Consider the following 57,671-nt stretch of genomic DNA (forward strand, 5'->3'; position numbering starts at 1 on the left):
CATCAAAAATCAAGGGGTATTTGTACGCTTTTTTAGCGTTTTCAAACACAAAAAGGATATGATTAGATACTAAATTGGCTAAACATATCCTTTTACCATTTTAAATTGACGACATTGGATTTTGTTTTATATTGATCTGCTTTCTAAAGTTGGCACAAGATTAGGTGATAATTATACAAAATTTATTGAAGATGGTATATGGGAATTAAGACCAGGATTTAATAGGATATTTTACTTCTATTATGATAATGATCAGTTTGTTTTATTACATCACTTTCGTAAAAAGACACAGAAAACACCAAAAAAAGAAATTGTGAGAGCTAAAAATGAAAGAGATGATTATTTGAATCGAAAGAAGGGTGATAGGTTATGACATCATGGAATGAATATAAAGAAAAAATAAAAAATGAAGATGAATATGGCTATGAACTTATTACTGAGATAGAAAAGGCTTCAGATATTGTTGCGACAATTATAGATAGAAGACATAGTTTAGGGATAAGTCAGAAAGAACTTGCTCTAAGATGCCATGTACCACAGTCAACCATTGGAAGAATTGAAACTTATAAGATTTCACCTAAAATTGAAACACTGATAAAGATCTTTAATAATTTAGGATTAAAACTTGTTATTGAAGTACAAGATTAAAAATGGAAGGAAGATTTAATTAAGAATCATTAAATGATTAATGAATTAAATCTTCTTTTTTATATTATTTTAAGGAGTTGAGTAGAATACATGAAAGAGATTATTTATTTTAGTAGTAATAAATGTGTATGTTGTGGAATGCAGATTCCTGAAGGAAAGCAGGTTTGTGATTATTGTATGTTAGATAAAAAAGTATATAGTAATATAAGTGAAAGTAATAAGAATTGTATTTGTAGAAAAGAAAAATTGAAAAATTAAATTAACAATTAATTTTTTGTTTGCTTATATTGTATTTTAAATATTATTTTACATGAGTGTATTTGAATTGACGGATGCAAAAAGTTTGCTATAATATAACCATTGTGTACACAAAAAAATTTAATAAAGGATGGAAACAATGAGTTATATAAAAAGGTTTTTTATTGCAGTCTTTTCATTAACAATGTTTATTGCTAGTTGTTCTCAAGTAGAGGCAAAAGAGCAGATAGATGTTATACAAGAGATTCAAGGTATTATTAATCAAAAAGAAATCAGTGAAAATGATATAGATAAGTTAGAGGAATTATTATCTAATGTAGAAGTAACTGAATCATTTTATTTTACTCCTGAAGTTACTGATGTCACGAGAGGTTATGGTCAATGGCATGATTTAGGTAAGGGTTGGAAAGCAAGAGTAGATAAGCCTCATACAGGTGCTGGAAAACCTCATGTACATGTTGAAAAAGGCAAGGTAAAAGGTGTTGAAAGTGTGGATGGTAGTAAATCTCATGGCAAGACATTAGGTTCAGCAGGAGTACCTAAAGATATTCAAAAAAAAGCAAGAAATCTTAAAGATTATAAAAAAGGTCAAAGTGATTTAAAAAAAATGAAAGAAGCAAAGAGCAAAATAAAAGCGAAAAAACTAAATTTAAAAAAGACAACTGATATAATTATTGCAATTGCGATATTTGTTTCTGTTGTTGGTTTGATGATTTTTTCATTAGGTAGTATTGGTGCTTGGGGATCATTGTTGTTGGCTATATAGGAGAATGATTGATGAGATTTTTGAAAAGTTATTTTGATGAAGATTCATCATTAAAAAAACTTAATAATGAGTTTTTGGAATATGAAAATTATCTTGAAAAGAATCGTGATTGTTTTGATGAACAAACATATCATATTTTAAAAAATGGAATGATTAATGATTATACTATTGAAAAATTTTCAATGGATATTTTTTGGGATGAACATGATCAACGATTAGCAAACATTGAAATGATTTTGGAGTATGATGAAAAGAGATTTTTGTGTAAATATGAGGCAGTTTATTATTTTTCTTTACAGAAAGATTTTAATGAAGAATTTGGGTTTGATGCAATACTTATTTCTGAATGCATTGTTTTATCAAATGGATTTGAACATTATTTATATTTTGTAAATAATGTGCCAATGATTATAAAATGTAAAACTATTAAAATATATCGTTTATCTGATTGATGTTTTAGTGGCTTAAGTATTGAACTGAAAATATATTTTTAAATAATTATATATTATGTAATTTCATTAAGAATAGAGAATTTAAACAATAAGATTGAAAACTGATGATTATTGTGCTATAATTTAAATAGATAAAAATATTATCAAAAAAATAGTTGGAGATTTAGCTTTACTGGAATCAGTACCGCTAAGCTCCACCATTATGTATGTAACCTATATATCAATATAGGTTTTTTTGTTATTTGATAGAAATTGGTCTATAATGGTAATGAGGTGATTTTGATATGTGTACAGCATTTCAATTAAATGGGTATTTTGGTAGAAATTTAGATCTGGAAACAACATTTGGTGAACAGGTTGTATTGACACCAAGACATTATTCTTTTCCATTAAAAAATGGAACATTGTTTAAAAATCAATATGCAATGATTGGTATGGCAACGGTTATGGAAAACTATCCATTATATGCTGAAGCTATGAATGAAAAGGGATTATGCATGGCTGGCTTATATTTTCCAGGGAATGCTCGTTATTTTCCTGAACAGGCCAACAAAACCAATATAACGCCTTATGAACTCATTCCCTATATCTTAGGGCAATATCAAAGCGTACAAGAGGTCAAAAAGGTCATTGATCATTTTCATCTTTTGGATATTCCATTCCACGAAAAATTACCTTTAGCACCTTTACATTGGATCATTGCCGATCAAAAAGAGAGTCTGATTCTAGAATCAACAGAATCAGGATTGCAGGTTTATCAAGATGCTTTTCATATTTTAACCAACAATCCACCTTATCCGTTTCATCAATGGAATGTCCATAACTATATGCATTTAACATCTTCTTATCCTCAAGATCATTTAACGGACCAATCATTGAAGCCTTATGGAAACGGATTTGGGACAATCGGTATTCCTGGTGATTTTTCACCTGCTTCACGTTTTGTGAAAACATTGTGGTTAAAGGAAAATGCTGTGATGAGTGAAAAAGAAGAAGAGAATATCAGTCAGATTTTTCATATTTTAGATGCTGTAGCAATGGTCAAAGGTTCAGTGAAAACAGCACAAAATCAGGATGATTATACGGTTTATTCTTGTTGTATGAGTATGAATGAAGGGGCTTATTATTACAAGACATATGAAAATAATCAAATTCATTGTATTCAAATGAAAAATAAAGTTTCTGCTTCACAATTATCCATCTACCCATTAAATAGACAACAAAATATTCAATATCAATGAAACTGCGTAAGCAGTTTTTTTCTTGCTTAATCATAAAAACGAAGTATAATATTTCTAGATAAGGAGTTTATTATGGAAAAATATATTAGTGCTTATATTGTAACTTTTTATATATATGGTTTTGCAGGATGGATCTGGGAATCTTTGATATGTCCAATTATGACGCGTCATAGAATTAAAAATAGTGGCTTTTTAAATGGACCTATTGTTCCAATATATGGTTTTGGAGCCATCACTGTCTCTCTTTTATTTTCTGCTAATGAAAGTTATTTATCTGTTTTTATTGAAGGAGCATTTGTGGCCTGTGTGATTGAATATATAACATCATGGGCTATGGAGAAACTTTATCATAGAAGATGGTGGGATTATTCTGATAAAGCTTTTCATGTTAATGGAAGAGTTTGTTTAGAAGGTTTTTTAGTTTTTGGTGTTTTTAGTGTTGTTGCAGTGAAATTTGTTCAACCTTATTTGTTAGAAAAAATCATGCAACATGGCTTAATTACATTGGTTGTGATAGCAACAATGTTAACGACAATATTTATCATTGATCTTATTTTTACAGTCGTATCATTAACACATTTGGATGAACGTTTAGATGAATTTATGAAGGATATAGAATCATCAATGCAAAAATTGATTGATGATGTTGAACAAAGTAAACACAGTTTTAATGAATTAATGGATTTATGGAAAGAAAATGATATCTCAAGTTATCGTCAATGGATACATGATAAATCTATGAGTGAGCGTCGTATTATGAAAGCTTTCCCTGCATTAATGAATCATCAAAGAAAAGAGGAAAAACAGGATGGCAAGAAATAGACATGAAAATTATATTGTAAGAACATTGAATGGATTGGCATATGGCTATTTTGTGAGTGTTGTCTTTGGTATCATCTTGAAACAGATTGGGACGGCTATTCATATCAATATGCTTTATCAATGGGGAGTCATGCTTGGTTATTTAATGGGACCTGCCATTGGTATTGCAATGGGCTTATGTATTGATGCTAGAGGGATGAATTTGTTGACGGCATTGCTGGCTGGAACGATCGGTGCCGGAACAATTGTTGTAGATGGCGGTCAGATATCGCTTGCGACGGGGAATCCATTGTTAGCTTATATAGCTGTCATTTTAGCAATTGAAGTAGGGCGTTTGGTACAGGGAAAAACACCTTTTGATATTTGGCTGGTACCAGTTATGTCAATTGGCTGTGCTGGTTTGGTTGTCTGGCTTATAGGACCATTTATGCATCAAATTTCTTTCTGGCTCAATAGTGTAATGAAACAATGTGCGACTATGCCTTCTGTTTTAATGGGAATGCTAGTTGCTTTATTAGCTGGTGTCATCACAACATCACCACTTTCATCTTTACTTCTAACAAGTATAATGGTTGATTTTAATGGTGTTGTTTTAGGAGCTGTACTGGCTGGAGTATGTAGTCAAATGATTGGACTTGCTGTGATGTCAATGAATGATAATCGTTTTGGTGAAGTTTTGGCTATTGGTTTAGGGACAAGTCTTTTACAGTTTAAAAATATTGTCAAACGACCTGTTATATGGATACCACCACTACTTGCCAGTATGTTAAGTGGAATGATTTCAGTGCTTTTTTCTTTACGTTGCAATGTTCAAGGTTCAGCTATGGGACTAACAGGATTATTAGGATTAACGGATTCATTTTCAATCATGGCAACAACTTATTGGATACCACTGTTTTTGATAGATGTTGTTTTGCCAATGGTTGTTTGTTATAGTATGTATAAAGCATTTAGAAAATTAAATTACATAAAAAATGGGGATTTACAAATATCTCAAATTTAAAGATAGATATCAAATGAGGAATGGTGAGGAAAATGAAATTAAATGAATTACTAGATGAAATGAATTATCAGTTCATTCAAGGACATTTAGATGAAGAAGTTTCACAAATAGATTATGATTCCAGAACAGTTCAATCAGGCAGTCTATTTGTTTGTATTCCTGGCGCAAAGGTTGATGGACACTCTTTTATTGATCAGGTTATTCAAAAAGGTGCAAAGGTTATTGTGATTGAGCATCCAGTGGAATATCAGGAGGGAATCACTTATTTATTAGTTGATAATGCAAGAAAGGCTTTAGCGTTACTTTCTTGTGCTTTCTTTCATCATCCAAGTCGTCAAATGAAAGTCATCGGGATTACTGGAACCAAAGGGAAAACAACAACATCTTATATGGTGGCTTCTATTTTAGAAAAGGCTCATAAAAAAGTAGGCATTATTGGAACAATTGGTTCTATTGTAAATGGTGAATTTAGGAAAACAAAGAATACTACACCTGAATCTTTTGAACTGCAAAAATTAATGCATGAAATGGTAGAAGCTGGTTGTGAATATTGTGTTATGGAAGTTTCATCACAGGGACTTATGTTAGACCGTGTAACAGGTATTGATTTTGATATAGGTGTTTTTACGAATTTATCACCTGATCATATTGGTGAAAATGAGCACCGCTCTTTTGAACATTATATGTCATGTAAAAAACAATTGTTTCAAATGTGTCGCATTGGTTTATTCAACAAGGATGATGAACATTATTTAGATATGATAGATCGTGCTCACTGTCAGATTCAAACTTATTCTATAGATCAGGAAAGTGATTTACAGGCTTGCAACATCAATCTTTATCGTCAAGATAATATATTAGGTGTGACATTTGATACAAATGGTGTCATTTCAGCATCATTTCAAACGAATACACCTGGAAAATTTAGTGTCTATAATTCATTAGTCGCAATTATGATATGTCATCTTTTAGATATAGATGTTCCTTATATCCAAGAAGCTTTAAAACAAGTCAGTGTAAAAGGACGTGTAGAAATGGTACCAGTTCCTCGTCCATATACAGTTTTTATTGATTATGCACATAATGCGTTATCTTTTGATAGTATCTTATCGACTATGAGTGAATATCATCCTCACCGTATTTATTGTGTCTATGGATTAGGTGGACATAGAGATGTGCATAGACGTTATGGAGCTGGAGAAATTGTCGCAAAATATCATGCTTTCTCTATTTTAACAGCAGATAATCCACGTGGCGAATCAGTACAAAAAATCTGTCAGGATATTATTGAGGGGATCAATAAAGAAAATGGGGAATATATTGTTATAGAAGATCGTCAACAAGCCATTCATTATGCTCTTGAGCATGCTGAAGCTCATGATATTATTTTGTGTCTAGGAAAAGGGCATGAAGATTATCAGATTTTGGATGAAGAACCATTACCTTTTAGTGAAAGACAAATCATTGAAGAATATTTTCAACAGGAGGACTAAAAAAGACTTTTCATTCATATAGTATCTTGGTGATACATATGAAAAAAGTCTTTTTTTATACTTTTGTATTTTGTTTGATTGTCTTAATTGTTTATCTGTTTTTACAGCCACGTATAACTTTTGTAGATAAAGAAATTCATTTAGCATTATATCAGGAAGTTGAACCGCTACAATATATTGAAAAACTTTCACATATCGAAGAAGATGAAATCAAGATTGATAATCAAGTTGATAATAGTCAACTTGGTCAATATAAAATAGTCTATTCTTATCATCAAAAAGTTTTTACTTTAATTGTTTATGTTGATGATATGTTACCTCCACAATTTGAAACACAAAATAAGACAATTTTGAAAGATGAAACAATATCTGCAAAAGAATTGGTTAAAAACATTCGTGATGATTCTAAAACAGAAGTTTATTTTCAACAAAATTATACTTTTCATGAAGTGAAAACTTATAAAGTTGTAGTTGTTGTGGAAGATAGTTATGGAAATAAATCAGAGAAAAGTGCCTATGTACAAGTTCAGGCAAAAGATGAACAGCCACCAGTAGTGAGTGGTTTGACACCCATTACATTATTGATTGGAGATGAAATTGATTTAAAAAAAGATGTCATTGTTAAAGATGATCATGATGATTCACCAGTATTAACCATTGATGATTCTAAATTGAATATTCGTAAAATTGGTGAATATGAAGTTTATTATCATGTTAAGGATCAATCGGGTAATGAGGATACATTTATAAGAAAGATTGAAGTTTTAAGTCAATATGATAATCGTGAAGCTTTAAGTGATGGGAAGAAAACGTGTTATTTAACCTTTGATGATGGTCCATCATCAAATACCAAAGAAATTCTAGAAATTCTAGATCAATATCATATTAAAGCAACTTTTTTTGTGACAGGAACCTCCCCTAAAGATTTTCATTATATTAAAGAAGCATATCAAAAAGGGCATACAATAGGATTGCACACATATAGTCATGATTATGAATATATTTATAGTTCTTTAAAAAATTATATAAGTGATTTAAATAAAATTAAGGATGTTGTTTATCAACAAATTGGGAAGAATGTGAATTTTATACGTTTTCCAGGTGGTTCCAGTAATCTTGTTTCTAAGAAATATAATGATGGTATCATGACACGTTTAACAAAAAAGGTTATTGATTTAGGATATCAATATTATGATTGGACTTCTATTAATGGTGATGGAGAAGGGATTAAAACGGTAGATGGTCTTAAAAAGAAAGCTATTGAAGAAATTGGGAATCGAGAAGATATTATGTTTTTGATGCATGATAGTGGAACACAAGAAAATACTGTCAAGGCACTGCCAGATATTTTAGATTATCTCATTGAGCAGGGATATGTTTTTCAGGTATTAGATGAAACTTCTCCAACGTTTCATCATCATGTTCAAAATTAAGAGATTTGTTTGTTATTATGTCAAAGAGTTTAGACTAAAAATAAATAAAATCGAGATAAAAACATCTCTTTGTTGTATAATAGACAAGAGGTGTTTTTATGCTTTTAAATGAACAACAATATCAACATGCATTCAATTTACTGTGTCATCCAGAACAGAAAAGTTTATTTTTATTAGAATTTGAACAATGGTTTGAGCAGGTTTTTCAATTAAAACTTTATGATTTTATTTATGATCAGACACATGATAATCAATCCAGATTGAAACTTATATTATGGAATCATGATGATCAACAAAAAATGAAGAATGGTATAAATTTTGATGAAACAAAGCAACAGAAAATTCGTGAACAATTCTTATTACTTTGTCAAAAACATCATATATCTACAAAGTGTCCTTCGATTATCAGTTATGATACATTGGAAGATGAAATAAGAAAAAGAATTTTAAACCAGGTACAAAAAGAAATACAAAATATTCATAGACCTTATATATGGAAAATCAAAATTATTTTTGATCAAGTTCATGTTTTCTATAAAACAGATGAGCAATGTGAAGTTTGCCAGCAAACGGGTATATCTCAAGAAATCAATCAAAAAATCTTAGACATAGTCAAGCCATTGGATTCATTTCATGTTTTTCATGACAATTTTTCGTGTGTTTTTACCAGTCAACAGACATTGAATGAAAAATATGATGGGAAAATGTTTAATTATACAAGATAGTTTTATTAAAAATTCAAGTTATTTTTCATTGAATTTCAAGTAAATTGATGAAAAAATAAAAGTAAAATAAAGGAGGATGAACGATGTTAAGAAAAGATTTTTTATGGGGTGGGGCAGTCACTGCTCATCAAAGTGAAGGAGCTTATCAGGAAGGAGGAAAAGTTCCAGCTGTCTGTGATTTAACTGTAACAGGTGTTTTCTCAGATTTTAAAGATGGTATTGACAGTTATCATAGATATAAAGAAGATTTTGACTTATTTCAAGAAATGGGATTTAATGCTTATCGTTTTTCTATAGACTGGTCTAGATTGATGAGTGATGAAAATACTTATAATGAAGCAGGTTTTCAATTTTATGATGAATTTATTGATGCCTTAAAAGAAAGAGGAATGGAACCTATTCCAACTTTATATCATTTTGAAATGCCAGTTTATTTACAAGAAAAATATAATGGTTTTGCGAATAGAAAAGTTGTTGATATTTTTGTAGAATTATGCAAAAAAATTGTAGATCGATATAATGATAAGGTTAATTATTGGATTATTTTTAATGAACAAAATGGAATTCTTCAAAAAGGACCTAAAATGTTTTTTGGTGGAGTATGTCCTGAAGGGATGAACCCACAAACATTTGATAATCAAATTATGCATAATACTTTGATTGCACATAGCTTAGTTAATGATTATATTCACCAAAAAGGTGGAAAAGTCATGGGAATGGCCACTGTTGTTCAAAGTTATCCTGAAACTTGTCATCCTTTAGATACACTTGAAAGTATGAAAGCACAGAGTGAAGCTTATGTTTTCTTAGATGTATTTGCAAGAGGACATTATAATTCTTATTATTATGCAAATATGAAAAATGAAGGAACAATGCCTGAAATTCTTGATGGAGATTTAGATATTTTAAAATTAGGAAAAACTGATTATTTATCTATCAGTTACTATATGTCTACAATTTCTCATTATGGAGAACAAAGTTTAACAAATGTCAATGATGTTGTAATTAAGAAAAATCCATATTTGGAAATGTCTGATTTTGGATGGTCAATTGATCCTGTTGGATTAAGAATTACTTTACGTCAATTATACGATCGTTATGAAATGCCTATCTATGTAGTTGAAAATGGCTTTGGTTGTGATGATGAAATCAATGAAAATGGTGAAATCATTGATGATTATCGTATAGATTATATGCGTAAGCATATTGAAGAAATGAAAAAAGCAGTTGAAGAAGGTGTGGATTGTCGAGGATATCTTGTCTGGGGACCAGTTGATATTTTAAGCAGCCGTGCTAATATGAATAAAAGATATGGGATGATTTATGTCAATCGTAAAAATAATGATTTAAAAGATATGAAAAGAATGAAGAAAAAATCTTTTGATTGGTACAAACATGTCATTGAAACAAATGGAGAAGAATTATAAAAAAGCCATGTTATAATTGATATGGTAACCGCCCTTAACAGTATTTTATTAAGGGCGGACATCATATCATAACGACATGGTTTTTTCTATTTGATAATGATATACTATAAAAGATAAAAACAATTATAAAATATTTTTAAAAAGATATAATGAAAATAATAATGAGAATAAGAGGAATTAAAGATGAAGGTAACAATGAGAGATATCGCTGAAAAATTGAATATTTCGATTAATGCTGTATCCATTGCTTTAAATGATAAACCAGGTGTGAGTGATCAAATGCGTTTGCTTATTTTACGTACGGCTGATGAAATGGGATATATTAATGAAAAGCGAAAATATTTATCTGTTTTTTCTAGATCAAATATATGTATTATGATGCAAAGTTATTATGCAGATGCAGGTCATTTTTATTCCATTGTTTTAAAATCTATTGTAGAAGAGGCTAAGATTTTAGGCTATTCTTCCATTATGCACTATTTTGAAGATGCCAATATGGATATCCCTGAATGTATTTTAGAAAGAAAAGTAGCAGGTATTTTGATTGTTGGAAAAATCTCTTCTGGAAATCTAAAAACATTAAAAAATACAGGAATACCAATTGTATTAGTTGATTTTACTTCATTGTATGATGCTTGTGATTGTATACTCACTCATAATAAACAAGGTGGGTATATGATTACAAACTATGTTATTCAAAAAGGATACAAAAAGATTGGCTTTTTTGGTGATTTGAACTATTCTTTGAGTTTTCAAGATCGCTTTATAGGATATAAGGAAGCGCTTATTCATCATCATTTGATCAATGGGTATTGTGATGAACAATATATTCAAAAATATTCTTTTTTAGAAAATATTGAAAAGTACATTCTTCACCATCAGATAGATTGTATTGTATCTCTTTTACAATCGAAAGAATTACCTGAAGTACTTATTTGTGCTAATGATTCAAATGCTTTTATAGTTATACAGGCCTTAACAAAATTAGGTTTGAAAGTTCCTGATGATATTGGAGTAACAGGATTTGATGACATACCTTTAGCACAAAAAATGATTCCCCCTTTAACAACATTACAAGTTCAAAAAGAAAGTATGGGAAAAGAGGCTGTACACAGACTGGTTGATCGTATTCAAAGAAAGGATTATATTCCAACCACAGAGTTATTAAGTGTTCATATTATTGAAAGATTATCTGTGAAGTAAATGAATTATCTGTATTTATAGAGAATCTTTAAGATTTTGAATAGCCTGATCAAGACGTTTTAATGTTTCTTCTTTTCCGAATATGTGGACTAGTTCAACGGCACCACCAGCACTAGAACGTTTATGAGTTAAGGCAGCTCTGACAGGTTCCATGATTTGACCATTTTTCATACCATTTTCTTTAGCAAGATTGATAAAGAATTGAAGAATATTTTCATCATTTTGAAAATCTGATATTTCATGCAAATGGTTTTGTACTAATAAGAGAGCATTGAGTGATTTTTCAGGATTTGTTTTAAATTTTTTATGAGAATAGACTTGAATATCAAATGGATATGCCTGATTGATAAAGTCTAATGTTTCTTGAATGATTGCATCATTGACCTGAAGTAAACGAGGTTGTAGGACACGAGAGACTTCTAATAAATTAACAGATTGATGAATAAAAGAATAGTGTGGTAATAAAAGTTTATGAAAATCCTGCAAAGGCATATTGCGTAAATACATACCATTGATCCATTTTAATTTTTCTATATCAAAAATAGCAGGAGCTTTAGAAATATGATGAATATCAAATTGTTCAATCAATTCATTTAAAGATAAGATTTCACAACCTTCAGGAGCCCATCCTAAAAGTGCAATATAATTCATAATAGCTTCAGTTAAAAACCCCTGATTTTTTAAATCATAATAAGATGCATCACCATCACGTTTACTTAATTTATGTGTTTCATCTTTATTGACGGTAGGAAGGTGAATATAAGTGGGGATATCCCAACCTAATGTCTGATAAATCAGATTATATTTAGGAGTGCTGGAAAGATATTCATTTCCTCTTACAACATGAGTGATGTGCATGAGATGATCATCAATAACATTTGCAAAATTATATGTAGGATAGCCATCACTTTTAATGAGAATACCTTCATTTAAGGTTTTGTTTTCAACTTCAATATGTCCATAGACTTCATCATCAAAAGTCGTTATACCTGTTTGAGGAATGGTTTGTCTAATAACATAAGGAGTACCATTTTGAATCTTTTGTTGAATTTCTTCATCACTTAAATGAATACAAGGATCTTGTTCTTTGATTTCATCTGAACAAAAACAATAATGAGCACCACCTTTACGAATTAATTCTTGAGCATAATGATGATAAATATCTAATCTTTGTGATTGGATATATGGTCCATAAGGACCACCCATTTGAGGACCTTCATCATAATGTAGACCTGTTTCTTCTAAAGTCTGATATATCAATTGACTGGCATTACTGACTTCTCTTTTTTGATCAGTATCTTCAATTCTTAAAATAAAATCTCCATTATTCTTTTTGGCGATTAAATAACAATATAAAGCTGTTCTTAAATTACCAATATGCATGTAACCAGTAGGGCTAGGTGCAAAACGTGTGCGTATTTTCATTTTTTTCTTTACTCCTTTAAAAAAAAGATATATAATAGATTTTGTGATTGGGGTATAGCCAAGTGGTAAGGCATCAGACTCTGAATCTGACATTTCCTTGGTTCGAATCCAAGTACCCCAGCCATAGAGTTATCAAAGAATCATTCGTGATTCTTTTTTTAATTTAAATTATAAATGATATGAGTGTCAAATCTCATTTCATATAGATTGATTTTATAATCTCTATTCTTTATTATATGAGTAAAAAATTATTTTCGCAATGAAATATACATATTATCATTTTAGTATTTATAGATGTTTTAAAGATCAATGATTAAAATCTGGACCCTTCAATTATTTAAAGTCCTATTGGCGCAGTTCTCTTTCTCTTTGAGTATTTTTATTTACTCATATAGTTCCCACTTCTAGTGTGCCACAAAGAATGATAATGCAAATTGAAAAGATGATAAAAATACGTCAATTGAAAAATGAAATTTTATTCCTAGACGATATTATGATTGGAGGAATATTTTTAATGTATTTTTGAACGTCAATTAAGTTGCTTTTATACTTATATAAATAATCATCATAAATAAGAAGTTATAAACTATGTTTTTTCTAAATGAGTATCGTAAATTAATATGTAAATTTTTAATTTTAACTACTTTTAATATAGACTTAAAAATATTTTTTCAATTCTTTTTAATTTAATTGGATATATACTAATGATATTATAATAAATACAGTTTCTAAATATGTGGATAAAAAAGATCTTTCCTTGATATTCGATGTCATATGTTTTATCTCTCATTTAAGAGTATATTTTTCTTTGATATTATGGTATATTATAAGCAGAGGTGATATTCATGGATTCTAAATTGAATGTAAATGATTTTCCAACTTCTAATGGTATTTCTAAAATACCTACAGATTTATTAACAAAAATGATAAAAATTTATAATGATAGTATTGATAAAGAATTTGAGAATAGAACTTTAGAAAAATATAAGCTCATCAAAGAAGGAAAAATAAAAACACATACTGAAGAAGAATTTTTTACTATTTTGGAAGAATCAGGGCTTTAATGTGTATAAGGTTATTGTTTCTACAGAAGTCAGTATGTTTTTATTAGAAAATAGAATGAGAATCAAAGATGAATTACAGGAAAAAATAAATGTTTTAAAAGAAAATCCTAGATTATATCCATTTATTCATAACAATGATATTGTAAGGTCGTTTTATATACGTTCACTAGCTTTTTCGTATATTATAGATGATAATAATAAACTAATAACAATTACTGAAGCTGTATTTATTAAATCATCATTAAAATTGAAAGTAAAATAATATGTTAGGGGTTGTTTTTCAACTCCTTTTATTTTTTTATATTTAAAAATCAGTAGATATAAAAATATATTATTATTAAAATCAAGATAATAATATGTGAATATATCTGTATATATTGAATATGTACGGACAAAAATGCATACTAGGGATAAAATGTGAGGAGATGTAATATGATGAGAGAAGAACGAATTGAATTAAGAGTCAGTAAAGAAGAGAAAAAATAATGAATGATGCATTAGAAAATGATATGAGCATGATTGATTATATATTGAGATGTGTTAATGCTCAAAGATGCTGTATAAATAATAATAGTATAAAGTTAGATAACACAAAAGATATTATCGAATGCATAATGGATCTTGATGATATTGCTAGTGAAAAAAATGATGAACGATCAAGACGCATGTTGAAAAGATTGGGGGGATTTAGAATGTCTATTATAATTGTGATGAGCATAAACAAGTAGTCATAAACTATGTTTTTTTTCTAAATAAGTGTCGTATGAGTGTCGCGGGTACTTTTAAAATGAAAAAAAGTCCATTTTATCGGACTTTTTTGATTTCTACTGGTAGTCCGTAGGGGGTTCGAACCCCTGAATGCTAGGATGAGAACCTAGTGTGTTGACCACTTCACCAACGGACCATTTTTGACTATACTATAAGTATAGCACTCTCAAATAAAGTGTAAAGAATTTTTTTGAAATAAATGCAATAAAATGATTTATAAAAGTATTAATATAATAGAGATATTTTATTAGAAATAAATATGAAATAAGATTGTGATATATCCATTTGAATGATATAATGAAGTCGAAAAATTTTTTGAAATTGTTTTGATATTAACGATATAAATGTGTATAATCTCATTAAAAAGAGAAATAGTGTCATAAATATTGATTAGATATATATAAATAAGTAGAAAGGAAATAAACACATGGCAGAAGTAATTGCGATTGATGGTGGATATAAATTAAATGGAACAGTAAGAATTAGCGGAGCAAAGAATGCAACAGTAGCATTGATTCCAGCAGCAGTTTTGTCAGATGGACCAGTAGAAATATTAGGAGTCCCAGAAATTTCAGATGTTGCAGCTTTAGCAACACTTTTAAGAGAATTAAAATGTGATGTAGAAATAGATGGAGAACGTATTAAAGTAGATCCAACTCATATGGAAGATATACCTTTAGTAAGTGATGCAGTGAACAAGTTAAGAGCTTCTTATTATTTTATGGGAGCATTACTAGGAAAATATAAAAGAGTCAAAATTAAAATGCCTGGAGGATGTTATTTAGGACCACGTCCTATTGATCTTCATTTAAAAGGATTTGAAGCTTTAGGAGCAAAAATCACATATGAAGATGATACGTATTTATTAGAAGCAGAAGAATTAGTAGGAAATTCTATTTATTTAGATTTTGCTTCTGTTGGAGCAACAATCAACATTATGTTGGCAGCAGTGCGTGCTCAAGGAAAAACAGTCATTGAAAATGCAGCGAAAGAACCTGAAATTATTGATGTTGCCAATTTGCTTACAAAAATGGGAGCAAAAATCAGAGGTGTAGGAACGGATACAATTACGATTGATGGAGTTGATCATCTGAGTGGAACTTTTCATGAAATTATTCCTGATCGTATTGAAGCTGGAACATTCTTGATTATTGCTGCAGCAGCGGGTGAAAAAGTTATTGTTCAAAATATTATTCCTCAACACTTAGAAGCTTTAATTTCAAAGTTAAAAGAAATGGGAATTAAAATGGATGTTGTAGGAGATAGTATTGTTGTTTATGGTCGAGATGATGCTTTAAAACCAGTTAATGTTAAAACGCAGATTTATCCTGGTTTTGCGACAGATTTACAACAACCTTTAACAACACTTTTAACACAGGCACAAGGTGATTCGCATGTGAAAGAAACGATTTATATTGAACGTTTTAAACATTGTCCACAGCTTAATAAAATGGGAGCTCATATTGATTTAGAAGAAGCTGCCAGTGTGATTCATGGTCCAACACCATTGCATGGAACAAGAGTTGAGGCTACTGATTTAAGATGTGGTGCAGCTTTGGTTATTGCTGGACTTATTGCTGAAGGAAGAACTGAAATTACAAACGTTTATCATATTGATCGTGGTTATGATAACATTGATCATAAATTAATTACATTAGGTGCTCATATTACAAGATATCATATTGATGAATAAAAAATAAAAAAACTATTGTTTTTATCGTCAAGAAATGATATTATAATTGAGCAACTTACTTTGAAGTAGCAAATATTTCAAGGCGGAAGGAGAAATGAAAAATGAAAAAAGGAATTCATCCAGATTATAAAAAAGTAAAAGTCGTTTGTACTTCTTGTGGTGCTGAATTTGAAACTGGATCAGTATTAAACGAAATTCGTGTTGATACATGTTCAAATTGTCATCCATTCTATACAGGAAAACAAAGATTTGCTAGTGCTGATGGACGTGTAGAAAAATTCAATAAAAAATACGGACTTAAATAAAAAGAACCTGCTTACGCAGGTTTTTCTTTTTCACTATTATTTATTTTTATGTTCACCTTTCTTATATAAAGCAACAATAATATCAGCCACTTCTTCAATACCAAAATCACTATTGATAGTTAAATCAAAATTCTTTAATTGACCCCATTTTTTAGTCGTATAATAATTATAATAATTACTTCTTGCTTTATCTTTTTTCATAACAAATTTTTTATAATCTTCGTGTTTTTCTTTATAGTCTTCTTTAACACGTCTTACTCTTGATTCAAATGGTGCATGAACAAAGACAGTTAAAACATCATCAAAATCTTCTAGAATATAATCAGCGCAACCACTGACAATAATACATGTATCATTTTCAGCAATATGACGGATGATTTTAGACTGCATTGCAAAAACCTGATCGTTTAATGGTAGGGTAAAAGCAGTCGAAGAAAGAGTATACATAAAACTTGATGATTTTTCTTCAGAAACTTTACGAATTGTATCAACATCAAATCCCAATTCTCTGGCAGCAAGATCTATAATTTCATTATCGTAATAAAAGATTCCTAATTTTTCTGCAACACGTTGTGCAATTAAACGACCACCAGATCCGTATTCTCTTGCAATAGTAATAATTCTAGGCATAAAATACCCCTCCTTTGATACTACTATTTTATCACATTTTTAATTTCTTGTTAAATTTTTCATATATGAAAAAGTTGTTTTTTTATGGTTGAATTTGTATAATAGAATCACAAAGGAGTTGAACTATGGAATTTCATGTTTTAGCAAGTGGATCAAAAGGTAATGCTACATTTATTTATGATCAGCAATGTGGGATATTGATTGATTGTGGTATTACTAGAAAACAACTTTTATTTAAATTAAATCAGTTAGGATTTCATGAAGAAGATATTACTTATGTCTTTTTAACACATGATCATTATGATCATAATAAAAATATTCATATTTTTGATACAGGAAAAATTTATAGTGCTAAAAAGAATATTAAGGATTTAGATGAATATCACACATTAGAACCTTATACGCATCGTCAATTCGGTGTCTTTGATGTTTTAACATTGAGAACATCACATGATGCCAGTGATCCTATTGGATTTGTGATTTCCAGTCAGAATGAAAAGTTATTATATATGACTGATACGGGTTATGTGTCACAAAAAAATCGTCAATATATGCAAAATTTAGATTACTATATCATTGAAAGTAATCATGACATTGAAATGTTGATGGCGACAAAAAGACCGATGTTTTTAAAGAATAGAATTCTTAATGATAAAGGACATTTAAATAATGAATATAGTGCGCATTTAATGTGTGAAATGATAGGGGACAATACAAAAGAAATAGTATTAGCTCATTTATCACAGGAAGCAAATACAAAAGAAAAAGCTCTTGCAACATATGAACAAATATTTGCTAAGGAAAATATTGCTTTTTCAAATATAAAAGTAGCAAGTCAAATTGACGTTGTATCAGGAGGAAACTATGAAAATTAAATTGATTTGTGTTGGAAAATTAAAAGAAAAATATTTAGATGATGGAATCAAAGAATATTTAAAAAGAATATCAGCTTATTCAGATATTGAAGTGATTGAAGTTGCAGATGAAAGAATACCTGACAATCCTTCATTAGCTGAAGAAACAATTGTAAAATCTAAAGAAGGAAGACGTATTTTAGATAAAGTTAAACAAGATGATTATATGATTTTATTAGATGTTCAAGGTAAAGAATTAGATTCAATTCAATTTGCTGAACGTATTGAAGATTGTATGATTAATGGAAAAAGTACGATTGATTTTGTCATTGGTGGATCATTGGGACATGGAGAAGATGTACTAACAAGAGCCAATGCACGTATTAGCTTTTCACAAATGACTTTTCCACATCAATTAATGCGTTTGATTTTAGTTGAACAGATTTATCGTGCATTTAAAATTATAAGACATGAAACATATCATAAATAGCCACATTTGATGTGGTTATTTTTTTACAATATATTTATAATAAAAATGATGCTTGTTTATTGTGTAAAGCTATAGAATGTTCATAAAAGTGGATGAATATGAAATTTTTATATGACTGATAGTTATGAATTGATAGTCAAAGAAATAAAGAGTAAAATAAATATAGAAAGAATAACAGTGGGAGTCTGAAAATAATGATTTTGAGTAGTACATATGAGAGTTGATAATGATTCAGTATATGTTCATCAAGTCTCTATTTTGAAAATAAGGCTTTTTAAGTAGTAAGAAAAGTTTAGAGTTGTATAAATAAAAAAGTGAAAAGGTATTGTTTTAATCCCAAGATTGGAAGTTTTGTTGATGAAGCTATAAATCATGGTGCATAGGAGTGATGCTGATGACAATTATTTGGTATTTTATTATTATGGGAATTTGTTTGGTGACTATTTTTGTTTATTATCGTAAAAATAATAAAATCTATAATGAAAATTATATGTCAGAAGGCATAGGACTAGGAATATGTGCTGGAGCCATATTATTTCGTGATTTAGGTGTTGCTTTAGGAATTAGTTTAGGAATGATGATTGGACTGACAATAGGAATGTTCATAAAAAAAGAGAAAAAGAGATAAAGGAGAATGTTATTATGAAATTGGTTATTGAAAAAGATTTGAAAGCAATGAGTGAAAGTGCTATGTATATTTTGCTTGGAGCTATGCTGCAAGATAAGAGGGTGAATATTTCTTTAACTTCTGGTAGAACTCCACGTATGTTATATAAGATGATGATTCCACTCATTAAAGATCAAGAAAAATTTAAAGATATTGAATATTATTTATTTGATGAAAATCCATATATAGGTGAAAAATATGGAACAAACTGGGCTGAGATGAAAGAAATGTTTTTTGAACCAGCACATATTTCTAAAGAACATATCCACCGTATTTCATTAGATAACTGGCAGGATTATGATTGGCAGATTAGACAGGCTGGAGGCATAGATGTGATGGTGCTTGGGCTTGGACATGATGGCCATTTTTGTGGTAACTGTCCACGTTGTACGCAGTTTGACAGTTACACTTACTGTATGGAATATAAAGATAAATTAGCAGTGAATCCAACTTATGGTGAAAGACCTCGACAACCTTATACGATTACAATGGGAGCTAAAAGTTTAATGCGTGTTAAACATTTAGTGATGATTGTAGATGGTCAAGAAAAAGCAGAGATATTCAAGCGTTTTATAGAAGAACCAATCAGTCAAGAAGTTCCTGCAACGATTTTGAAACTTCATCCTAATTTTACAGTGATTTGTGATGAGGCAGCAGCATCATTGTTATCTAAAAATAAAGATTTAAGATTGTAAAAGCGATAGAAAATATCGCTTTTTTGCATGAAAAAAAGACATCTCAAGGATGTCTAATATAAACGACGGCAAGTATACCATTCATTTTGCCAATAACTATAACTTAAATTAGCGACTTGGACAGGTTGCCCCGTAGATGGTGCATGAACCATTTGGTTGTTTCCAATATAAATACCTACATGGTGAACACCACTGGCTTGTCCATTACTACTAAAGAGAATAATATCGCCTGCTTGTAATTCACTTCTTGATATACCTGTTCCAGCATTGATGAGTGAACCAGTATAATGGATACGTCCTAAGTTGACTCCGGCCTGATAGTGTGACCAATTGACTAATCCAGAACAATCAAATTGTGTCCAATTAGGATTTTGAATACTGCTCCAACTGTGTCCACCACCCCATACATACATGTAACCTTGACGTGATAAAGCTTTATTTGCAATGGCTAAACCAAGTTCTTCACTAGATGTTAGGCTGTCACCAGGGGTTGTATTGTTGTTGTTTTCCTGATTATTGTTGTTATTGTTTTCATTGTTATTATTGTTATCTTCTTTTTCATCATTTTGATTTGAATTGCTTTGATTAGATTCATTTTGATCTTCACTTGGCTTTTGTGTTGATTGAGAACCAGATGGAGAAGAAGGCTTTTTATTTGGTGTTGCCTGTGTGACATTATTGACCTTTGAAGCATTTGATGCCTTTTGAATGGCTGCTAAATTCTTTTGGATAGTTTCAATAGATTCTTGATTTGCTGCTGCTTCAGAATTATTGTTGGCAATTGTTTTATTTTGTTCAGTCAGTTTAGCTTGGAATGTTTTTTGTAGATTAGCCTGTTCTTTTTTGTCAGCTTCTAAAGAATCCTTTAGATTTTTTAAAGTTGTTTCTTGCTTTTCAACTTCTTTTAAATTTTCATTAATTTGAGCAATCAATTCATTATCATAATTTGTAATTTCTTTGATATTAATGACACGACTCATAAAATCAGAAAAAGTGTCTGCTCCAAAAATATAAGTTGTAAAAATATGAGAATTTAAAGTTGTTTGCATACTATACAAACGTTCTTGAAGTTGTTCACTTTGTTTTTTAACTTCTTTTTTGAGTTTATCTATACTATCTTGAACATAGTTAAGCTCACTTTGAGCTGATTCTATTTTGGTATCAATTTGTGAAATTTGATCAGCAATTTTTGCAAGATCATCTTTTGTATCTTCAGCTTCTTTTTTAGCCTGAGAAGCTTCTTGTTTTAATTCTTTATTTTTTTCATATAAATAACTATTAAACTCTTTACATGTTGTTTGCTGATTGCTCGTTAATTTTGAAGAAGAACATAATTTAATATATTTGGATTCTTGACCTTCAAAATCAGTAGCATTGACTATATATGTTGATGCCAAAGCACAAGCCAGCATACTTAATGATAAAAGAGAGGCGACAATTTTCTTTTTCATCACAAGAGATTCCTCCTTTATTGCTATAATTCTATAATCTATTCTAAAGCATTTTTGGAAACTGTCAAATAAAATCAAGGAATTCTTATTGGAATATTATGGGAATTCATGTGATTATAACTATAAATTTTAAAAAAAGAAGCTCCTAAGAGCTTCTGACTACTATTGTTGATGGTTTGCAATCACACGTTTGGCAACATGTTCAGGAGCAAATTCATATCCCAAAAATTCCATATCAAAGAAGCCTTGACCTTGTGTCATTGCTCGTAAATCAACAGCATAATTCATGACTTCTTCTTGTGGGGCTTCAGCTGTAATCTTAATTAAACCATCTTCTAAGATTTCACTTCCCATCACACGCGCACGTTTTTTATTGAAATGTCCCATAATATCTCCCGTAAATTGTTCATCAATATAAACGTGTAAAGTCATGAATGGTTCTAATAAAGCTGGTTTTGCTTTTTCCATAGCTTCTTTAAAACACATAATTGTAGCTGTTTTAAATGCCATTTCAGAAGAATCGACACTGTGATATGAACCATCAATCAAAGTGGCTTTAATACCTAAAACAGGGTACTGTGCCAAAATACCATGTTTTGTTGCTTCTACTAAACCTTTTTCTACAGCAGGGAAATAAGCTTTAGGAACGGCTCCACCAAAGATTTTTTCTTCAAAGACAAAAGGAACAGTATAATCATGTAAAGGTTCAAATGTCATTTCAACATCACCATATTGTCCATGTCCACCTGATTGTTTCTTATATTTATATCTTTGTGTCACTTGACCACGAATTGTTTCACGATAAGGAATAATAATATTATCTAAAGTGACATCAATCTTAAATCTTTCTTTTAATTTAGAAACAACACTATCAATATGAATATCACCAATACCATAAATACATTGTTGTTTTGTTTCTGGATTGTTTTCAAATTTTAATGTTTTATCTTCTTCTAGAAGTTTATTAATAGCATTTGTAATTTTTTCTTCATTAGCCTTACCTACAGGTTTAATAGCTTTACCATAGTATGGTTTTGAAAATAAAATTGTTTCATAAGTCATACGATAATCTAAAGTACATAAAGTATCATTCGTTTGTGTATATGATAATTTAGATAAAGCACCAATATCCCCAGCATAGAGGCAATCTGTTTCAATCAAATCTTTACCTTTCATCACATAAAGTTTATTGATCTTTTCAGCTTCTTTTTTCTGTACATTAAATAATGTGATACCTGTACGAATAGAACCTGTACAAACTTTAAATAAAGAAATACGACCAACAAAAGGATCGGCAATTGTTTTAAAAACAAATAGTGATGGAGCTAAAGATTCATCATAACCAATCAAATCATCTTCATCCGTTTCTTCATTATGCACAACCATAGAATTAACCATATCTCCAGCAGCACTAAAGAATGCCACCATAGAATTTAAAATGATTTGAATACCAATTTGATTTGTTCCACATAAAACAGGAATCAATGTTTTATTCATAACACCTTGACGTAATGCCCAAGAAATTTCCTCTTTTGTAAAAGGTTCTTCATTAATATATTTTTCTAATAATTCATCATTGGTATTCGCGACGGCTTCGTCAATCATGTTTTTAATAGGTGTTATTTCGTCCCACATATTATCAGGAATAGGACAAGGATGAGTCTGTTCACCATCAAAATAACGACCTTCCATTTTCGCAACATTGACATAACCTACCATTTTATGACCTTCCATGATTGGCACTTGAATCGGTGCAATAGCTTTACCATAAGTCATTTTTAAATCTTCAAGTTTTTGATGATAGGCAGCATTAGGGTAATCTAAGCCACTAATATAAATCATTTTAGCTTTGTCATAAGCTTTATGCATTGCTTCCTTAGTACCAACACTAATACCTTCTGTAGCAGGTACAACAATTAATGCACTTTCAGCAACCTTTAAAGCCGCTTCTACTTCACCGATAAAATCAAAAGAACCAGGCGTATCTAACAAATTGATTTTACAGTTGTTCCATTCAAGAGGAATAACAGATAATCCTACAGAAGAATGTCTTTTGATTTCTTCAGGTGAATAATCACTAAGGGTATTCCCGTCTTCAATTCTCCCAATACGATTTGTTAAACCAGCACGATAAGCCATGGCTTCAATCACACTGGTTTTGCCACTCCCAGAGTGACCTAACACAACGACATTTCCAATTTCGTTTGAGTGATAAGCTCTCATTATCATCACGCTCCTTTAATATTTTTTTGGAATATCTTTCTTTCATTTTAACATATTTATAATTTAATGAAAACGGTTACAGCATAATTATAGTGAAATTTATTGAAAAAGATGTTATGATAGTGTCAGGAGGATAAAACATGGAAGTAGGACTGATTATTATATTGTTTTTGTCAAATGCTTTAGCATTGGACTGTCTTTATAATCATAGAATTAAAACCACGGGAGCTTTACTGATTCTCAATCTATGTTTAACTGTCGCTTTAGCATATCAATTTGAACAAATGAATAAAATAGTACATCTATTATTAGGTTTAATAGCATTAATTGTTTTATTTTTTGGTATAAAATTTTATTTACAAAAGAAAAAAGAACAAACAATACAGAAAAATGATCGAATGATTGAAGAGAAAGAGGATAAGTTATGAAAACGATTGATTTTGAAATTGAAATGGAAAATGGAGAAGTAATGTCTGGTGAATTATATCCTGAGATTGCGCCTCGTACTGTGAAGAATTTTGTTGACCTGATTGAAAGCCACTTTTATGATGGATTGATTTTCCATCGTGTCATTGCTGGCTTTATGATTCAAGGTGGAGGATATGATAAAGATATGCATATTCATGAAACACCAGCGATTAAAGGTGAATTTAAAAGCAATGGTATTGATAATCCTTTATTACATACAAGAGGAGTGCTTTCCATGGCACGTACGATGATTAAGGATTCTGCCAGCTCACAGTTTTTTATCATGCATGAAGATGCACCTCATTTAGATGGGGAGTATGCAGCTTTTGGAAAAATCACAAAAGGGAAACATGTGATTGATGAAATCGCTAATGTCCCAACAGATGCTCGTGATTGTCCAATTGAACCTGTTGTGATTAAGACAATGAGGTTAATTTAATATGAAATTATTTTATTTAAAGAATTGTCCATATTGTCGTCAGGCATTAGCCTGGATACATGAATTGTATCAGCAGGATGCAAAGTATCAACGTATTCCTTTAGAAATGATTGAAGAAAGTGAACAGAGTGAATTGGCTGATACTTATGATTATTATTATGTTCCTTGTTTTTTTGAAGGAACAAAGAAATTACATGAAGGCGCTATAACAAAAGAGGCGATTCAAAAGATATTTGATGACTATTTAAGGGAGGAAAACAAATGAGAATATTAGTAACAGGTGGCGCAGGATATATTGGAAGCCACACAGTTGTAGAATTGATGCAGGAAGGACATGAGGTTGTCATTGTAGATAACTTTTATAATTCTAAACCTGAAGCATTAGATAACATTGCAAAAATCACTGGAAAAAGACCTGCTTTTTATGAAGTAGATTGTTGTGATTTAGAAGCAATGGAAAAAGTTTTTCAAGATAATCAAATTGATGGAGCTATTCATTTTGCTGGGTATAAGGCAGTGGGTGAATCAGTTCAAAAACCAATGGAATATTATCAAAACAATTTATTGAGTACACTTGTTTTATGTCAATTGTTAAGAAAATATAATTGTAAAAATTTGATTTTCTCATCAAGTGCAACTGTTTATGGAAATCCTCACACAGTTCCTATTCAAGAAGATTTCCCATTAGGACCAACAACAAATCCATATGGAACAACAAAATTAATGATTGAAAATATATTAAGAGATATTTATATTTCAGATCATGAATGGAATATTGTTTTATTAAGATATTTTAATCCTATTGGTGCACATGAAAGTGGATTATTAGGAGAAGATCCAAATGGTATACCAAATAACTTAGTTCCATATATTTCTAAAGTTGCAGTAGGAGAATTAGAATGCTTAGGTGTTTTTGGAAATGATTATGATACACCTGATGGAACAGGAGTCAGAGATTATATTCACGTTGTCGATTTAGCTAAAGGACATGTGAAAGCTTTAAAGAAACTTGTTGATGATCATGGTGTTTATACTTATAATTTAGGAACTGGTCATGGTTATAGTGTTTTAGATATTGTGAAAGCTTATGAAAAAGCGAACAATGTAACAATCAATTATGAAATCAAACCAAGACGTGCTGGAGATATTGCAACTTGTTATGCAGATCCAGCTAAGGCAAGAGAAGAACTGGGATGGGTTGCTGAAAAAACATTAGAAGATATGTGCAAAGATGCCTATAACTTTATTACTCATAACAAAAAATAAAGAATAGATGTTGAAGCTGTTGACTATATATGTTAACAGCTTTTTTGATGAAATTTTACATTTATGCAACGATTAATGAAAAATGATATACTTAAAGTAGATTGAGGTGAGTTAAAATGAAGAGAAGGACTTTAAAAAAGATTTATATTTTGATATTTCCTGTTTTTTACTTGATGTTGATGTTATATTATCAATACATTCGTTATGATATATTGGTTTTTATATCCCAATATAATTATTTATTGACTATCACATGGATATTCATAGGATTAGGGATTATGACATCAATTTGGAATGGAATGTTGTTGATGGATAAAAATGATAGGAAGATGGATGTTATATGTTTGATAGTTTGGTTTATATTGATTGTTACGGGTTTTATTTGCTTATTTATATTGCCAGAAGTTTATCCTCCAAAGATTTATTATATGCTGATAGATGGAATCCCTTTTCTTTTTTTCCTTATAGGAAATATGATGAGTTTATTAGGATATAATTTATCTTATATCCTAATGAAGAAATAAAGATTAATCTCAAATCTAATTATTTTAAAACATTGATATAAAAAAATACAACAATGACTAAAATGTTAGTCGTTGTCGTATTTTTTATTTTTTTGCACCACAAATACTGTAATATTGATAATCTATATATTCCTCATAATAGCCCTGATCTTCTTGATGAGAACCAACTTCTACTTTTTCTGTTTTTGTGACATTTTGATAGCTACCGTAATAAACGCCGTTATATAAACGATTTTCATCGGCATTTTTCATACCTTCGCTTATAATGTTTTTCAAATCATCCTGAGTAAATCCATCTTCAAACCAATAAGTAGGACCATTTGCAATATATGTTGGTTGTCCTAATTCGTTTGTTCCATTATAAGTGTAAAATTTTGCTCCACGAATTGTTTGTGTTTCGTAGTCTGTGACAGTCACCATTTTAGAAACCCATCTTTTTGATTTATGGTCTTTCCATACATGTTCATGGGTTGATGATGAACTTTGGTTTGTAGAAGAACTTTTATTGGTTGTTGTCTTTTGTGAGCTTTTTGAAGTTGATTGTGTTTGAGAATTCTTTTTTGATGTTTGTGTTTGAGTATCTTTATTTGTTTCTTTTGTTTTTGATGCTGAATCATTTGAAGATTCTTGATTTTGTGATGAGTTGTTATCAGATTTTATGGTTGCTGTGTCTTGTTCTTGTTTTGAATCATCTGATTGTTGATTGGCAACAACTGTCTGACTCTCTGCTTTTTTTGTAACTGTCTGATTTTTTGAAAAGAAAAAGATACAAAGACAAAATATGATGATGAAAATAATTACTGCAATTATGATCATGGTTCTCTTTTTATTTGTGACAGGTAATTTGAAATTCATTTGAAAACTCCTTTCATCTTTTTTGCTTTTTTATTATAGCACAAAATCATACGATTGATCATGAATTATAATGTTATGTAAAAATAAAGGAAAGAAATGGTAAAATGATTGTCTGTTAAAAATGACTATGATACGATGAAAGTAGGAAAAAGGAGGGAGTATGATGGATAAAAATGTTATTGAGGTTAAGCAACTATCAAAAAGTTTTCAGAAGACAGTTGCTTTACAAGGATGTGATTTTTCAGTTCGAAAAGGGGAAATTTTTGGTTTTTTAGGTCCTTCAGGAGCTGGAAAGACAACAACGATTAAATTATTGACGGGACAGTTAAAAAGTGATGGAGGAGATATTCAGATACTAGGGGAGAAGCCTTTTTCTTCAAAAATAAAAAGTCGAATAGGGATTATGAGTGATAATAGTGGATTATATGAAAAGATGAGTGTTTATGATAATTTACTGTTATTTGCAAAAATCTATGATATTGATAAAAGCTGTATTGAAAAAGTCTTAGAAGAAGTTGATTTATTAGATGCTAAAAAACAATTAGTTAGTCAATTATCAAAAGGAATGAAACAACGATTAATCTTTGCTAGAACCATTATTCATTCACCATCTCTTCTGTTTTTGGATGAACCAACAGCAAATTTAGATCCCTCAACTGCTAATGAGGTAAGGGAAATTATCAAGAAACTTAATGCGAAAGGGACGACTGTCTTTTTAACAACTCATAATATGGAAGAAGCAGATGAAATGTGTCATCGTGTTGCATTTTTGAATCATGGACACATTATTGAAAGTGGACATCCTGAAGATTTGAAACTTAAATATTCTAAAAAACAGATTCGTATGAAAACAAGTCAAGAAGACTATACGATTCCTTTAGATCCAAAATTTTTAAAACAGGAATTGGAACATATTGATGAACTATTAATGATTCATTCCATTGAACCAACTTTAAAAGAAGTTTTCTTAACACTGACTAAGGAGGAATCATGATGAATATACGTATTTGTAAAGCTTTGTTTATGAAGGATTTAAAGAATTGCTTCGTTAATAAAAATGTTTTTTTAATGTTGGCTTTGCCAGTTTTATTTGGTGTGATGTATAAATTTTTATTAGGGGATATTCTTAAGGGAGCTACAGGGAGTTTTGTTATTGTTATGTGTATTATTATGACAATTTCCATTGTCCCACTGAATGTTTTAGCTAATATGGTTGCTGAAGAGAAAGAAAAACATACTTTACGTTCTTTAATGTTGGCTAATGTCAGTGCAACTGATTTCTTATTGAGTAAAGCTTTTGTTGCACTGGTTTTGATGTTGATTGATGGCATTCTTATTTTCCTGGTTTGTCAGGAGCCAATGGAGTATTTTGGATATTTCCTTATCTTTTATGTTTTATCATCTTTAAGTGTCTTGTTTTTTGGAGCACTGGTAGGTCTACTTTCTAAAGATCAGATGAGTGCTGGAACATTGAGTTCTCCGTTGATGATTTTATTAATGTTGCCACCTATGTTCAGTCAGCTTAATGAAATGATTGAAAAGATTGCAGTTATTTTTCCAACCACATCTTTCCAAACGCTTTATTTACAATTGTCAGTTCAACAACCCTTCTTTAATCAGGAGACAGTGATAGCTATAATTGTCTGTATAGTATGGATTCTATTAGGGGTGATAGCTTTCATGTATGGTTATAAGAAAAAAGGATTGGATGATTAGAGAAATCTCATATCGATTTCTCTTTTTTTCATTTTTATAAAATGATAAAATAGAAAAAAGAGGTGGTTATATGGTGAGAAAACATTTCATTTTTAAAGGGCGTGTACAAGGTGTTGGGTTTCGTATTACATTTTACCAACAGGCAACACGTTTGCATTTAACAGGTTGGGTTAGAAATTTAAGTAATGGTGATGTGGAAGCATGCTTACAAGGTGAACTTTCTTTGATTCAGCAGGTTATTGACTATATGCATAGTATTCGCTATATTCGAATAGAACAATGTGAAGTTGAAGATTTGGCAGTTTTAGAGAATGAAAAAAGTTTTGAAATGAAATATTAGCGATTATTTTCTTGAGAATTATGTGCTTTATACTTTTATTTTGTCGATGAATAAGCTATAATAGATTCATACAAGTTTATAAAAAGCAGATACATAAATCAAAAAGTATTGATATAATCAATGCTTTTTGATTTTGTTTGTGGAGAATTAAAAAAATCTTGAGTGATGGTGTATATTCCTTTTATTCAAAAGATGAATGTGATAAACTAACAGATACAATAAGTGAGGAGGAAGGGTTTTTATGAAAATTATTAAACGTAATGGATCTGAAGTCTTATTTGATCAAACGAAAATTACTGCAGCGATTGAAAAAGCCAATAATGAAGTTGTAGAAACAGATAGATTATCAGACGAAGATATTGATAATATTACAAATAATGTGAAGTATCAATGTGAAAAAATGAAAAGAGCGCTAAATGTTGAGGAAATTCAAAATCTTGTTGAAAATGAAATTATGAAATTGAATGCTTTTGCAGTGGCAAGAAAATATATTACATATCGTTATATGAGAGCATTAGTGCGTAAATCAAATACAACAGATGAACAGATTTTAAGCTTGATTGAATGTGCTAATGAAGAAGTTAAACAAGAAAATTCTAATAAGAATCCAACTGTTAATAGTGTTCAAAGAGATTATATGGCTGGGGAAGTCAGCAAAGATATTACAAAACGTCTATTATTACCAGGACATATTGTGAAAGCTCATGAAGAAGGAATCATTCACTTTCATGATTCAGACTATTTTGCTCAACATATGCATAACTGCTGTTTAGTTAATCTTGAAGATATGTTACAAAATGGAACTGTCATCAGTGAAACAATGATTGAAAGACCTAAGAGCTTTTCTACAGCCTGCAATATTGCAACACAGATTATTGCTCAGGTTGCAAGTTCACAATACGGGGGACAAAGTATCAGTTTATCTCACTTAGCTCCTTTTGTTGATGTCAGTCGTCAGAAGTTTAGAAAAGAAGTAAGAGAAGAATTTGAGCAGGAAAATATTCCTGTCAGTGAAGAACAAATTAATGAATTGGCTGAATATCGTGTGCGTAAAGAAATTAATCGTGGTGTCCAAATGATTCAATATCAGGTTATTACGTTAATGACAACAAATGGTCAAGCACCATTTGTAACTGTCTTTATGTATTTAAATGAAGTCCCTGATGGACAAATCAAAGATGATTTAGCTTTAATTATTGAAGAAACATTAAACCAAAGAATTTTAGGTGTTAAAAATGAAAAAGGTGTTTATGTAACACCAGCCTTTCCTAAATTAATCTATGTTTTAGAAGAAGATAATATTAGTGAAGACAGCAAATATTGGTATTTAACTGAATTGGCAGCAAAATGTACAGCGAAACGTATGGTTCCAGATTATATTTCTGAAAAGAAAATGTTGGAATTAAAAGTTGATAAAAATGATGAAGGACATTGCTATACATGTATGGGATGTCGTAGTTTCTTAACACCATATGTTGATCCTGAAACAAATAAACCTAAATATTATGGACGTTTCAATCAAGGTGTTGTGACAATCAATCTTGTGGATGTTGCCTGCTCTTCTAAAGGTGATATGAAAGAGTTCTGGCGTATTATGGATGAAAGATTGGATTTATGTAAAGAAGCGTTAATGTGTCGTCATAATCGTTTAAAAGGAACTGTCAGTGATGTGGCACCTATTTTATGGCAATATGGTGCTCTAGCAAGACTTAAAAAAGGTGAAACAATTGATAAATTATTATATGGTGGATATTCAACAATATCATTAGGTTATGCGGGTCTTTGTGAATGTGTCAAATATATGACAGGAAAATCACATACTGATCCAGATGCAACACCATTTGCATTAGAAGTAATGCAACATTTAAATGATGCCTGTGCAAAATGGAAAGAAGAAGAAAATATTGATTTTAGTTTATATGGAACACCAATTGAATCAACAACATATAAGTTTGCAAAATGTTTACAAAAACGTTTTGGAAAAATTCCAGGTGTTACAGATAAAAACTATATTACAAATAGTTATCATGTTAATGTTACTGAAGAAATTGATGCTTTTACAAAATTAACATTTGAATCACAGTTCCAGAAATTATCACCAGGAGGAGCTATCAGCTATGTTGAAGTTCCAAATATGCAAGATAATATTGAAGCCGTTTTAGCTGTGATGAAACATATTTATGAACATATTATGTATGCAGAATTAAATACAAAGAGCGATTACTGCATGGAATGTGGTTATGATGGAGAGATTCAAATCAAAGAAGATAAAGATGGAAAATTGATTTGGGTATGTCCAAACTGTGGTAATACAAATCAAGATAAAATGAGTGTTGCTAGACGTACATGTGGATATATTGGAACACAATTCTGGAATCAAGGGCGAACACAAGAAATTAAAGAACGTGTTCTTCACTTATAAACATGAAGTATGCAACAATTAAAACAGTAGATATAGCCAATGGAACAGGAGTGAGAGTTTCGCTCTTTGTTTCTGGCTGTACTCATCGTTGCCCTGAATGTTTCAATGAGATCGCATGGGATTTTAATTATGGACAGGAGTTTAACCAAGAAACAATTGATTTGATTTTAAAAGCATTAGAACCAAGTCATATTGCGGGATTAACGCTTTTAGGCGGAGAACCTATGGAACTTGTTAATCAGGAGGGATTGTTACCTTTATTACAACAAGTTCGAAAAATGTATCCTGATAAAGATATTTGGTGTTATACAGGCTATCTTTATGAAGATCTGTTACCAGGTGGCAAGGTGCATGGACCTTACAGTGATGAAATATTAAGTTATCTTGATATATTGGTTGATGGACCATTTATATTAGCTCAAAAAAATATTCGTTTAAAGTTTAGAGGATCTGAAAATCAAAGAATTATTGATGTTAAGCGTACAAATCAATCTCGCCAAATTGTTTTGTGGGATGAAAAGTGATTTTAAAAAAATCGCTTTTTTTGTGTGAAAAATAAAAAATGCGAAGATAAAAAATAAAAAAATCCTAAAATAAGTGGATATTTTTATGAAAATTATATATAATGTAAAGGCGATGGAAGGAGGATTCTTAGTGAAAGAAGGCATTAGAAGAGAGTATAAAAAACAATATGATGCTTCAACAAAAAGAATAGATGTTGTAGATGTGCCAGAGTTTAATTTTCTGATGGTTGATGGAATCGGAAATCCAAATGTGGAAGAATTTAAGTTAAAAGCAGAGGCTTTACATATATTATCGAAAGCAATTAAAGATTATTTTAAAGAAGAAATGGATTTATTATACCTCATTTCTCCATTAGAAGGATTATGGGATACATATGATAATAGTCAGTTTGATGTGACACGAAAAAAGATGATTAAATTTACATTAATGATTGCTCAACCTAAAGTTCTTGATGAGCAGACTTTTGAAACAATTAAGGAAAATATAACATTAAAAAAAGATAATCCTTATCTTGTTGATGTTTATTTAAAAAGGTTTAAAGAAGGACGTTGTGTGCAGATGATGCATAAAGGAGCTTATAATACAGAAATTAATACAACCAAACAAATTATGGAATATATTACAATTCAGGGAATGAAATTAAGTGGTTTTCATCATGAAATTTATTTAAATGATCCTGAAAGAAATCCAGAGGATAAACTCAAAACAATTGTAAGATATGCTATTGAAGAAGAGGGGGTATAACCCCTTTTTTATATCAAAGGAGGATATTATGTTATTTGTATCATGGAATGTGAATGGCTTAAGAGCATGCTTGAATAAAGGATTTCAAGATTTTTTCTTATCAGTTGATGCTGATATTTTTGCGATTCAGGAAACAAAACTTCAAAAGCATCAACTTGATTTACAGTTTGATGGTTATGTCTCTTATTATAATGATGCCCTGAAGAAAGGATACAGTGGGACGGCTATTTATACAAAGAGAGAACCTCTTTCAGTCAGTTATGGTTTAGGTAAGGAAGAACATGATCAGGAAGGTCGTGTGATTACTTTAGAATATGAGAATTTTTATTTTGTTACTGTGTATACGCCTAATTCTAAAAGAGGCTTAGAACGTCTAGATTACCGCCAAGTGTGGGAAGATGCATTTAGAGAATATGTGAATACATTAAAACAGAAAAAATCTGTTGTGATTTGTGGCGATTTGAACGTGGCTCATCAGGAAATTGATTTAAAAAATGATAAAACAAATCATAAAAATGCTGGATTTACAGATGAAGAAAGACAAAAATTTACAGAATTACTAGAGAGTGGATTTATTGATACTTTCAGATATAAATATCCAACTTTAGAAAAATATTCTTGGTGGTCTTATATGTTTAAAGCAAGAGAAAAAAATGCTGGCTGGCGTATTGATTATTTTGTTGTATCAGATAATCTAAAAGAACAGATTCAAGATGCTTATATTTATAATGATGTATTTGGATCAGATCATTGTCCAGTCGGTGTTGAATTGGAGGGATTGCAATGAAATTCATGATTGTTTCAGATATTCATGGCTCATATACAGATTTAAAGAGAGTTATGGAGATTTATGAAGAAGAAAAAATGGATAAATTAGTTTTATTAGGTGATTTATTATATCATGGGCCTAGAAATCCTTTACCAGAAGGCTATCAGCCTCAAGAAGTCATGAAACTCTTGAATGCTTATAAAGAGAATATTATAGCAGTACGAGGAAACTGTGATGCTGAAGTGGATCAGATGGTATTGGAGTTTCCTATGAGAGGAGATTATAGTGAACTTTATTTAGATGGGCATCGTTTCTTTTTTACACATGGGCATTTATATGATGAAGAACACTTACCTATGTTAAAGGCGGGAGATGTCTTTATGTATGGTCATATTCATAAACCAGTGTTAAAAAAAGAAAATGATATCACGATTTTTAATCCATCTTCTATATCTTTGCCAAAGGCTGGACAGAAAAGCTTTGGTATCTATGAAAATGGTGAATTGAAAATTGTATCTTTTGATAAAAAGGTGCTTCAAAGTATAAAAATATAAAAAAATAGAAAAAAACCGTGAAATTAAATCAAAAGTATGGTATTTTTATATTGATAGGGGTGAGTATATGGCTAAGTACAGAGATATTGCTGATGATATTCGTCAAAAAATAAAAAATCAAGAATATACATTTGGTCAAAAACTTCCCTATGAGTATGTTTTATGTATGAGCTATCATTGTAATAAAGAAACAATGAAAAAGGCATTAGATATATTGGTCAAAGAAGGACTCATTATCCGTCGTCGTGGTGCGGGGACATTTGTGAAGGATTATGATCCTGCCATGGATAATCCTGTTAGTAAATTTGGACGTGGTTTGACGGCACAATATGAAGGAATTAAAGAAGTCACAAGTGAAGTCCTGGAATTTGAAGTTGTTCCAGCGGATGAACATTTATCAGAGAAATTACAGATAGATGTTGGTGATTTTGTCTATCATATTATAAGGCTCAGATTTTTAGATAAAATTCCTCATTTAATTGATATTACATATATCCCCATTAGTGTTGTTCCTAATTTAAAGTTACAGCATTTAAAAGGATCTGTATATGGATATATCGAAAAAGTTTTAAAGTTAAAAATCCAAAGCTGTCATTTAACGATTAATGCAGCTTTATCTACACCTTTAGAACAACAATATTTGGGATTAAAAGAAAATGAGCCATATATTCAAGAAGAACAGATTTCTTTTTTAAGCAACGGTTCTATTTTCGAATATACACTCTCAAGACAGCATTTTTCTCATTTTGAATTTCAGACTGTTATAGTACAACAATAGCTATCCTAAGGGATAGTTTTTTACTAGAAAGAGTAGTCGGTATGATTAATGATTAAAAGACAAATATTTATAAAAAATGGCATAGTTATTCATATTTTGAGCAAAAAATACAAAAAACAACTAAAAAACAGGTAAAATAAAATAAAAAATAAGTAAAAAAACACTGTTAAAACCGTCTTTTATTGGAAAAGTACCATACTTTTGATATAAAAGCATTGACTTTTAATAAAAAAAATTTTATACTTATATTGTCAAAAATATTTTAAGGGAGGAAAAATTTTATGGATGCTTTTGCTGATAAGCTAGGGCGCATTGGAGCATGGGCTGGACAAAACAAATATCTTGGTGCCATCAAAAATGCGTTCCAAAACTTCATGCCAGCAACTATTGCTGGTGCCATTGGTGTTCTTTGGACAAACGTATTAATTACCGATGCTGTTGTCAATGATGCACCTCAAGGGCTAGGTGGGTTAATTCCTGCTGTTATGGTTTTAGAACCAATTAATGCTGTATTCAACGCAATACAGTTCTGTTCAATTTCATGTATCGCTATTGGAATTGTTATGTTAGTTGCTCAAGAAATTGGGGAAGCTAACGGTGAAACTGGAGCTTTTCCAGCTATTTTAGGATTTATGTGCTGGGCTATGGTTACTCCAACTGCACATGCAGTAACTGGATTAACTGCTTACACTGATGCAGCTGGTACTGCTGTTACAATTGGAACAGTTTTAGAACAAGCTGGTGTTGATTTAGCTGGTGTAGGGACTTTCACTGGTTTTGCTGGAAGTTATATGGGAGCTACTGGTTTATTTACTTCATTGATTATTGGTATTTTTGGGCTTGAAATTTATAACTTCTTCCGTAAAAGAGAAGGATTAAAAATCAAAATGCCTGAACAAGTACCTCCAGGTGTTGCTCGTGCATTCGAAGTTTTAATTCCAACATTCTTAACTTTATTAGTTGTTGGTGTTATCGGATGGGCTGTACAAATGGCTACTGGATTATATTTCAATGATGTTATTTCTACTTATTTACAAAAACCATTACAAGATATCATTGGTGCTAATATCGTAGCAGTTATGTTAATGTATGTATTAATCTCATTATTCTGGTTAGTAGGTATTCATGGTAATAACATGTTATCTGCTGTTAAAGAACCAATCTTCCGTCCAATGTTATATGCAAATACAGCTGCATTTACTGCTGGAAAACATGGAGCAGAAATCCCTAATGTATTGAACTTAACAATGTTACAAATGTTCGCTGAATGGGGAGGTTCTGGGGTTACTTTAGGTTTAGTTATTGCAATCTTTATCTTTGGTAAACGTGAAGATAACCGTGCAATCGCTACATTATCTATCGTTCCAGGTCTTTTCAATATCAATGAAACAGTTACATTTGGTATTCCATTGGTATTAAACCCAATCTTAGGTATTCCATTTATTCTTGCTCCAGTAGTATGTATCTTCGTTGGATGGTTATTAGTTACTATTGGATTCTGTCCAAAAATCGTTATCGAAGTTCCATGGACAATGCCACCATTATTATTAGGATTCTTAGCAACTGGTGGAAGTTTCATGGGTGCTGTTTCACAAGTTATCGTTATTGTAGTATCTACATTAATTTATATTCCATTCGTAATTGTTTACGAAAGATTCCAAAACAAACAAGCTGCTGAAGCTGAATAAGATATTAAACGATTTTGAAAACTTAAAGAGCGGAATTTCCGCTCTTATTTTTTTAAAGTTTAAATTGTTATTTATATGCATATCGTGTATAATATTCAAAGGGAAGTGAGGAGTTTTATGGAAGAAGAAGTTAAAGAGTTTAAAGTGCGAATGAATACTGCAACAATTATTTTTCTTACTGCATTAGCATTCTATACTGTGTTTACAGTTTTCACGCAGGATAAACAGACTGCTTTGGTTATTGTCGTTTTTGCAATTGTTTGTTTTGCATTTTTCTTAGGATGTAGACCAAACAAATATACTATACATAATAGAGAATTAACAATTCATTATTATTTGTGGAAAAATAGTCATGTAGATTTAATGAACTGTGATACAATTTGTGATCCTGTTCCACGTTTGGCTGACTTAGTGACAAGACCACATGCAATTGAACTTTATACAAATACAAAGAAAAGATATTGCTTTTTTCCAAAGAAAAGAGTTGAATTTGTACATGCAGTTGTAAAGGCTAATAAAAGAATTCATTGTACAGTTAAAGAATATACAGATGTTTATAGAATCTTAGAAAAGAAAGATCGTAAAGAAAGAAGAAAAGCAGAGAAAAAAGCTGCAAAAGAAGCTGCACAATCAAAGAGTTAATAAAGCGAGTATATAATCATAGAATTGATTATGTACTTTTTTTTCTCCTGAAATATGTCATTTTTTATGTATAATGAATAGAAGGAGGATATAATTATGCAATTAACATTAGAACATTTATCTTTTTATTTGAATCAATGTGAAAATAAACGCTTAAGCTGGCATACCTTAAAGGCTTATCGCATTGATTTAAAACAGTTTTATTCATTTATGATGAATAAGGATATGAATAAGCGTGAAATATCTTACTATATTCATTATCTGAATCATCATTTTAAGCCTAAGACTGTCAAACGCAAATTAGCGAGTTTACATGCTTTTTTTGAAGATATGGTCTTTTATGAAATAATTCAAGAGAATCCAATGGACAAAATGAGGTATAAAATTCAAGAAGAAAAGACTTTACCACGCATTATTCAATACCATCAATTACAGGATTTATTTCATCGTTTAGATCAAGATCAGCACTTTTTTATAAAAAGAGATAAAGCCGTGATTGAATTGCTTATTTCTACAGGGATTAGAGTTTCTGAATTATGTGCTATTAAAAATGAAGATATTTATTTAGAGGAAAAGTATCTCATTATTTATGGCAAGAATGCAAAAGAAAGAGTTATATTTTTAGGTCAGGAAGTTTATCTGGCATTAAAAGAATATGAACAGGCTTTTCATGACAGGATTAGTGAGCAGGAATATTTTTTTATCAATAATCAATATCATCGTTTAACAGATCAGTCTGTTCGTCATATTATCAATAGATATACAGATGATTTTCATATCACACCACATATGTTTCGCCATACCTTTGCCACAATGCTTTTAGAGCAGGATGTTGATATATCATATATCCAAAAGATATTAGGTCATAGCTCTATTACAACAACCAGCATTTATGCCTATGCTTCTATTCAAAGACAAAAAGAGATTATGATGAATAAAAATCCAAGGCAACTTATTAAATAATATTTCTTTTTTATATATTTTCATATATGATAATGATGAGGTGATAATAATATGCAAAGATATGAAGTCTGGCGACAATTATATACATATGCAGATGAGTGGGTACAGCTAAAACCATGGGAAGTCTTATGGAGTAATGATTTTGTTGCTTTAGAGATTAATGAGAAAACATACTATTGTACAATTATGGGGAAATTAGGTGATTGTATTGGGGTATCTATATATGAAGGAGAAGAGGGATATGCAGATTTATGTAGTATAGCTCATGAATATCCAGATCAGGCTATTACGCAATATATGATGTTTGAACAAAATTGTTTAACATTTTATATGGGAGATCGTGAAGAGGTTCCAAAAGGTCAAAAAGAAATCATTAAAAAATTAGGATTAAAATATAGAGGAAAAGGACATTGGCCATATTTTCTTTCATTTGTGCCAAGATTTTATCCTTATGAAATTAATGATCAACAGGCAAGTGTGATTGTACAAGTTTTTAAGCATCTCATTCCACTTATGAAAGCTTATATGAATCACGAAGTTGCTGTGGATTTTGATAATGGTGAGATACTTTTTGCTCATGATCATCATGGTTGGAAATATGAAGCTATACAAAGACCTGAAGAACAAGAAAAATTCTATGTTGTAGATTTGGAAGATCAGCAATATCTCAATTATTTAAAAGAGTTACCACAAACGCAAAATCAGTATATCATTGATTTGGCATATTTATCTGGTGGTTTTATAGATGAAAGATATGATCGTCCAGTCAGTTCGCTTGTTTTATTAGTTATGGATTTGCTTTCACAAGAAATTATTAATATATATATGTTAAAACCTGAAGATGATGAAGATTCTATATGTATTCAACAATTGAGTAAAGTTATAGAAAAATTTGGGAAACCACAGGAAATTTTTGTTAGAAATCCAAGAGTTTATAGCTCATTAGTTTCTATTTGTGACACATGTCAAATTGATGTACATATGACATCATTACCAATGATGGATGACGTTTTGGGTCAAATGGAAAGCTTTATGCAAATGTAATATGATTCTTTATACTCTTTCATTGCAAAAATATATCTTTCATGTATAATAGAATGGACTTGTCAAAAAGGAGAATTGATAAAATGATAGCAACTCAAAATGTGTCTTTGCGATATGGCGATCGTGCTTTATTTGAAAATGTATCTATTCAATTTACTGAAGGAAACTGTTATGGAATTATTGGTGCCAATGGGGCTGGTAAATCTACTTTTTTAAAGATTTTATCAGGAGAAATTGAACCGAATAAAGGTGAAGTTGTGATAACACCGGGACAGAGATTATCTGTATTAAAACAGGATCATTTTGCTTATGATGATCAGGAAGTTTTAAAAACAGTTTTAATGGGAAATAAACGTCTTTATGAAATTATGTTAAGAAAAGAAGAGCTTTACAGTAAAGCTGACTTTAATGATGAAGATGGTATTGAACTTGCTGAACTTGAAGGTGAGTTTATGGAAATGGATGGCTGGAATGCTGAAACTGATGCTGAGATTCTTTTAAATGGATTAGGTGTAACAGGTGAATATCATCACTTGCTTATGAAAGAATTAGGTGACCAACAAAAAGTCAAAGTTTTATTGGCACAGGCCCTATTTGGTAATCCTGATATTTTATTATTGGATGAGCCGACTAACCATTTGGATTTAAAAAGTGTCACATGGTTAGAAAATTTCTTATTGAATTTCCCTAATACAGTCATTGTTGTTTCTCATGATAGACATTTCTTGAATAAAGTTTGTACGCATATTGCGGATATTGATTATAGTAAAATTCAGTTATATATAGGAAATTATGATTTCTGGTATGAATATTCTCAGATGATGTTAAAACAGGCAAAAGAAATCAATAAAAAAGCTGAAGCAAAGAAAAAAGAATTGGAAGAATTTATTGCGCGTTTTAGTGCCAATGCTTCTAAAGCAAAACAGGCAACATCACGTAAAAAATTATTAGATAACTTAGAGATGGTAGATATTAAACCATCATTAAGAAGATATCCATTTATTGGTTTTACACCAGATAGAGAAGTTGGAAATATTGTTTTAACTGTTGAAGATTTAGGATACAGTCAAAATGGTGAACAAATCTTTGATCATGTCTCATTTTCTATTTCATCAAAAGATAAAGTTGCTTTTGTTTCAGATCATGAGCTGGCAGTGACAACTTTCTTTAAGATTATCATGGGTGAAATTACAGATTATACAGGAACTTTCCAATGGGGAGTGACAACATCTCAATCATATTTCCCAAAAGATAACAATGAATTTTTTGATGATTGTGATTTAACGCTTGTTGACTGGTTAAGACAATATGCTGGAGATGATGCTTATGAACAAGATTTAAGAGGCTGGTTAGGAAGAGTCTTATTTTCTGGAGAAGAAGCTTTAAAGAAAGCAAATGTCTTATCAGGTGGAGAAAAAGTCAGATGTATGCTGGCAAAAATGATGATGGCAAATGCAAACGTTCTTGTTTTAGATGAACCAACCAATCATTTGGATTTGGAATCTATACAGGCTCTTAATGAGGGACTAATTCGTTTTAAAGAAAATGTTTTATTTGCTTCTCATGACCATCAATTTGTTCAAACAATTGCGAATAGAATTATTGAATTAACACCACAGGGATGTATTGATCGTTTATCAACATATGATGAATATTTAGAATATAAAGAAACTTTAGAAAATTAAACAATAATCACGCTTTTTTAATTCTTATCTGGTATGATTTCAAAAGAGAGATAATAATCATAAATTAAAGATTGATAAAGGAGACGATGTTCATGATTTCATTTCAAAATATTGCGATAACTCAAGATATGCATGATTGTTTGATTCCAGAAGATCTCAAGGCAGATGTTATTTATTATTTAAAAGAAGCTCATATTCCCTATAAATAAATTATACCATGCAAAGAAGTCGAAGATGGTCCTGCTAAAGAGAAAGCAATCAATCAATATAGACAGGCAGGATGTCGATCTCATTTGCATTGATGGGTATTTTACAAGTTCCGATACAATCAGATGTTATGTTTCAGCAGATCTGTCAATTCTTTGGTCCACAGATAGACTCTGATTTTGCGATTCAAAAACAAAATATTGAAAAGAAATCTGACGAAATGTACGAAAAGTGTTATAAAGACTGGTTACAGGAAGGAGAAATTCCTGTCAAAAAATAAGACTTATAAAATATGAAAGATTTAGGAATTATCTTTGCATATGATGATGCTTTTCGAGCAATCCGATTAGTAATGAATATGGAAACATATTTAAATTATGCTTGAGAACGTTTAACTGAAAAAGCAAAAGAAAAAGGTGGCAATGCTGTTTTAGGCATATGTTTTGATTTAAGAGATACATGAAAGCCCATGTTAATGGGAACAGTCGTTATATTAGAAGATGAGTAAAGTGATGTGTATGCATCACTTTTTTTGAATAGATTTTCAAAATATCGGAAACAATAGATAGTGATGTTTTATTTATGAAAAAACAAGCATATATAATAAAAAGGCTTATGTTCTTTGAACATAAACACCTTTTATTTTAGCAATATAAACACGATGATAATCCTGATCAGGATACCATTTTGTATCTAGAGATGTATCTTTAAAGTTTTCAGGTTTAATGTCATCTTCATAGATTTTTTCAACAATGAAGACCAAATGTGCTTCTTCAAATGTAGGTACGTCATCAATATATGTGGTATGGAAATGAACATGATTGATTTTATCTTGATCACGTCCAGAAACTGTACCTAAAACAGAAAGTTCTTTCTTATATCCATTAAAAAATGATAGAGAGAAGCATTCTTGCTGGTCAACAAACTGTTTTGTATAGCGTTGTGGACGGATAAATGCATAAACAACGTTTTGTCCCCATAAAACACCCATACCGCCCCAAGAAGCTGTCATCGTATTGACTTTTTGATGATTACCAGCCGTTATAAGCATCCAGTCTTTGCCAATGGCCTGAAAAGCATTCATATCTAGAGTATTTATATCTATTTTTTCAAATGCCATCATTCTTCCTCCTTTTTCCTGATTATAACATAGTATATGCAAAAAATATGAAATATAAAGAGGTGAAACCATAAAAATGAAAAAAATCATCAAAATCATTTCAATCATTATCTTGATTTTGACAATATTTATCATGGGTATCACTTTATATATTGGAAATTATTTATATGACTATACCCTCAATCCCCATTCTAATCATTCCTTATTTGATAGTGAACTTTATCAAAAAGATACCCAAGATGCTCAAAAATGGTTAGAAGATAAGAGTGTTCATCTTTCTATTTCAAGTTATGATGATCTTTTTTTACATGCTTATTATATTGAACAAAATAATCCCATTTATGCCATTATGGTGCATGGGTATCGAGGAGATAGTTCTAGCATTATTTCACCTGTCAAACATTTTTATGAGCAGGGATATAATCTTTTGATTCCTGATTTACGTGGTCATGGGCAAAGTGAAGGAGATTATATTGGAATGGGTTGGGATGATCGTTATGATATTATGGGATGGATTGACTATCTTGTATCTCAAAATCCACAGGCTCAAATTATTTTATATGGTGTTTCTATGGGTGGAGCTACGGTCATGGATGTAGCTGGAGAAAATTTACCATCACAAGTGAAGGCTGTTATTGAAGATTGTGGTTATACGAGTGTCTGGGATGTTTTTCAATACCATATTCCTATGAAAAAGTGGCAAAGTGAAGTGGCTTTGCATATGGCAAGTCTTGTGACTCAAATAAGAGCAGGCTATGCTTTGGAAGATGTTCAACCTATTCAACAGGTTCAAAAAAGTCGGATTCCTATTTTATTTATTCATGGTCAGGACGATGATTTTGTCCCCGTGGATATGATAGATGAACTATATTTAAAAGCCAATTGCCCTAAAGAAAAACTTATTATTAAAGGAGCTGGTCATGCTCAAAGCTGTTCTACTGATGCGACAACATATTATCAGACTATTTTTCAATTTATTCATCGTTATACAAAAAAATAGATGTTATCAAACATCTATTTTAGGCTGTATGTGTGCGCATTTCATTTTTTAATTCATATAATGCATGACGGGCTTCTTCAATGTCATCAATCACATCATAAATTTCTTTACGTTGTTCTTCATTGATAGAATCATATTTAGAAATATCAAGAAGCTTTTCTAAAGCCTGATAAATATAATGATTTGCCTGATTTAATTGTTCCATCATTAACCTCCTTTAAATAAATAGATGTATACCAATCATAATCAATATCATTGATACATAATGATAACTCCAAATCCTATAGAATACAAGTAAAAAAATAAAAACAAGACTCCATAAGATCAATTGTAGAGCGATTAGTCCAAAAGATAAAGGTAAAGAAAAGAAAATAAAAAAGAAAATGTGAATCAATGTATAAAAGCTTATATATTTGAACCATTGTTTCAAAAAAATCTCATGTTTCTTTCGTTTAGAAAGACGTAAGCTTATCAATGTATCAAGATAGAGATACTGATAAACGATTTGATAGAAAATATAACTCCAGAATATTTGGGTGATAACAAAAATAAGATATCGAAAATCAAAGAAGGGATAGTGAAGAAGAATATAAGGTGTTATATCCTGATAAAGATATTTCAAAAAATAAACAAGCAAGCCATAAATAACAGTTATTTTAATCCATTTCATCTAAGAATAATTGTCCCTCTTCTAAACGATAGATATGTGTATAATGGATATCTGGTAAGTAATCATGAGCAGCAATCACAATGGTATGTCCTTTGTCATGTAATTGATTGATGAGCTGACAGAATGTATGAATAGATGTCTGATCTAAACCACGTGTGGGTTCATCTAATAAAATAAGTTCCTGATTTTCCATAATGGCTTGAATGATACCTGCTTTTTGACGCATACCAACAGAAAAGTTTTTTAACTTCATGGAGCTATGTAAATCTAATTGAAATTGTTGACACAATGATTCAATATAGCTGCTATCATATTGATTTTTTAAAGAAGCCAGGAATTGAAGATTATAAGCGAGAGTTTCGTTTTCTAGAAAACCTGGATTTTCAATTAAAGCTCCAATCTGTAAATCATTCTTTTTTGTGATTGTCCCTGAAGTAGGTTTGATAATATCGCAGATCAGCTTAAAAAGTGTTGATTTTCCTGAACCATTGATACCATGAATATAGATACATTCATGACCATCAAGATGAAATGAAAGATGTTGTAATACGGGTTGTTTATGAAAACTTATACTTAAATCTTGAATATCTAACATAAATCCTCCTTAAAATAGTTTTGTATAAACAATATGAAATAAAAAGTTCATAAAGATAGGTAAAGCTAAATAAATAAAATTCTTTTTTTGACCAATTTGTAGATATATGAATGTTGTTTCAATAAAAGTGACAATAAGATTAAGAATCATAAATAAAATCGTCACAAACATATCTTCTGGTAAGATGCCACCAAAAAAGAAAGCATAGCTTATATAAATAATCATTGTATAAATAAAACTGACCATCATTAAGAAATAATAAACGGAAGTATATGTTTTCTGTTCACCAATTCTTGTGATAATAGGAGATAGCAAGCGATTGCATTGTGCTGTAAACTGATAGTTCATTAATAAAAAGACATTATTCATATAAACACAAAGATAATTCGAATAAATGAGACAAATTGTATAAGTGTTTTTTCCACAAAGGATGGGTGATGCAAACAACATCATAATCAATATGATCATGACTTTCACATCGAGAAGTTTGAACCATTTTTTAATCATTTGTTTCTCTCCTTTTCAATAAGATCTGAAAACAAAGATAAGAAACTATGGCATATATGAAAAAACAAATCGCATACAATGCAAGATGTGAAAGACCAAATGGATTTTCACGAACATGTTCTAATCCTAATGCAACTAAATTGTTGATTTGAATAAGAAAAGCTGCTTCTGGAATAGGTAAATATCCTTGAATCAAGGCGGGAATTAATACCAGCAAAATACCAATGATCACACCACAACAACGATAGACATATTTGTTGGTGATAAAAGTCTGTAATGCCAAAATAACACTGGACATTAAAGCATAGCCTAAAGAAGTGAGGGTTATAAAAAGAATCAGATTGATCACTTCAATAGGGCATAGAAGCTGAGTCATGATATAGTATCCATCAGGATAAGTCATGCTTTGAAAATGTATAGGAATTAAAAAGACATGACAGAAAATAAGTAGGCCTACCTGGATCAGGGTGATCACTCCAAAGGTCAAAAGTATATTTTTGATGCTGACTTCCAGATAATAATGTCTTCTTGTTAATCTTGTTTCAATCATGTAAGCACTGCGAGTTTGATGCATATTTAAAAAATCATATGCTATGATATTTGGCAGCAACAGCATCAGTAAAATAAATAAAAATGGGTTTGTGCCAATACGATATAAACTGTAAAAAAATTCAAGTCCAGCATTAGGATAAGCTTCCTGATAACCAGGACTGGAAAAAATAGATTGTTGAAAACTATAAATAGTGCTTATGATAATGAATATAAAAGTGACAGTCACTAGAAATAGTTTTTCTTTTGAAAGAAACGCTTTCCATAAGGAACGATGTCTTTCCATAAAATTATTGTCCTCCTTTCTTATATGTTTCCTTTATACCTTAACAGACTTATGCAAAAATAAGTCGAAAGTGTGCTAAAAATGCACAAACAGGAGTGAAAGTGGCATTTTTTATTTAAAAATGAATAGGTAAAATAAAAAAAGGGATAAGGAGTGAAGGACATGAAAGTATTTATTTGTATGGATGATGAAGATTGTATAGAAAAATTAAGTGAATTATTATATCAGACACATATGGAAGAAGATATATTTATTGATAGCTATGATCAATTTGTCAATATAGCATTTTTACGTCAAAGAGAAAGCTATGATGTGGCTTTTATTGGAGATCGTATTCATGGTGACAATGGTTTTTTAATGGGTGAGTATTTACATGATGCGAATCCTGAATGTTTGATTATCTATATTGGTGATGATTATGCGCATATGCATGAAAGTTTTCGGGCATATGGATATCAGATGTTTTTAAAACAGGAATTACCAGAACTGTTTAATGGTGAATTTCAAAGAATATGGGATCATTACCAAAAATTACATCACGAGGAAATCTTCTATCTTGATAATGGAGGAACACGACGTTTTTTACCAGGGGAAATCGTTTATATTGAAAATGGACGTTTTCAAACACAGGTGGTGACTGCACATCAGCGTTTTTATGGACATTTTGGTGATTTAACCAAAACAAAAACGAAGTTATTGAAGTATTCTTTTTTTCAGATGCATCCCCGTTATTTTGTAAATATGCATTATATTTTAATGATTCGAAATGGTGAATTAGAAATGAAAAATGGGGATTGTATTCCAACTTCTATTATGAATAAAGAATTAATTAATGATGCGATTCAATCTTTTCTTTCTAGTCAGTAAAAAATATGAATAAATATTGAAAAAAAAGGTAAGAAATGATATTATTCAATTAGTTATACAACTGACGGAAGTGGAATAGACCACATGGAGTATAATGGGAAAGAGTCGACCGTCTGGGCAACAGTCTGGACGTTTAGACTCTTTTTTTGGTTTTTCATAAATTGATAGCGATATCAATAGTCAAAACCATGAATTTGTGATATAAAGAAAGTGTCAAGAAGTCCTAAAAATAAAAAAAGAAAGGGTGTTTAATGATGTTAACAGATGTAGAGATTGCACAAAGTGCAAAAATGAAACCCATCAAGGAGATTGCTGAAAAAGTTGGACTTGATGAAGATGATTTGGAGCTTTATGGTAAGTATAAAGCTAAGATTTCATTAGAAGCGATTTCTCAACTTAAGGAAAAAGAAAATGGAAAGTTAATCTTAGTGACTGCCATTAATCCCACACCTGCAGGTGAAGGAAAGACAACAACAATGATTGGATTATCTCAAGCTTTGAATAAATTAGGGAAAAAATCTGTTGTGGCTATGCGTGAACCAAGTTTAGGTCCATGTTTTGGAGTGAAAGGTGGTGCAGCTGGTGGCGGTTATGCTCAAGTTGTTCCAATGGAAGATATCAATCTGCATTTTACTGGTGATATTCATGCTATTACGACTGCCAATAATTTAATTGCAGCGATGTTAGACAATTCTATTCAACAGGGAAACCCATTGGATATTGATACAAGACAGATTGTCTGGAAAAGATGTGTAGATCTTAATGATCGTGCATTAAGACATATTGTTGTGGGACTTGGTGGTAAAGTCAATGGTGTTCCTAGAGAAGATGGATTTGATATTTCAGTGGCGAGTGAAGTTATGGCTATTTTGTGTTTAGCAACATCATTGGAAGATTTAAAACAACGTGCGGGACGTATGATTGTGGCTTATAATCATGCTGGTGAACCTGTGACGGTGGATGATATTCAGGCCACAGGAGCTGTCACATTATTATTGAAAGATGCTATTAAGCCAAATTTAGTCCAAACACTTGATCATACGCCAGTCTTTGTTCATGGGGGTCCATTTGCGAATATTGCACATGGATGTAACTCTGTTATGGCAACAAATTTAGCTATGAAATTAGGTGATTATGCTATTACTGAAGCTGGTTTTGGAGCTGATTTAGGTGCTGAAAAATTCTTAGATATCAAATGTCGTCAGGCTGGATTAAAACCAGATGCAGTTGTTATTGTCGCAACTGTCCGTGCGCTTAAAATGCATGGTGGCGTAAAGAAAACAGATTTAGCAGTAGAAAATTTAGATGCCCTTAGAAAAGGAATTGAAAACTTAGAAAAGCATATTGAAAATATTCATAAATACCATTTGCCTAGTGTTGTTGCTATTAATGCTTTTCCAACCGATACAAAGGCTGAACTTGAATTATTAAAGGAAATCTGTAAACAAAAAGGTGTCGATGTTGCCATTAGTGAAGTGTGGGCAAAAGGAGCAGATGGTGGCATTGAATTGGCTGAAAAATTATTAGAAGTCTTAGATACAAAAGAAGCTCATTTTGAGCCATTATATGATTTGAATTTGCCAATTGCTGACAAAATCAAAGTCATTGCAAAAGAAATCTATGGTGGGGATGATGTGACTTTCACTAAGAAGGTCATGAATAAAATGAAAAAATATGAAGCACAGGGATTAGGTCAATTACCAATCTGTGTCGCAAAAACACAATATTCATTATCTGATGATCCAACATTGCTTGGTCGTCCTCATGGATTTGTGGTTGAAATCAATGATTTGATTCCAAATACAGGTGCAGGATTTTTAGTCGCTATTAGTGGCGATATTATGCGTATGCCTGGATTACCAAAACAACCAGCTGCCGTGAATATGGATATTGATGAAGATGGCAAGATTGTTGGATTATTTTAAATAGAAGGAGATGGAGAAATGAAAGTAGCAGTGATTATGGGTTCAACAAGTGATTTACCTAAAGTTGAACCAGCTATTCAAATTTTAAAAGATTATGGTGTTGAAGTTCAGGTGAGATGTTTATCAGCTCATCGTGCTCATCTAGGACTTAGTGAGTTTATGAAGGAAATCAATCAAAATGGGACAGAGGTCGTGATTACAGCAGCAGGTATGGCCGCTGCCTTACCAGGTGTTGTCGCATCGCAAACAGTATTACCTGTTATTGGTGTTCCACTAAGTGGCGCAACATTAGATGGTATGGACGCTTTGTTGTCAATTGTTCAAATGCCTTCTGGTATCCCAGTTGCAACAGTCGCTATCAATGGAAGTAAAAATGCAGCTTATTTAGCATTACAGATGATGGCTGTACATCATGAAGAATTAAAAACAAAACTCATCGCCTTCCGTCAGGATAATGAAAAACAGGCAATGAAAGCAAATCAGGAAGTTATGGAAAAATATCAATAAAAAAGGAGAACAAAACAATGGCAAAATTATTATATGAAGGAAAAGCAAAACAAGTTTATGAAACAGAAAATCCAAATGAATACATCATTCATTATAAAGATGATGCAACAGCTGGTAATGGTGTGAAACATGATCAGTTTGAAGGAAAAGGTGTCTTAAATAATACGATTTCTTGTATTATCTTTGATATGTTAGAAGAAGCAGGAATCAAGACACATATGATTGAAAAAATCAATGAAAGAGATATTCGTGTTAAAAAAGTAGAAATCTTCCCATTAGAAGTCATTATTAGAAACATTACAACAGGATCATTCTGTAAAAGATTAGGAGCAAAAGAAGGTATTGTCTTAGATGAACCAATATTCGAATTAAGTTATAAAAATGATGACTATGGAGATCCATTAATCAATGATGATCATGCTGTAGCATTGGGACTGGCAACGCGTGATGAATTAAAATATATCCGTGAAACAACATTAAAGATTAATGAATTATTAAAAGCATTCTTCTTAAAATTAAATTTAAAATTAGTAGATTTTAAAATTGAATTTGGTAAAACTGAAGATGGTCAAATCTTATTGGCAGATGAAATTTCACCTGATTCTTGTCGTTTATGGGATGTTGATACAAATCAAAAATATGATAAAGATGTCTTTAGACAAGATATTGGTGATTTAATTGAAACTTATAAAGCCGTTTTAGCAAGAATGGAAAATAAATAAGGAGAAAAAGTATGGATTATAAAAAAGCTGGTGTAGATATTGAAGCTGGATACAAATCAGTAGAATTAATGAAAGAACATGTCAAAGCAACGATGCGTCCTGAAGTCATTGGTGGACTTGGTGGTTTTGCTGGAGCATTTGATTTAAGTGCCATTAAAAATATGGAAGAACCTGTTTTATTATCAGGAACTGATGGTTGTGGAACAAAGGTGAAATTAGCTTTTGTGATGGATAAACATGATACGATTGGTATTGATGCTGTTGCGATGTGTGTCAATGATATTGCATGTAGTGGTGGAGAACCATTGTTTTTCTTGGATTATATTGCCTGTGGAAAGAACTATCCTGAAAAAATTGCAACCATTGTTAAAGGGGTGGCTCAAGGTTGTCTTCAATCTGAATGTGCATTAGTTGGTGGTGAAACAGCAGAACATCCAGGATTAATGCCTGAAGATGATTATGATTTGGCTGGTTTTGCAGTAGGTGTTGTTGATAAAAAAGATATTATTGATGGTTCAAATATCAAAGCTGGTGATGTTTTGGTTGGTATCGCATCTAGTGGTGTGCATAGTAATGGTTTTTCACTTGTGAGAAAAGTTTTTGATATCACAAAAGAATCATTAGAAACATATTATGATGAATTAAATGGAACATTGGGTGAAACATTATTAACACCAACAAGAATTTATGTCAAAGCTTTAAAAAATATCAAAAAAGCTGGCGTTCAAGTCAAAGGATGCTCACATATTACAGGTGGAGGATTTTATGAAAATGTTCCAAGAATGTTACCAGATCATGCATTAGCCCTCATTCGTAAAGATAGTTATCCTATCCCACCTATTTTCAATCTGATTCAAAAGAATGGACAAATCGAAGAACAGATGATGTATAATACGTTTAATATGGGACTAGGAATGGTGATTGCTTTAGATCCTGCAGATGTTGACACAGCTATGAAAGCTATTGAAGAAGCAGGTGATCATTGTTATGTTGTTGGACATATTGAAGAAGGTCAAAAAGGAGTTCAGTTATGTTAAAGATTGCTGTGATGATATCTGGTGGTGGCACAGATTTGCAATCAATTATTGATGCCTGTCAGGCTGGAAAAATCAATGGAACGATTGAACTTGTGATTTCTAATCGTCAAAAAGCTTATGGTTTACAGCGTGCTCAAAAAGCAGGGATTGAAACAGCAGTTGTCAAAAAGAATGATACATTGATTGTATCAATGTTAAAGGAAAGAAACATTGATTTGGTTGTTTTAGCTGGTTATTTAGCCATTTTAACAGATGAACTGATTGATGCCTATCCAAATCAGATTATCAATATTCATCCTTCATTGATTCCTTCATTTTGTGGGGCAGGTATGTACGGAATGCATGTCCACGAAGCTGTTTTGAATAGAGGCGTGAAAGTCAGTGGGGCGACTGTTCATTTTGTCAGCAGTGAAATAGATGGTGGTCCTATCATTAAGCAGGTTGCCTGTGATATTTCGGATTTAGATAAACCAGAAGATATACAGGCTAGAGTTTTAGAGATTGAACATCGCATCTTACCTGAAGTTGTCGGGTTATATTGTGATGGAAGAATAAAAGTAGAAAATGGAAGGGCAAAGGTGATTTAAGTGAAAAGAGCTTTGATTTCTGTAACAAATAAAGATGGTGTTGTTGATTTTGCATCAGGTTTAGTGAAACTTGGATTTGAAATTGTTTCTACTGGTGGAACAATGAAAGTTTTAGAAGACAATGGTGTTCACTGTATTGCGATTGATGATGTCACTGGTTTTCCTGAAATGTTGGATGGGAGAGTGAAAACTTTACATCCTAAAGTTCATGGTGGACTTTTATTTAAAAGAGATAATCCAGAACACGTGAAAACAGTTCAAGAACATCATATTCAACCTATTGATTTGGTTTGTGTGAATTTATACGAATTTGAAAAAGCTTTAAGAGCTGGAAAACCAATGGAAGATATGATTGAAAATATTGATATTGGTGGACCTTCTATGATTAGAAGTGCTGCTAAAAACTTCAAAGATGTTTTGATTGTCACTGATCCAAGTGATTATGCAAAAGTCTTAGAAGCTATTGAAAACAATCAGACTGATTATGATTTCAGATTACGTCTTGCTTATAAAGCTTTTAGTACAACAGGGGCTTATGACGCCATGATTTCACGTTATTTTGCAGATGTATGTCATGATGAATTCCCTGATACTTTAAACATTTCATTAAAGAAAGTGGAACATTTACGTTATGGAGAAAACTCTCAACAGGCAGCTAATAAATATGAAGACAGCTATGTTCAAAAATCATTATTAGATTATGAACAATTACATGGAAAAGAAATTTCTTTCAATAATGTCAACGATTTATATGGAGCTGTGGCTTTAGTGAGAGAATTTGGTGATCAGATTGTTACAGCGGCTATTAAACATTCAACACCTTGTGGGGTTGCGATTGGTGAAACTGGTTATGATTCTTATATGAAAGCTTATGAAGCAGATCCACAATCTATCTTTGGTGGAATTGTAGCCGTGAACTATAAAATTGATAAACAGACAGCTGAACAGATGCATAAGATTTTCTTAGAAATCGTTGCAGCACCTGATTTTGACGCGGATGCTTTGGAAATCTTAAAGAAAAAGAAAAACTTACGTATCTTAAAATTAAAGAATTTAGATGCCAGAGATGCCAAATATGATATTAAATATCTTGAAGGTAAAGTGCTTGTCCAAGAGTTAAATACAAAGATGATTGATGAAATGAAAGTTGTCACTGAAGCAAAGCCTACACCAGAACAGCTAACAGATATGGAATTTGGTATGAAAGTTGTCAAATATGTCAAATCAAATGCAATCTGTATTGTGAAAAATGGTGTGACTTTGGCTATTGGTGGAGGACAGACTTCACGTGTCTGGGCTTTAGAAAATGCTATTAGAAACAATCCTGATAAGAATTTCGAAGGTTCAGTTTTAGCCAGTGATGCTTTCTTCCCATTTAATGACTGTGTTGAAGTTGCTGCCAAGGCAGGAGTTGGCGCTATTATTCAACCAGGTGGAAGTATCAGAGATCAAGATTCTATTGATTTGTGTAATGAAAAGAATATTCCAATGGTCTTTAGTGGATATAGACATTTTAGACATTAAGATATAAATAATGAATGCGAAACAGATGTGGGATAAGTTTTTGGACAAAGAAGCTGGAGATAGTTACGATGCATGGCAGTATGGTAGTCATGCCAATGGGCTTGCTTTACTGACATTGCTGAAAATCAAAACAGCAACATCTTCAGCTTATCCCATATATGTCCAATACGATGAACCTCTACCACAGGTTGGAAGTTACAGCATTATCTTAGATAAACAAGATCATGCTGTATGTATCATTCAAACGACAGAAGTTACCATCATTCCCTTTGATCAAGTGAATGATGAGCATGCTTATTTAGAGGGAGAGGGAGATCGTACGCTTGATTATTGGCGAAAAATACATGCAGATTTTTTTACACAGGAAATGGAAAATATGGGTCAGCAGTTTCATAAGGACATGTTAGTTGTGTGTGAAAAATTTAAAGTTGTATATCCAAAATCATAAGAGGAGGAAACCATGAAAGTATTAGTTATTGGTAGTGGTGGTCGTGAACATGCGATTGCTTATGCTTTAAATAAAAGCCAGAAAGTTGATGAAATTCATGCTATACCAGGAAATCCAGGTATGGCTGAAATTGGAACTTGTCATCCTGGTCATGTAGAAGATTTAGATAGTATTTTAAAATTTGTTGAAGAACATGCGATTGATTTTACAGTGATTGGACCTGAAGTGCCTTTATGCATGGGATTAGCTGATTTATTGGAAAGTCATGGACATAAAGTTTTTGGCCCAACGAAACAGGCTGCAACTTTGGAAGGAAGTAAAGCTTTTTCTAAGGATTTTATGAAAAGACATCATATTCCTACTGCCGCCTATCAGGAAGTTCACTCTTATGAAGAGGCTATTGAAGCTTTAACTTCATTTGATTATCCTGTTGTTGTCAAAGCAGATGGATTGGCAGCTGGTAAGGGTGTTGTGATTTGTGAAAATGAATCACAAGCAAAGCTGGCTTTACAGGAAATGATGATAGAAGGAGCTTTAGACGGAGCTGGAAAAACAGTTGTTTTAGAAGAATTCTTAACTGGATTTGAATGTTCGCTTCTTTGTTTTACTGATGGTGAAACAATCGTTCCCATGGTGAGTGCTAAGGATCATAAACAAATCTATGATGAAAATAAAGGACCAAATACAGGTGGTATGGGAACTGTTTCTCCAAATCCTTTCTTACCAGAGGGAATGGAAGAGATTTTGAAAAAAGATGTTCTAGAACCATTTATGGCTGGTTTAAAAGCTGATCATATGGATTATAGAGGTGTTGTTTTTATTGGTTTGATGATCGAAAATAATCAACCAAAAGTTCTTGAATTCAATGTTCGCTTTGGAGATCCTGAAACACAATCTATTCTTTTAAGATTAGATACAGATTTATTTGATATTATGTATGCTGTAAGTACAAAAACATTAAAAGATATTGATATTCAATGGAAAGACGAACATGTGGCCTGTCTTGTTTTGGCAAGTCAGGGTTATCCAGGAAGCTATGAAAAAGGCAAGGTTATTACGGGTATTGATCAGGTTGATGAAGATATCGTGATTTTCCATGCTGGAACTGCTATCAATCAAAATGGTGAGCTTGTAACAAATGGAGGACGTGTCTTAAATATTTGTGCCTATGGTCAAACATTAGAGGAAACACGTGATAAAGTTTATCAGGCTGCCAAGACTATTGATTTTGATGGTAAATATTATCGTAAAGATATTGGATTAAATTGAGGTGAAAAGATGAGTAAAGTCTATCGTGTATATGTTGAAAAGAAAAGTGCATATGCTATTGAAGCAAATGAGTTATTAAATAATATTCAGACACAATTAAAAATAGAAACAGTGACAGGTGTTCATGTTGTGAATCGTTATGATCTTCAAGGTGTCAGTGAAGATGTTCTTAAACAAGGGATTCCAACAATTTTAAGTGAACCTATGGTTGATGAAATTTATCAGGAAGATTATCCTTTAAATGAACATCAAAAAGCTTTTGCGATTGAATTTTTACCTGGACAATATGACCAGAGAGCTGATGCCTGTGAGCAATGTTTTCAGGTTTTAACAGGTGAAAAAAATGTTAAGGTCAAATGTGCCAAATTAATTGTTTTAGAAGGACAGGTATCTGATGATGATGTCAAAGATATTCAAAATTATTTGATTAATCCAGTAGATCAGCGTTTGGCTTCATTAGATAAACCAGAACATTTGAATGATGAAGATGTACATATTAACCCTGTTCCAATTATTGATGGATTTATGGATATGAGTGATGATGAATTGAAACGCTTTATACAAGATAATGGTATGGCCATGAATGAAGATGATTTAAAAGTCACTCAAGATTACTTTAAAAATGAAGAAAAACGTAATCCAACAGAAACTGAATTAAAGGTATTAGATACATATTGGTCTGATCATTGTCGTCATACAACATTTGCGACAATCATTACAGATTTAGACATTGAAAATGGTGCATTTAAAGAAATTTTAGAAAAAGATGTTGAAAATTATAAAACATCACGTCATTTGGTTTATGGTGTGAATACAGATCGTCCATTAACTTTAATGGATTTAGCAACGATTTCTATGAAAGAATTAAGAAAAACAGGCTATTTAGATGATTTAGAAGTTTCTAAAGAAATTAATGCCTGTTCTGTAGAATTGACTGTTCATACCAATGAAGGTGATGAAGAATGGCTATTGATGTTTAAAAATGAAACACATAACCATCCAACAGAAATTGAACCATTTGGTGGGGCAGCAACATGTTTAGGTGGTGCCATTCGTGATCCTCTTTCAGGACGTGCTTATGTTTACCAGTCTATGCGTATTACAGGAGCTGGAGATCCAAGACAGCCATTAGACGAAACAATGAAAGGAAAACTTCCTCAACGTAAAATCTGTCAGGAAGCAGCTCATGGTTTTTCAAGCTATGGAAACCAGATTGGTTTAACAACTGGTTTTGTCCATGAAATTTATGATGATGGATTCCTTGCAAAACGTATGGAACTTGGTGCCGTTGTGGCAGCTGCACCAAAAGATCAGGTGAAACGTTTAGAACCATTAAAAGGACATATTGTTTTATTGATTGGTGGACGTACTGGTCGTGATGGTATTGGTGGAGCGACAGGTTCATCAAAATCACATGAATTAAAAACCACAACAACAGCTGGAGCTGAAGTTCAAAAAGGAAATCCAGTAGAAGAAAGAAAAATTCAAAGATTATTTAGAAATCCTGAAGTGTCAAAACGTATTGTGCGTTGTAATGACTTTGGGGCAGGTGGAGTCTGTGTAGCCGTAGGTGAATTGGCAGATGGACTGGAAATCAATTTAGATGCTGTCTTAAAGAAATATGAAGGTTTAACAGGAACAGAATTAGCGATTTCTGAATCTCAGGAACGTATGGCTATTGTGATTGATCCTCGTGATGAAGCTTTTATTAAAGCTGCCTGTGATCAGGAAAATCTTGAAGTTGTCAAAGTCGCAACAGTCACTGACAAAAACCGTTTAACAATGTCTTATATGGGACAGACAGTTGTAGATATTGATCGTGGTTTCTTAGATAAGAATGGAGCTTCACGTTATCAGAATATTCATGTTGAATTACCTGATTTTGATCATACACCTTTTGATGAAGTGAAACAGACATCATTTGTCAAAACTTCAAAAGATGTGTTAAGTCGTTTATCTGTTTGTAGCCAAAAAGGATTGGTGGAAAGATTTGACTCATCTATCGGTAATGGAACTGTTTTATCACCATTTGGTGGAAAGACTTTAAGAACTGAAACTGAAGGTATGGTCGCTTTAATTCCGGTATTACAAAAAGAAACAACAACATGTTCAATCATGAGTTATGGTTATAATCCTGTCATTTCAAAATGGTCACCTTATCATGGTTCTATTTATGCGATTGTTGAATCTATTGCGAAAATTGTCGCAATGGGTGGAGATTATCATACAATTCGTTTCTCTTTCCAGGAATATTTTGAAAAATTACTTGATATTCCAGAAAAATGGGGAAAACCATTTGCAGCATTACTTGGTGCATATCGTGTTCAATCTGAGATGAAACTTCCATCTATTGGAGGAAAAGATTCTATGTCAGGTTCATTTGAAGATATACATGTACCACCAACACTTGTCTCTTTTGCGATTACTGGTGGAGATGTGCAAGATGTGATGACACCAGAATTAAAAGCAGCTCATCATACTTTGGTAGAAGTGATGTTACCAAAAGATGAATTCCATATTTTTGACTTTGATGCTTTAAAAGCACAATATGATGGTATTATGGAATTGATGAAAAATAAACAGGTTTATAGTGCTTATACTGTCAAAGATGGTGGTGTGATTGAAGCTGTTTATAAAATGGCATTTGGAAATGCAATTGGTGTACAATTGAATGATGAATTGGCATTAGAAAG

General features: G+C 31.3%; 62 protein-coding genes, 2 tRNA genes and 1 riboswitch (1 of these 65 running past the window's edge). Of the genes, 53 read left to right on the forward strand and 11 right to left on the reverse strand.

Annotation, left to right across the window (positions count from 1 at the left end):
• The first annotated feature begins 121 nt into the window (after window positions 1–121).
• From B5E48_RS04475 to B5E48_RS04530, 13 genes are all read left to right on the forward strand, one after another.
• Window positions 122–373, forward strand: a complete 252-nt coding sequence (locus B5E48_RS04475) for a type II toxin-antitoxin system RelE/ParE family toxin (protein WP_241146922.1) — start codon at window positions 122–124, stop codon at window positions 371–373.
• The gene (locus tag B5E48_RS04480) at window positions 370–648 is read left to right on the forward strand and encodes a helix-turn-helix transcriptional regulator (protein WP_087304218.1); all 279 of its coding nucleotides are present in this window, start codon (window positions 370–372) and stop codon (window positions 646–648) included. The genes B5E48_RS04475 and B5E48_RS04480 overlap by 4 nt, the downstream gene beginning before the upstream one ends.
• 90 nt (window positions 649–738) lie before the next feature.
• Window positions 739–906 (forward strand): hypothetical protein, encoded by a 168-nt coding sequence (locus B5E48_RS13575; protein WP_158094034.1) that lies wholly within the window; start codon window positions 739–741, stop codon window positions 904–906.
• Between the two features lie 139 nt (window positions 907–1,045).
• Window positions 1,046–1,672 (forward strand): hypothetical protein, encoded by a 627-nt coding sequence (locus B5E48_RS04485; protein ID WP_204209766.1) that lies wholly within the window; start codon window positions 1,046–1,048, stop codon window positions 1,670–1,672.
• An 11-nt stretch (window positions 1,673–1,683) separates the two neighbouring features.
• The gene (locus tag B5E48_RS04490) at window positions 1,684–2,124 is read left to right on the forward strand and encodes a hypothetical protein (RefSeq protein WP_087304220.1); all 441 of its coding nucleotides are present in this window, start codon (window positions 1,684–1,686) and stop codon (window positions 2,122–2,124) included.
• Between the two features lie 284 nt (window positions 2,125–2,408).
• Window positions 2,409–3,365 carry a choloylglycine hydrolase gene (gene bsh, locus B5E48_RS04495; RefSeq protein ID WP_087304221.1) on the forward strand — a complete coding sequence of 319 codons (957 nt, stop codon included), beginning with the start codon at window positions 2,409–2,411 and terminating at the stop codon, window positions 3,363–3,365.
• 72 nt (window positions 3,366–3,437) lie between these two features.
• Complete coding sequence (locus tag B5E48_RS04500) at window positions 3,438–4,187, forward strand: putative ABC transporter permease (protein ID WP_087244811.1); 750 nt, start codon at window positions 3,438–3,440, stop codon at window positions 4,185–4,187.
• The gene (locus B5E48_RS04505) at window positions 4,174–5,190 is read left to right on the forward strand and encodes a PTS sugar transporter subunit IIC (RefSeq protein WP_087304222.1); all 1,017 of its coding nucleotides are present in this window, start codon (window positions 4,174–4,176) and stop codon (window positions 5,188–5,190) included. The genes B5E48_RS04500 and B5E48_RS04505 overlap by 14 nt, the downstream gene beginning before the upstream one ends.
• A gap of 32 nt (window positions 5,191–5,222) precedes the next feature.
• Complete coding sequence (locus B5E48_RS04510) at window positions 5,223–6,683, forward strand: UDP-N-acetylmuramoyl-L-alanyl-D-glutamate--2,6-diaminopimelate ligase (protein WP_087244809.1); 1,461 nt, start codon at window positions 5,223–5,225, stop codon at window positions 6,681–6,683.
• 38 nt (window positions 6,684–6,721) lie between these two features.
• Window positions 6,722–8,116 (forward strand): polysaccharide deacetylase family protein, encoded by a 1,395-nt coding sequence (locus B5E48_RS04515; RefSeq protein ID WP_087244808.1) that lies wholly within the window; start codon window positions 6,722–6,724, stop codon window positions 8,114–8,116.
• 98 nt (window positions 8,117–8,214) lie between these two features.
• The gene (locus B5E48_RS04520; protein ID WP_087304223.1) at window positions 8,215–8,841 is read left to right on the forward strand and encodes a hypothetical protein; all 627 of its coding nucleotides are present in this window, start codon (window positions 8,215–8,217) and stop codon (window positions 8,839–8,841) included.
• An 83-nt stretch (window positions 8,842–8,924) separates the two neighbouring features.
• Window positions 8,925–10,268 carry a glycoside hydrolase family 1 protein gene (locus B5E48_RS04525; protein WP_087304224.1) on the forward strand — a complete coding sequence of 448 codons (1,344 nt, stop codon included), beginning with the start codon at window positions 8,925–8,927 and terminating at the stop codon, window positions 10,266–10,268.
• Between the two features lie 183 nt (window positions 10,269–10,451).
• On the forward strand, window positions 10,452–11,471 hold the full coding sequence (locus tag B5E48_RS04530) for a LacI family DNA-binding transcriptional regulator (protein WP_087304225.1): 1,020 nt from the start codon (window positions 10,452–10,454) through the stop codon (window positions 11,469–11,471).
• Window positions 11,472–11,486: 15 nt separating this feature from the next.
• Here the strand turns inward: B5E48_RS04530 and gltX are convergent, their stop codons facing one another.
• Complete coding sequence (gltX, locus tag B5E48_RS04535; protein ID WP_087304226.1) at window positions 11,487–12,896, reverse strand: glutamate--tRNA ligase; 1,410 nt, start codon at window positions 12,894–12,896, stop codon at window positions 11,487–11,489.
• Window positions 12,897–12,944: 48 nt separating this feature from the next.
• Between gltX and B5E48_RS04540 the strand changes: the two genes are divergently transcribed.
• From B5E48_RS04540 to B5E48_RS04555, 4 genes are all read left to right on the forward strand, one after another.
• Window positions 12,945–13,020 (forward strand) — tRNA-Gln (locus B5E48_RS04540).
• A gap of 721 nt (window positions 13,021–13,741) precedes the next feature.
• Window positions 13,742–13,960: a hypothetical protein gene (locus B5E48_RS04545; protein ID WP_087304227.1), complete on the forward strand. Its 219-nt coding sequence runs from the start codon at window positions 13,742–13,744 to the stop codon at window positions 13,958–13,960.
• A gap of 1 nt (window position 13,961) precedes the next feature.
• The gene (locus tag B5E48_RS04550; protein ID WP_143747005.1) at window positions 13,962–14,222 is read left to right on the forward strand and encodes a hypothetical protein; all 261 of its coding nucleotides are present in this window, start codon (window positions 13,962–13,964) and stop codon (window positions 14,220–14,222) included.
• A gap of 223 nt (window positions 14,223–14,445) precedes the next feature.
• Window positions 14,446–14,688: a hypothetical protein gene (locus tag B5E48_RS04555; protein WP_087304229.1), complete on the forward strand. Its 243-nt coding sequence runs from the start codon at window positions 14,446–14,448 to the stop codon at window positions 14,686–14,688.
• Window positions 14,689–14,788: 100 nt separating this feature from the next.
• Here the strand turns inward: B5E48_RS04555 and B5E48_RS04560 are convergent.
• Window positions 14,789–14,864, reverse strand: a tRNA-Glu gene (locus B5E48_RS04560).
• A gap of 291 nt (window positions 14,865–15,155) precedes the next feature.
• Between B5E48_RS04560 and B5E48_RS04565 the strand changes: the two genes are divergently transcribed.
• Both B5E48_RS04565 and rpmE read left to right on the forward strand, forming a co-directional pair.
• Window positions 15,156–16,421 carry a UDP-N-acetylglucosamine 1-carboxyvinyltransferase gene (locus B5E48_RS04565; protein WP_087244800.1) on the forward strand — a complete coding sequence of 422 codons (1,266 nt, stop codon included), beginning with the start codon at window positions 15,156–15,158 and terminating at the stop codon, window positions 16,419–16,421.
• A 101-nt stretch (window positions 16,422–16,522) separates the two neighbouring features.
• On the forward strand, window positions 16,523–16,726 hold the full coding sequence (gene rpmE / locus B5E48_RS04570; RefSeq protein ID WP_087244799.1) for a 50S ribosomal protein L31: 204 nt from the start codon (window positions 16,523–16,525) through the stop codon (window positions 16,724–16,726).
• A gap of 36 nt (window positions 16,727–16,762) precedes the next feature.
• On the opposite strand, the gene B5E48_RS04575 is transcribed toward rpmE, so the two are convergent.
• Complete coding sequence (locus B5E48_RS04575) at window positions 16,763–17,356, reverse strand: cytidylate kinase-like family protein (RefSeq protein ID WP_087244798.1); 594 nt, start codon at window positions 17,354–17,356, stop codon at window positions 16,763–16,765.
• 125 nt (window positions 17,357–17,481) lie between these two features.
• Between B5E48_RS04575 and B5E48_RS04580 the strand changes: the two genes are divergently transcribed.
• The 4 genes from B5E48_RS04580 (at window position 17,482) to B5E48_RS04595 (ending at window position 20,062) form a co-directional block, all read left to right on the forward strand.
• The gene (locus tag B5E48_RS04580; RefSeq protein ID WP_087244797.1) at window positions 17,482–18,231 is read left to right on the forward strand and encodes an MBL fold metallo-hydrolase; all 750 of its coding nucleotides are present in this window, start codon (window positions 17,482–17,484) and stop codon (window positions 18,229–18,231) included.
• Window positions 18,221–18,700, forward strand: coding sequence for a 23S rRNA (pseudouridine(1915)-N(3))-methyltransferase RlmH (gene rlmH / locus B5E48_RS04585; RefSeq protein WP_087298189.1), 480 nt, complete (start codon window positions 18,221–18,223; stop codon window positions 18,698–18,700). Before B5E48_RS04580 ends, rlmH begins: the two co-directional genes overlap by 11 nt.
• 394 nt (window positions 18,701–19,094) lie before the next feature.
• Entirely contained in the window at window positions 19,095–19,328 is a 234-nt protein-coding gene (locus B5E48_RS04590; RefSeq protein WP_087304230.1) for a hypothetical protein, read from the forward strand.
• Between the two features lie 14 nt (window positions 19,329–19,342).
• The gene (locus tag B5E48_RS04595; protein WP_087244794.1) at window positions 19,343–20,062 is read left to right on the forward strand and encodes a glucosamine-6-phosphate deaminase; all 720 of its coding nucleotides are present in this window, start codon (window positions 19,343–19,345) and stop codon (window positions 20,060–20,062) included.
• A 53-nt stretch (window positions 20,063–20,115) separates the two neighbouring features.
• On the opposite strand, the gene B5E48_RS04600 is transcribed toward B5E48_RS04595, so the two are convergent.
• Both B5E48_RS04600 and B5E48_RS04605 read right to left on the reverse strand, forming a co-directional pair.
• A complete protein-coding gene (locus B5E48_RS04600) occupies window positions 20,116–21,513 on the reverse strand; it encodes a C40 family peptidase (protein WP_143747006.1) in 1,398 nt (465 codons plus the stop codon).
• A 162-nt stretch (window positions 21,514–21,675) separates the two neighbouring features.
• Window positions 21,676–23,736: an elongation factor G gene (locus tag B5E48_RS04605; protein ID WP_087244792.1), complete on the reverse strand. Its 2,061-nt coding sequence runs from the start codon at window positions 23,734–23,736 to the stop codon at window positions 21,676–21,678.
• Window positions 23,737–23,876: 140 nt separating this feature from the next.
• Here B5E48_RS04605 and B5E48_RS04610 point away from each other — a divergent pair, with 140 nt between their 5' ends.
• Genes B5E48_RS04610 through galE form a run of 4 tightly spaced genes read left to right on the forward strand, consistent with a single transcriptional unit; the run spans window position 23,877 to window position 25,909 of the window.
• On the forward strand, window positions 23,877–24,164 hold the full coding sequence (locus tag B5E48_RS04610; protein WP_087244791.1) for a hypothetical protein: 288 nt from the start codon (window positions 23,877–23,879) through the stop codon (window positions 24,162–24,164).
• A complete protein-coding gene (locus B5E48_RS04615; protein ID WP_087244790.1) occupies window positions 24,161–24,643 on the forward strand; it encodes a peptidylprolyl isomerase in 483 nt (160 codons plus the stop codon). Before B5E48_RS04610 ends, B5E48_RS04615 begins: the two co-directional genes overlap by 4 nt.
• A 1-nt stretch (window position 24,644) precedes the next feature.
• Window positions 24,645–24,908 (forward strand): thioredoxin domain-containing protein, encoded by a 264-nt coding sequence (locus tag B5E48_RS04620; RefSeq protein ID WP_087304232.1) that lies wholly within the window; start codon window positions 24,645–24,647, stop codon window positions 24,906–24,908.
• On the forward strand, window positions 24,905–25,909 hold the full coding sequence (gene galE / locus B5E48_RS04625) for a UDP-glucose 4-epimerase GalE (RefSeq protein ID WP_087304233.1): 1,005 nt from the start codon (window positions 24,905–24,907) through the stop codon (window positions 25,907–25,909). Before B5E48_RS04620 ends, galE begins: the two co-directional genes overlap by 4 nt.
• Window positions 25,910–26,517: 608 nt before the next feature.
• Here the strand turns inward: galE and B5E48_RS04635 are convergent.
• Complete coding sequence (locus B5E48_RS04635) at window positions 26,518–27,288, reverse strand: hypothetical protein (RefSeq protein WP_087304235.1); 771 nt, start codon at window positions 27,286–27,288, stop codon at window positions 26,518–26,520.
• Between the two features lie 163 nt (window positions 27,289–27,451).
• Between B5E48_RS04635 and B5E48_RS04640 the strand changes: the two genes are divergently transcribed.
• The 15 genes from B5E48_RS04640 to B5E48_RS04710 all read left to right on the forward strand — a co-directional run bounded on the left by B5E48_RS04640 (window position 27,452) and on the right by B5E48_RS04710 (window position 41,645).
• A complete protein-coding gene (locus B5E48_RS04640; RefSeq protein WP_087304236.1) occupies window positions 27,452–28,282 on the forward strand; it encodes an ABC transporter ATP-binding protein in 831 nt (276 codons plus the stop codon).
• Window positions 28,282–29,004 (forward strand): ABC transporter permease, encoded by a 723-nt coding sequence (locus B5E48_RS04645; protein ID WP_224759477.1) that lies wholly within the window; start codon window positions 28,282–28,284, stop codon window positions 29,002–29,004. The genes B5E48_RS04640 and B5E48_RS04645 overlap by 1 nt, the downstream gene beginning before the upstream one ends.
• A 70-nt stretch (window positions 29,005–29,074) precedes the next feature.
• Window positions 29,075–29,344: an acylphosphatase gene (locus tag B5E48_RS04650; protein ID WP_087244784.1), complete on the forward strand. Its 270-nt coding sequence runs from the start codon at window positions 29,075–29,077 to the stop codon at window positions 29,342–29,344.
• A 241-nt stretch (window positions 29,345–29,585) separates the two neighbouring features.
• On the forward strand, window positions 29,586–31,766 hold the full coding sequence (nrdD, locus tag B5E48_RS04655; RefSeq protein WP_087304237.1) for an anaerobic ribonucleoside-triphosphate reductase: 2,181 nt from the start codon (window positions 29,586–29,588) through the stop codon (window positions 31,764–31,766).
• A 2-nt stretch (window positions 31,767–31,768) separates the two neighbouring features.
• On the forward strand, window positions 31,769–32,290 hold the full coding sequence (nrdG, locus tag B5E48_RS04660) for an anaerobic ribonucleoside-triphosphate reductase activating protein (protein ID WP_087244404.1): 522 nt from the start codon (window positions 31,769–31,771) through the stop codon (window positions 32,288–32,290).
• Between the two features lie 85 nt (window positions 32,291–32,375).
• Window positions 32,376–33,035: a GyrI-like domain-containing protein gene (locus tag B5E48_RS04665; protein ID WP_241146923.1), complete on the forward strand. Its 660-nt coding sequence runs from the start codon at window positions 32,376–32,378 to the stop codon at window positions 33,033–33,035.
• A 28-nt stretch (window positions 33,036–33,063) separates the two neighbouring features.
• Window positions 33,064–33,822: an exodeoxyribonuclease III gene (gene xth, locus B5E48_RS04670; protein ID WP_087244405.1), complete on the forward strand. Its 759-nt coding sequence runs from the start codon at window positions 33,064–33,066 to the stop codon at window positions 33,820–33,822.
• Window positions 33,819–34,358: a phosphodiesterase gene (gene yfcE / locus B5E48_RS04675; RefSeq protein WP_087244406.1), complete on the forward strand. Its 540-nt coding sequence runs from the start codon at window positions 33,819–33,821 to the stop codon at window positions 34,356–34,358. The genes xth and yfcE overlap by 4 nt, the downstream gene beginning before the upstream one ends.
• Before the next feature lie 67 nt (window positions 34,359–34,425).
• Window positions 34,426–35,136, forward strand: a complete 711-nt coding sequence (locus B5E48_RS04680; protein ID WP_087298285.1) for a GntR family transcriptional regulator — start codon at window positions 34,426–34,428, stop codon at window positions 35,134–35,136.
• A gap of 281 nt (window positions 35,137–35,417) precedes the next feature.
• Window positions 35,418–36,824, forward strand: coding sequence for a PTS sugar transporter subunit IIC (locus B5E48_RS04685; RefSeq protein ID WP_087304238.1), 1,407 nt, complete (start codon window positions 35,418–35,420; stop codon window positions 36,822–36,824).
• A 117-nt stretch (window positions 36,825–36,941) separates the two neighbouring features.
• The gene (locus B5E48_RS04690) at window positions 36,942–37,466 is read left to right on the forward strand and encodes a hypothetical protein (protein WP_087304239.1); all 525 of its coding nucleotides are present in this window, start codon (window positions 36,942–36,944) and stop codon (window positions 37,464–37,466) included.
• A gap of 96 nt (window positions 37,467–37,562) precedes the next feature.
• Entirely contained in the window at window positions 37,563–38,429 is an 867-nt protein-coding gene (locus B5E48_RS04695; protein ID WP_241146924.1) for a tyrosine-type recombinase/integrase, read from the forward strand.
• A 51-nt stretch (window positions 38,430–38,480) separates the two neighbouring features.
• Window positions 38,481–39,473: a DUF7309 domain-containing protein gene (locus B5E48_RS04700; protein WP_087304241.1), complete on the forward strand. Its 993-nt coding sequence runs from the start codon at window positions 38,481–38,483 to the stop codon at window positions 39,471–39,473.
• Between the two features lie 83 nt (window positions 39,474–39,556).
• Window positions 39,557–41,158 carry an ABC-F family ATP-binding cassette domain-containing protein gene (locus B5E48_RS04705; RefSeq protein WP_087298287.1) on the forward strand — a complete coding sequence of 534 codons (1,602 nt, stop codon included), beginning with the start codon at window positions 39,557–39,559 and terminating at the stop codon, window positions 41,156–41,158.
• Between the two features lie 280 nt (window positions 41,159–41,438).
• On the forward strand, window positions 41,439–41,645 hold the full coding sequence (locus B5E48_RS04710; protein ID WP_087936450.1) for a hypothetical protein: 207 nt from the start codon (window positions 41,439–41,441) through the stop codon (window positions 41,643–41,645).
• Between the two features lie 333 nt (window positions 41,646–41,978).
• On the opposite strand, the gene B5E48_RS04715 is transcribed toward B5E48_RS04710, so the two are convergent.
• Complete coding sequence (locus tag B5E48_RS04715) at window positions 41,979–42,485, reverse strand: flavin reductase (RefSeq protein ID WP_087304243.1); 507 nt, start codon at window positions 42,483–42,485, stop codon at window positions 41,979–41,981.
• A gap of 76 nt (window positions 42,486–42,561) precedes the next feature.
• Between B5E48_RS04715 and B5E48_RS04720 the strand changes: the two genes are divergently transcribed.
• Window positions 42,562–43,485 carry an alpha/beta hydrolase gene (locus tag B5E48_RS04720; RefSeq protein WP_087304244.1) on the forward strand — a complete coding sequence of 308 codons (924 nt, stop codon included), beginning with the start codon at window positions 42,562–42,564 and terminating at the stop codon, window positions 43,483–43,485.
• 19 nt (window positions 43,486–43,504) lie between these two features.
• Here the strand turns inward: B5E48_RS04720 and B5E48_RS04725 are convergent, their stop codons facing one another.
• The 4 genes from B5E48_RS04725 to B5E48_RS04740 all read right to left on the reverse strand — a co-directional run bounded on the left by B5E48_RS04725 (window position 43,505) and on the right by B5E48_RS04740 (window position 46,092).
• Complete coding sequence (locus tag B5E48_RS04725) at window positions 43,505–43,690, reverse strand: hypothetical protein (protein ID WP_087244417.1); 186 nt, start codon at window positions 43,688–43,690, stop codon at window positions 43,505–43,507.
• A gap of 451 nt (window positions 43,691–44,141) precedes the next feature.
• Window positions 44,142–44,750 carry an ATP-binding cassette domain-containing protein gene (locus tag B5E48_RS04730; protein WP_087244418.1) on the reverse strand — a complete coding sequence of 203 codons (609 nt, stop codon included), beginning with the start codon at window positions 44,748–44,750 and terminating at the stop codon, window positions 44,142–44,144.
• A gap of 9 nt (window positions 44,751–44,759) precedes the next feature.
• A complete protein-coding gene (locus B5E48_RS04735; RefSeq protein ID WP_087244419.1) occupies window positions 44,760–45,257 on the reverse strand; it encodes a hypothetical protein in 498 nt (165 codons plus the stop codon).
• Complete coding sequence (locus tag B5E48_RS04740) at window positions 45,250–46,092, reverse strand: hypothetical protein (protein ID WP_087304245.1); 843 nt, start codon at window positions 46,090–46,092, stop codon at window positions 45,250–45,252. Before B5E48_RS04740 ends, B5E48_RS04735 begins: the two co-directional genes overlap by 8 nt.
• 162 nt (window positions 46,093–46,254) lie before the next feature.
• On the opposite strand from B5E48_RS04740, the gene B5E48_RS04745 reads away from it, so the two are divergent.
• The 10 genes from B5E48_RS04745 to B5E48_RS04790 all read left to right on the forward strand — a co-directional run.
• Window positions 46,255–46,959, forward strand: coding sequence for a LytTR family transcriptional regulator DNA-binding domain-containing protein (locus tag B5E48_RS04745; protein ID WP_087304246.1), 705 nt, complete (start codon window positions 46,255–46,257; stop codon window positions 46,957–46,959).
• A 47-nt stretch (window positions 46,960–47,006) separates the two neighbouring features.
• Window positions 47,007–47,085, forward strand: a riboswitch (ZMP/ZTP riboswitch).
• A 128-nt stretch (window positions 47,086–47,213) separates the two neighbouring features.
• Window positions 47,214–48,884 carry a formate--tetrahydrofolate ligase gene (locus B5E48_RS04750; protein WP_087244422.1) on the forward strand — a complete coding sequence of 557 codons (1,671 nt, stop codon included), beginning with the start codon at window positions 47,214–47,216 and terminating at the stop codon, window positions 48,882–48,884.
• An 18-nt stretch (window positions 48,885–48,902) separates the two neighbouring features.
• Entirely contained in the window at window positions 48,903–49,391 is a 489-nt protein-coding gene (purE, locus tag B5E48_RS04755) for a 5-(carboxyamino)imidazole ribonucleotide mutase (RefSeq protein ID WP_087244423.1), read from the forward strand.
• Window positions 49,388–50,113: a phosphoribosylaminoimidazolesuccinocarboxamide synthase gene (gene purC, locus B5E48_RS04760; protein WP_224759479.1), complete on the forward strand. Its 726-nt coding sequence runs from the start codon at window positions 49,388–49,390 to the stop codon at window positions 50,111–50,113. The genes purE and purC overlap by 4 nt, the downstream gene beginning before the upstream one ends.
• Before the next feature lie 11 nt (window positions 50,114–50,124).
• Window positions 50,125–51,150 carry a phosphoribosylformylglycinamidine cyclo-ligase gene (purM, locus tag B5E48_RS04765; protein ID WP_087304247.1) on the forward strand — a complete coding sequence of 342 codons (1,026 nt, stop codon included), beginning with the start codon at window positions 50,125–50,127 and terminating at the stop codon, window positions 51,148–51,150.
• Window positions 51,144–51,737, forward strand: coding sequence for a phosphoribosylglycinamide formyltransferase (gene purN / locus B5E48_RS04770; RefSeq protein WP_087244426.1), 594 nt, complete (start codon window positions 51,144–51,146; stop codon window positions 51,735–51,737). The genes purM and purN overlap by 7 nt, the downstream gene beginning before the upstream one ends.
• Window positions 51,738–53,261 carry a bifunctional phosphoribosylaminoimidazolecarboxamide formyltransferase/IMP cyclohydrolase gene (gene purH / locus B5E48_RS04775; RefSeq protein WP_087296673.1) on the forward strand — a complete coding sequence of 508 codons (1,524 nt, stop codon included), beginning with the start codon at window positions 51,738–51,740 and terminating at the stop codon, window positions 53,259–53,261.
• Between the two features lie 10 nt (window positions 53,262–53,271).
• Window positions 53,272–53,709 (forward strand): ASCH domain-containing protein, encoded by a 438-nt coding sequence (locus B5E48_RS04780; RefSeq protein ID WP_087296674.1) that lies wholly within the window; start codon window positions 53,272–53,274, stop codon window positions 53,707–53,709.
• A gap of 12 nt (window positions 53,710–53,721) precedes the next feature.
• Window positions 53,722–54,978 (forward strand): phosphoribosylamine--glycine ligase, encoded by a 1,257-nt coding sequence (gene purD / locus B5E48_RS04785; protein WP_087304248.1) that lies wholly within the window; start codon window positions 53,722–53,724, stop codon window positions 54,976–54,978.
• 9 nt (window positions 54,979–54,987) lie between these two features.
• Window positions 54,988–57,671, forward strand: partial view of a phosphoribosylformylglycinamidine synthase gene (locus B5E48_RS04790; protein ID WP_087304249.1) — the 5' portion only. It continues 1,075 nt past the right edge of the window; only the first 2,684 of its 3,759 coding nucleotides appear in the window; its start codon is at window positions 54,988–54,990; the stop codon falls past the right edge of the window.

The sequence above is a fragment of the Massilimicrobiota sp. An105 genome, assembly GCF_002161155.1.
GTDB classification, from domain to species: Bacteria; Bacillota_I; Bacilli_A; order Erysipelotrichales; family Coprobacillaceae; genus Allocoprobacillus; species Allocoprobacillus merdigallinarum.

What these genes read in the sequence shown, in the direction of transcription:
- B5E48_RS04530 (WP_087304225.1), top strand. Translation starts at nt 10,452, where the DNA reads ATGAAGGTAACAATGAGAGATATCGCTGAAAAATTGAATATTTCGATT.
- B5E48_RS04520 (WP_087304223.1), top strand. Translation starts at nt 8,215, where the DNA reads ATGCTTTTAAATGAACAACAATATCAACATGCATTCAATTTACTGTGT.
- B5E48_RS04615 (WP_087244790.1), top strand. Translation starts at nt 24,161, where the DNA reads ATGAAAACGATTGATTTTGAAATTGAAATGGAAAATGGAGAAGTAATG.
- B5E48_RS04480 (WP_087304218.1), top strand. Translation starts at nt 370, where the DNA reads ATGACATCATGGAATGAATATAAAGAAAAAATAAAAAATGAAGATGAA.
- B5E48_RS04600 (WP_143747006.1), bottom strand. Translation starts at nt 21,513, where the DNA reads ATGAAAAAGAAAATTGTCGCCTCTCTTTTATCATTAAGTATGCTGGCT.
- B5E48_RS04720 (WP_087304244.1), top strand. Translation starts at nt 42,562, where the DNA reads ATGAAAAAAATCATCAAAATCATTTCAATCATTATCTTGATTTTGACA.
- B5E48_RS04695 (WP_241146924.1), top strand. Translation starts at nt 37,563, where the DNA reads ATGCAATTAACATTAGAACATTTATCTTTTTATTTGAATCAATGTGAA.
- B5E48_RS04685 (WP_087304238.1), top strand. Translation starts at nt 35,418, where the DNA reads ATGGATGCTTTTGCTGATAAGCTAGGGCGCATTGGAGCATGGGCTGGA.
- B5E48_RS04505 (WP_087304222.1), top strand. Translation starts at nt 4,174, where the DNA reads ATGGCAAGAAATAGACATGAAAATTATATTGTAAGAACATTGAATGGA.
- B5E48_RS04735 (WP_087244419.1), bottom strand. Translation starts at nt 45,257, where the DNA reads ATGATTAAAAAATGGTTCAAACTTCTCGATGTGAAAGTCATGATCATA.
- B5E48_RS04515 (WP_087244808.1), top strand. Translation starts at nt 6,722, where the DNA reads ATGAAAAAAGTCTTTTTTTATACTTTTGTATTTTGTTTGATTGTCTTA.
- purN (WP_087244426.1), top strand. Translation starts at nt 51,144, where the DNA reads ATGTTAAAGATTGCTGTGATGATATCTGGTGGTGGCACAGATTTGCAA.
- purM (WP_087304247.1), top strand. Translation starts at nt 50,125, where the DNA reads ATGGATTATAAAAAAGCTGGTGTAGATATTGAAGCTGGATACAAATCA.
- B5E48_RS04745 (WP_087304246.1), top strand. Translation starts at nt 46,255, where the DNA reads ATGAAAGTATTTATTTGTATGGATGATGAAGATTGTATAGAAAAATTA.
- B5E48_RS04730 (WP_087244418.1), bottom strand. Translation starts at nt 44,750, where the DNA reads ATGTTAGATATTCAAGATTTAAGTATAAGTTTTCATAAACAACCCGTA.
- xth (WP_087244405.1), top strand. Translation starts at nt 33,064, where the DNA reads ATGTTATTTGTATCATGGAATGTGAATGGCTTAAGAGCATGCTTGAAT.
- B5E48_RS04490 (WP_087304220.1), top strand. Translation starts at nt 1,684, where the DNA reads ATGAGATTTTTGAAAAGTTATTTTGATGAAGATTCATCATTAAAAAAA.
- B5E48_RS13575 (WP_158094034.1), top strand. Translation starts at nt 739, where the DNA reads ATGAAAGAGATTATTTATTTTAGTAGTAATAAATGTGTATGTTGTGGA.
- B5E48_RS04575 (WP_087244798.1), bottom strand. Translation starts at nt 17,356, where the DNA reads ATGCCTAGAATTATTACTATTGCAAGAGAATACGGATCTGGTGGTCGT.
- B5E48_RS04715 (WP_087304243.1), bottom strand. Translation starts at nt 42,485, where the DNA reads ATGGCATTTGAAAAAATAGATATAAATACTCTAGATATGAATGCTTTT.
- purE (WP_087244423.1), top strand. Translation starts at nt 48,903, where the DNA reads ATGAAAGTAGCAGTGATTATGGGTTCAACAAGTGATTTACCTAAAGTT.
- gltX (WP_087304226.1), bottom strand. Translation starts at nt 12,896, where the DNA reads ATGAAAATACGCACACGTTTTGCACCTAGCCCTACTGGTTACATGCAT.
- B5E48_RS04555 (WP_087304229.1), top strand. Translation starts at nt 14,446, where the DNA reads ATGAATGATGCATTAGAAAATGATATGAGCATGATTGATTATATATTG.
- B5E48_RS04650 (WP_087244784.1), top strand. Translation starts at nt 29,075, where the DNA reads ATGGTGAGAAAACATTTCATTTTTAAAGGGCGTGTACAAGGTGTTGGG.
- B5E48_RS04690 (WP_087304239.1), top strand. Translation starts at nt 36,942, where the DNA reads ATGGAAGAAGAAGTTAAAGAGTTTAAAGTGCGAATGAATACTGCAACA.
- nrdG (WP_087244404.1), top strand. Translation starts at nt 31,769, where the DNA reads ATGAAGTATGCAACAATTAAAACAGTAGATATAGCCAATGGAACAGGA.
- B5E48_RS04545 (WP_087304227.1), top strand. Translation starts at nt 13,742, where the DNA reads ATGGATTCTAAATTGAATGTAAATGATTTTCCAACTTCTAATGGTATT.
- B5E48_RS04710 (WP_087936450.1), top strand. Translation starts at nt 41,439, where the DNA reads ATGTCGATCTCATTTGCATTGATGGGTATTTTACAAGTTCCGATACAA.
- yfcE (WP_087244406.1), top strand. Translation starts at nt 33,819, where the DNA reads ATGAAATTCATGATTGTTTCAGATATTCATGGCTCATATACAGATTTA.
- B5E48_RS04590 (WP_087304230.1), top strand. Translation starts at nt 19,095, where the DNA reads ATGACAATTATTTGGTATTTTATTATTATGGGAATTTGTTTGGTGACT.
- B5E48_RS04640 (WP_087304236.1), top strand. Translation starts at nt 27,452, where the DNA reads ATGGATAAAAATGTTATTGAGGTTAAGCAACTATCAAAAAGTTTTCAG.
- B5E48_RS04645 (WP_224759477.1), top strand. Translation starts at nt 28,282, where the DNA reads ATGAATATACGTATTTGTAAAGCTTTGTTTATGAAGGATTTAAAGAAT.
- B5E48_RS04665 (WP_241146923.1), top strand. Translation starts at nt 32,376, where the DNA reads ATGAAAATTATATATAATGTAAAGGCGATGGAAGGAGGATTCTTAGTG.
- B5E48_RS04605 (WP_087244792.1), bottom strand. Translation starts at nt 23,736, where the DNA reads ATGAGAGCTTATCACTCAAACGAAATTGGAAATGTCGTTGTGTTAGGT.
- B5E48_RS04595 (WP_087244794.1), top strand. Translation starts at nt 19,343, where the DNA reads ATGAAATTGGTTATTGAAAAAGATTTGAAAGCAATGAGTGAAAGTGCT.
- B5E48_RS04750 (WP_087244422.1), top strand. Translation starts at nt 47,214, where the DNA reads ATGTTAACAGATGTAGAGATTGCACAAAGTGCAAAAATGAAACCCATC.
- B5E48_RS04680 (WP_087298285.1), top strand. Translation starts at nt 34,426, where the DNA reads ATGGCTAAGTACAGAGATATTGCTGATGATATTCGTCAAAAAATAAAA.
- bsh (WP_087304221.1), top strand. Translation starts at nt 2,409, where the DNA reads ATGTGTACAGCATTTCAATTAAATGGGTATTTTGGTAGAAATTTAGAT.
- B5E48_RS04780 (WP_087296674.1), top strand. Translation starts at nt 53,272, where the DNA reads ATGAATGCGAAACAGATGTGGGATAAGTTTTTGGACAAAGAAGCTGGA.
- B5E48_RS04725 (WP_087244417.1), bottom strand. Translation starts at nt 43,690, where the DNA reads ATGGAACAATTAAATCAGGCAAATCATTATATTTATCAGGCTTTAGAA.
- rlmH (WP_087298189.1), top strand. Translation starts at nt 18,221, where the DNA reads ATGAAAATTAAATTGATTTGTGTTGGAAAATTAAAAGAAAAATATTTA.
- B5E48_RS04610 (WP_087244791.1), top strand. Translation starts at nt 23,877, where the DNA reads ATGGAAGTAGGACTGATTATTATATTGTTTTTGTCAAATGCTTTAGCA.
- B5E48_RS04635 (WP_087304235.1), bottom strand. Translation starts at nt 27,288, where the DNA reads ATGAATTTCAAATTACCTGTCACAAATAAAAAGAGAACCATGATCATA.
- purD (WP_087304248.1), top strand. Translation starts at nt 53,722, where the DNA reads ATGAAAGTATTAGTTATTGGTAGTGGTGGTCGTGAACATGCGATTGCT.
- B5E48_RS04620 (WP_087304232.1), top strand. Translation starts at nt 24,645, where the DNA reads ATGAAATTATTTTATTTAAAGAATTGTCCATATTGTCGTCAGGCATTA.
- B5E48_RS04580 (WP_087244797.1), top strand. Translation starts at nt 17,482, where the DNA reads ATGGAATTTCATGTTTTAGCAAGTGGATCAAAAGGTAATGCTACATTT.
- B5E48_RS04740 (WP_087304245.1), bottom strand. Translation starts at nt 46,092, where the DNA reads ATGGAAAGACATCGTTCCTTATGGAAAGCGTTTCTTTCAAAAGAAAAA.
- B5E48_RS04525 (WP_087304224.1), top strand. Translation starts at nt 8,925, where the DNA reads ATGTTAAGAAAAGATTTTTTATGGGGTGGGGCAGTCACTGCTCATCAA.
- B5E48_RS04510 (WP_087244809.1), top strand. Translation starts at nt 5,223, where the DNA reads ATGAAATTAAATGAATTACTAGATGAAATGAATTATCAGTTCATTCAA.
- nrdD (WP_087304237.1), top strand. Translation starts at nt 29,586, where the DNA reads ATGAAAATTATTAAACGTAATGGATCTGAAGTCTTATTTGATCAAACG.
- B5E48_RS04565 (WP_087244800.1), top strand. Translation starts at nt 15,156, where the DNA reads ATGGCAGAAGTAATTGCGATTGATGGTGGATATAAATTAAATGGAACA.
- rpmE (WP_087244799.1), top strand. Translation starts at nt 16,523, where the DNA reads ATGAAAAAAGGAATTCATCCAGATTATAAAAAAGTAAAAGTCGTTTGT.
- B5E48_RS04485 (WP_204209766.1), top strand. Translation starts at nt 1,046, where the DNA reads ATGAGTTATATAAAAAGGTTTTTTATTGCAGTCTTTTCATTAACAATG.
- B5E48_RS04700 (WP_087304241.1), top strand. Translation starts at nt 38,481, where the DNA reads ATGCAAAGATATGAAGTCTGGCGACAATTATATACATATGCAGATGAG.
- B5E48_RS04705 (WP_087298287.1), top strand. Translation starts at nt 39,557, where the DNA reads ATGATAGCAACTCAAAATGTGTCTTTGCGATATGGCGATCGTGCTTTA.
- B5E48_RS04500 (WP_087244811.1), top strand. Translation starts at nt 3,438, where the DNA reads ATGGAAAAATATATTAGTGCTTATATTGTAACTTTTTATATATATGGT.
- galE (WP_087304233.1), top strand. Translation starts at nt 24,905, where the DNA reads ATGAGAATATTAGTAACAGGTGGCGCAGGATATATTGGAAGCCACACA.